The organism is Acinetobacter sp. YH12072 (assembly GCF_013419565.1).
Classification (GTDB): Bacteria; Pseudomonadota; Gammaproteobacteria; order Pseudomonadales; family Moraxellaceae; genus Acinetobacter.
Genome location: NZ_VOZV01000011.1, coordinates 1 through 57,671, shown reverse-complemented (window position 1 = coordinate 57,671; position 57,671 = coordinate 1). Strand labels below are relative to the sequence as shown.

The 57,671-nt window shown below is 43.0% G+C and carries 49 protein-coding genes, 1 tRNA gene and 2 pseudogenes (1 of these 52 running past the window's edge); 32 read left to right on the top strand and 20 right to left on the bottom strand.

Annotated features, from left to right (window positions below):
* Window positions 1-417, top strand: partial view of a glutamate 5-kinase gene (gene proB / locus FTU19_RS06650; RefSeq protein WP_005234922.1) — the end only. 717 nt of this gene lie to the left of the window's left edge; 417 of the gene's 1,134 nt are visible here — the last part of the coding sequence; the start codon falls outside the window, past its left edge; the stop codon is at window positions 415-417.
* A gap of 63 nt (window positions 418-480) precedes the next feature.
* Here the strand turns inward: proB and FTU19_RS06645 are convergent, their stop codons facing one another.
* Both FTU19_RS06645 and FTU19_RS06640 read right to left on the bottom strand, forming a co-directional pair.
* Window positions 481-1,077 (bottom strand): phosphatase PAP2 family protein, encoded by a 597-nt coding sequence (locus FTU19_RS06645; RefSeq protein ID WP_180130483.1) that lies wholly within the window; start codon window positions 1,075-1,077, stop codon window positions 481-483.
* 167 nt (window positions 1,078-1,244) lie between these two features.
* The gene (locus tag FTU19_RS06640) at window positions 1,245-1,946 is read right to left on the bottom strand and encodes an SIMPL domain-containing protein (RefSeq protein WP_004782671.1); all 702 of its coding nucleotides are present in this window, start codon (window positions 1,944-1,946) and stop codon (window positions 1,245-1,247) included.
* Window positions 1,947-2,422: 476 nt separating this feature from the next.
* On the opposite strand from FTU19_RS06640, the gene FTU19_RS06635 reads away from it, so the two are divergent.
* Window positions 2,423-3,796: a diaminobutyrate--2-oxoglutarate transaminase gene (locus FTU19_RS06635; protein ID WP_159123116.1), complete on the top strand. Its 1,374-nt coding sequence runs from the start codon at window positions 2,423-2,425 to the stop codon at window positions 3,794-3,796.
* Between the two features lie 3 nt (window positions 3,797-3,799).
* Window positions 3,800-5,332, top strand: coding sequence for an aspartate aminotransferase family protein (locus FTU19_RS06630; protein WP_125278393.1), 1,533 nt, complete (start codon window positions 3,800-3,802; stop codon window positions 5,330-5,332).
* A gap of 86 nt (window positions 5,333-5,418) precedes the next feature.
* On the opposite strand, the gene FTU19_RS06625 is transcribed toward FTU19_RS06630, so the two are convergent.
* The gene (locus FTU19_RS06625; protein WP_180130481.1) at window positions 5,419-6,471 is read right to left on the bottom strand and encodes an aromatic ring-hydroxylating dioxygenase subunit alpha; all 1,053 of its coding nucleotides are present in this window, start codon (window positions 6,469-6,471) and stop codon (window positions 5,419-5,421) included.
* 303 nt (window positions 6,472-6,774) lie between these two features.
* Here FTU19_RS06625 and FTU19_RS06620 point away from each other — a divergent pair, with 303 nt between their 5' ends.
* Window positions 6,775-8,205, top strand: coding sequence for an aldehyde dehydrogenase family protein (locus FTU19_RS06620; protein ID WP_180130479.1), 1,431 nt, complete (start codon window positions 6,775-6,777; stop codon window positions 8,203-8,205).
* 52 nt (window positions 8,206-8,257) lie between these two features.
* On the opposite strand, the gene FTU19_RS06615 is transcribed toward FTU19_RS06620, so the two are convergent.
* Window positions 8,258-8,731 carry an Lrp/AsnC family transcriptional regulator gene (locus FTU19_RS06615; protein ID WP_034703664.1) on the bottom strand — a complete coding sequence of 158 codons (474 nt, stop codon included), beginning with the start codon at window positions 8,729-8,731 and terminating at the stop codon, window positions 8,258-8,260.
* 139 nt (window positions 8,732-8,870) lie between these two features.
* Here FTU19_RS06615 and FTU19_RS06610 point away from each other — a divergent pair, with 139 nt between their 5' ends.
* From FTU19_RS06610 to FTU19_RS06565, 10 genes are all read left to right on the top strand, one after another.
* Window positions 8,871-10,586, top strand: coding sequence for an alpha-keto acid decarboxylase family protein (locus tag FTU19_RS06610; protein ID WP_180130477.1), 1,716 nt, complete (start codon window positions 8,871-8,873; stop codon window positions 10,584-10,586).
* 43 nt (window positions 10,587-10,629) lie between these two features.
* Window positions 10,630-12,012, top strand: a complete 1,383-nt coding sequence (locus FTU19_RS06605) for an amino acid permease (RefSeq protein WP_180130475.1) — start codon at window positions 10,630-10,632, stop codon at window positions 12,010-12,012.
* Between the two features lie 194 nt (window positions 12,013-12,206).
* Window positions 12,207-13,235, top strand: a complete 1,029-nt coding sequence (locus FTU19_RS06600; protein ID WP_180130473.1) for a substrate-binding domain-containing protein — start codon at window positions 12,207-12,209, stop codon at window positions 13,233-13,235.
* Between the two features lie 105 nt (window positions 13,236-13,340).
* Window positions 13,341-14,720, top strand: a complete 1,380-nt coding sequence (gene pstC / locus FTU19_RS06595) for a phosphate ABC transporter permease subunit PstC (RefSeq protein ID WP_180130471.1) — start codon at window positions 13,341-13,343, stop codon at window positions 14,718-14,720.
* The gene (gene pstA, locus FTU19_RS06590) at window positions 14,720-16,111 is read left to right on the top strand and encodes a phosphate ABC transporter permease PstA (RefSeq protein WP_180130469.1); all 1,392 of its coding nucleotides are present in this window, start codon (window positions 14,720-14,722) and stop codon (window positions 16,109-16,111) included. Before pstC ends, pstA begins: the two co-directional genes overlap by 1 nt.
* Before the next feature lie 13 nt (window positions 16,112-16,124).
* The gene (gene pstB / locus FTU19_RS06585) at window positions 16,125-17,042 is read left to right on the top strand and encodes a phosphate ABC transporter ATP-binding protein PstB (RefSeq protein WP_218955185.1); all 918 of its coding nucleotides are present in this window, start codon (window positions 16,125-16,127) and stop codon (window positions 17,040-17,042) included.
* Between the two features lie 205 nt (window positions 17,043-17,247).
* Window positions 17,248-17,490, top strand: a complete 243-nt coding sequence (locus FTU19_RS06580; RefSeq protein ID WP_180130467.1) for a hypothetical protein — start codon at window positions 17,248-17,250, stop codon at window positions 17,488-17,490.
* Window positions 17,491-17,628: 138 nt separating this feature from the next.
* A complete protein-coding gene (gene sohB, locus FTU19_RS06575) occupies window positions 17,629-18,591 on the top strand; it encodes a protease SohB (RefSeq protein WP_159123126.1) in 963 nt (320 codons plus the stop codon).
* Window positions 18,592-18,699: 108 nt separating this feature from the next.
* Entirely contained in the window at window positions 18,700-19,122 is a 423-nt protein-coding gene (locus tag FTU19_RS06570) for a hypothetical protein (RefSeq protein WP_180012522.1), read from the top strand.
* A 62-nt stretch (window positions 19,123-19,184) separates the two neighbouring features.
* The gene (locus FTU19_RS06565; protein ID WP_159123128.1) at window positions 19,185-19,424 is read left to right on the top strand and encodes a hypothetical protein; all 240 of its coding nucleotides are present in this window, start codon (window positions 19,185-19,187) and stop codon (window positions 19,422-19,424) included.
* A 59-nt stretch (window positions 19,425-19,483) separates the two neighbouring features.
* On the opposite strand, the gene FTU19_RS06560 is transcribed toward FTU19_RS06565, so the two are convergent.
* The 5 genes from FTU19_RS06560 to FTU19_RS06540 all read right to left on the bottom strand — a co-directional run bounded on the left by FTU19_RS06560 (window position 19,484) and on the right by FTU19_RS06540 (window position 24,025).
* Entirely contained in the window at window positions 19,484-20,119 is a 636-nt protein-coding gene (locus FTU19_RS06560) for a DUF2238 domain-containing protein (protein ID WP_125278405.1), read from the bottom strand.
* A 91-nt stretch (window positions 20,120-20,210) separates the two neighbouring features.
* On the bottom strand, window positions 20,211-21,599 hold the full coding sequence (gene purB / locus FTU19_RS06555; RefSeq protein WP_034703634.1) for an adenylosuccinate lyase: 1,389 nt from the start codon (window positions 21,597-21,599) through the stop codon (window positions 20,211-20,213).
* Window positions 21,600-21,656: 57 nt separating this feature from the next.
* The gene (gene hflD / locus FTU19_RS06550; RefSeq protein ID WP_004782648.1) at window positions 21,657-22,388 is read right to left on the bottom strand and encodes a high frequency lysogenization protein HflD; all 732 of its coding nucleotides are present in this window, start codon (window positions 22,386-22,388) and stop codon (window positions 21,657-21,659) included.
* A gap of 7 nt (window positions 22,389-22,395) precedes the next feature.
* The gene (mnmA, locus tag FTU19_RS06545; protein ID WP_180130464.1) at window positions 22,396-23,535 is read right to left on the bottom strand and encodes a tRNA 2-thiouridine(34) synthase MnmA; all 1,140 of its coding nucleotides are present in this window, start codon (window positions 23,533-23,535) and stop codon (window positions 22,396-22,398) included.
* A 4-nt stretch (window positions 23,536-23,539) separates the two neighbouring features.
* Window positions 23,540-24,025: an NUDIX hydrolase gene (locus tag FTU19_RS06540; RefSeq protein ID WP_179992255.1), complete on the bottom strand. Its 486-nt coding sequence runs from the start codon at window positions 24,023-24,025 to the stop codon at window positions 23,540-23,542.
* Between the two features lie 271 nt (window positions 24,026-24,296).
* On the opposite strand from FTU19_RS06540, the gene FTU19_RS06535 reads away from it, so the two are divergent.
* Window positions 24,297-26,231 (top strand): acyltransferase family protein, encoded by a 1,935-nt coding sequence (locus FTU19_RS06535; RefSeq protein ID WP_180130462.1) that lies wholly within the window; start codon window positions 24,297-24,299, stop codon window positions 26,229-26,231.
* A gap of 66 nt (window positions 26,232-26,297) precedes the next feature.
* Here FTU19_RS06535 and FTU19_RS06530 read toward each other — a convergent pair whose 3' ends face one another.
* Window positions 26,298-27,881, bottom strand: a complete 1,584-nt coding sequence (locus FTU19_RS06530) for an ATP-binding cassette domain-containing protein (RefSeq protein WP_180130460.1) — start codon at window positions 27,879-27,881, stop codon at window positions 26,298-26,300.
* A gap of 356 nt (window positions 27,882-28,237) precedes the next feature.
* Here FTU19_RS06530 and FTU19_RS06525 point away from each other — a divergent pair, with 356 nt between their 5' ends.
* Window positions 28,238-28,753 carry a DUF1543 domain-containing protein gene (locus FTU19_RS06525; RefSeq protein WP_180130458.1) on the top strand — a complete coding sequence of 172 codons (516 nt, stop codon included), beginning with the start codon at window positions 28,238-28,240 and terminating at the stop codon, window positions 28,751-28,753.
* Between the two features lie 39 nt (window positions 28,754-28,792).
* On the opposite strand, the gene FTU19_RS06520 is transcribed toward FTU19_RS06525, so the two are convergent.
* The 4 genes from FTU19_RS06520 to FTU19_RS06505 all read right to left on the bottom strand — a co-directional run bounded on the left by FTU19_RS06520 (window position 28,793) and on the right by FTU19_RS06505 (window position 31,616).
* Window positions 28,793-29,323: a gamma carbonic anhydrase family protein gene (locus FTU19_RS06520; protein WP_180015331.1), complete on the bottom strand. Its 531-nt coding sequence runs from the start codon at window positions 29,321-29,323 to the stop codon at window positions 28,793-28,795.
* Window positions 29,324-29,426: 103 nt separating this feature from the next.
* A complete protein-coding gene (gene dacC, locus FTU19_RS06515) occupies window positions 29,427-30,575 on the bottom strand; it encodes a D-alanyl-D-alanine carboxypeptidase PBP5/6 (RefSeq protein ID WP_180130456.1) in 1,149 nt (382 codons plus the stop codon).
* Between the two features lie 129 nt (window positions 30,576-30,704).
* Complete coding sequence (locus FTU19_RS06510) at window positions 30,705-31,085, bottom strand: MCR_0457 family protein (RefSeq protein ID WP_004782633.1); 381 nt, start codon at window positions 31,083-31,085, stop codon at window positions 30,705-30,707.
* Window positions 31,086-31,244: 159 nt separating this feature from the next.
* Window positions 31,245-31,616 (bottom strand): MCR_0457 family protein, encoded by a 372-nt coding sequence (locus tag FTU19_RS06505; protein ID WP_004782632.1) that lies wholly within the window; start codon window positions 31,614-31,616, stop codon window positions 31,245-31,247.
* 108 nt (window positions 31,617-31,724) lie between these two features.
* Here FTU19_RS06505 and surE point away from each other — a divergent pair, with 108 nt between their 5' ends.
* The 3 genes from surE to FTU19_RS06490 all read left to right on the top strand — a co-directional run bounded on the left by surE (window position 31,725) and on the right by FTU19_RS06490 (window position 34,469).
* Window positions 31,725-32,501 carry a 5'/3'-nucleotidase SurE gene (gene surE, locus FTU19_RS06500; protein WP_125278414.1) on the top strand — a complete coding sequence of 259 codons (777 nt, stop codon included), beginning with the start codon at window positions 31,725-31,727 and terminating at the stop codon, window positions 32,499-32,501.
* 107 nt (window positions 32,502-32,608) lie between these two features.
* Window positions 32,609-33,448 (top strand): peptidoglycan DD-metalloendopeptidase family protein, encoded by an 840-nt coding sequence (locus FTU19_RS06495; RefSeq protein WP_159123134.1) that lies wholly within the window; start codon window positions 32,609-32,611, stop codon window positions 33,446-33,448.
* Between the two features lie 91 nt (window positions 33,449-33,539).
* A complete protein-coding gene (locus FTU19_RS06490; RefSeq protein ID WP_034702058.1) occupies window positions 33,540-34,469 on the top strand; it encodes a LysR family transcriptional regulator in 930 nt (309 codons plus the stop codon).
* A gap of 57 nt (window positions 34,470-34,526) precedes the next feature.
* Here FTU19_RS06490 and FTU19_RS06485 read toward each other — a convergent pair whose 3' ends face one another.
* Window positions 34,527-35,738, bottom strand: a complete 1,212-nt coding sequence (locus FTU19_RS06485) for an aspartate aminotransferase family protein (protein WP_034702061.1) — start codon at window positions 35,736-35,738, stop codon at window positions 34,527-34,529.
* Between the two features lie 160 nt (window positions 35,739-35,898).
* Between FTU19_RS06485 and grxD the strand changes: the two genes are divergently transcribed.
* Window positions 35,899-36,240, top strand: a complete 342-nt coding sequence (gene grxD / locus FTU19_RS06480; RefSeq protein WP_034702064.1) for a Grx4 family monothiol glutaredoxin — start codon at window positions 35,899-35,901, stop codon at window positions 36,238-36,240.
* Between the two features lie 85 nt (window positions 36,241-36,325).
* Here grxD and FTU19_RS06475 read toward each other — a convergent pair whose 3' ends face one another.
* Complete coding sequence (locus FTU19_RS06475) at window positions 36,326-38,980, bottom strand: ATP-binding protein (protein WP_180130454.1); 2,655 nt, start codon at window positions 38,978-38,980, stop codon at window positions 36,326-36,328.
* A gap of 195 nt (window positions 38,981-39,175) precedes the next feature.
* Between FTU19_RS06475 and FTU19_RS06470 the strand changes: the two genes are divergently transcribed.
* From FTU19_RS06470 to rpmE, 4 genes are all read left to right on the top strand, one after another.
* Window positions 39,176-41,329, top strand: coding sequence for an MFS transporter (locus FTU19_RS06470; RefSeq protein ID WP_180130452.1), 2,154 nt, complete (start codon window positions 39,176-39,178; stop codon window positions 41,327-41,329).
* Window position 41,330: 1 nt separating this feature from the next.
* Complete coding sequence (gene gloA / locus FTU19_RS06465) at window positions 41,331-41,732, top strand: lactoylglutathione lyase (RefSeq protein ID WP_004782618.1); 402 nt, start codon at window positions 41,331-41,333, stop codon at window positions 41,730-41,732.
* A gap of 144 nt (window positions 41,733-41,876) precedes the next feature.
* Window positions 41,877-42,854, top strand: coding sequence for a bile acid:sodium symporter family protein (locus FTU19_RS06460; protein ID WP_180016683.1), 978 nt, complete (start codon window positions 41,877-41,879; stop codon window positions 42,852-42,854).
* Window positions 42,855-43,057: 203 nt separating this feature from the next.
* Window positions 43,058-43,282, top strand: a complete 225-nt coding sequence (gene rpmE / locus FTU19_RS06455; protein ID WP_004782616.1) for a 50S ribosomal protein L31 — start codon at window positions 43,058-43,060, stop codon at window positions 43,280-43,282.
* Between the two features lie 97 nt (window positions 43,283-43,379).
* Here the strand turns inward: rpmE and FTU19_RS06450 are convergent, their stop codons facing one another.
* From FTU19_RS06450 to epmB, 3 genes are read right to left on the bottom strand one after another with little or no spacing between them, the layout of a single operon-like run.
* Window positions 43,380-45,545, bottom strand: a complete 2,166-nt coding sequence (locus FTU19_RS06450) for an EAL domain-containing protein (protein ID WP_180130450.1) — start codon at window positions 45,543-45,545, stop codon at window positions 43,380-43,382.
* Complete coding sequence (locus FTU19_RS06445) at window positions 45,527-47,272, bottom strand: GTPase (protein ID WP_179992265.1); 1,746 nt, start codon at window positions 47,270-47,272, stop codon at window positions 45,527-45,529. Before FTU19_RS06445 ends, FTU19_RS06450 begins: the two co-directional genes overlap by 19 nt.
* Window positions 47,273-47,281: 9 nt before the next feature.
* Window positions 47,282-48,304, bottom strand: a complete 1,023-nt coding sequence (gene epmB / locus FTU19_RS06440) for an EF-P beta-lysylation protein EpmB (RefSeq protein ID WP_180130448.1) — start codon at window positions 48,302-48,304, stop codon at window positions 47,282-47,284.
* 378 nt (window positions 48,305-48,682) lie between these two features.
* On the opposite strand from epmB, the gene efp reads away from it, so the two are divergent.
* The 8 genes and pseudogenes from efp to FTU19_RS06400 all read left to right on the top strand — a co-directional run bounded on the left by efp (window position 48,683) and on the right by FTU19_RS06400 (window position 57,439).
* Window positions 48,683-49,252, top strand: a complete 570-nt coding sequence (efp, locus tag FTU19_RS06435; RefSeq protein ID WP_004782608.1) for an elongation factor P — start codon at window positions 48,683-48,685, stop codon at window positions 49,250-49,252.
* A gap of 171 nt (window positions 49,253-49,423) precedes the next feature.
* Entirely contained in the window at window positions 49,424-51,523 is a 2,100-nt protein-coding gene (locus FTU19_RS06430) for a carbon starvation CstA family protein (protein ID WP_034702078.1), read from the top strand.
* Window positions 51,524-51,533: 10 nt separating this feature from the next.
* Window positions 51,534-51,836: a YbdD/YjiX family protein gene (locus FTU19_RS06425; RefSeq protein WP_004782606.1), complete on the top strand. Its 303-nt coding sequence runs from the start codon at window positions 51,534-51,536 to the stop codon at window positions 51,834-51,836.
* A gap of 390 nt (window positions 51,837-52,226) precedes the next feature.
* Window positions 52,227-53,177 carry a MoxR family ATPase gene (locus FTU19_RS06420; protein WP_125278423.1) on the top strand — a complete coding sequence of 317 codons (951 nt, stop codon included), beginning with the start codon at window positions 52,227-52,229 and terminating at the stop codon, window positions 53,175-53,177.
* A 12-nt stretch (window positions 53,178-53,189) separates the two neighbouring features.
* A complete protein-coding gene (locus FTU19_RS06415; protein WP_180053570.1) occupies window positions 53,190-54,095 on the top strand; it encodes a DUF58 domain-containing protein in 906 nt (301 codons plus the stop codon).
* An 11-nt stretch (window positions 54,096-54,106) separates the two neighbouring features.
* Entirely contained in the window at window positions 54,107-56,104 is a 1,998-nt protein-coding gene (locus tag FTU19_RS06410; protein ID WP_180130447.1) for a DUF3488 and transglutaminase-like domain-containing protein, read from the top strand.
* Between the two features lie 47 nt (window positions 56,105-56,151).
* Window positions 56,152-56,228 (top strand) — tRNA-Val (locus FTU19_RS06405).
* Between the two features lie 241 nt (window positions 56,229-56,469).
* Window positions 56,470-57,439: pseudogene (locus tag FTU19_RS06400) on the top strand (IS30 family transposase).
* 112 nt (window positions 57,440-57,551) lie between these two features.
* On the opposite strand, the pseudogene FTU19_RS06395 reads toward FTU19_RS06400, so the two are convergent.
* Window positions 57,552-57,671, bottom strand: a pseudogene (locus FTU19_RS06395) (IS30 family transposase); the annotation flags it as partial.

Below are 57,671 nucleotides of genomic sequence, written 5' to 3'. Positions count from 1 at the left end.
ACGCTGATCGCTAGTGGTGATAGCGACAATGTTTTATCGCGCCTGATGGCAGGTGAAATGTTGGGTACGTTATTTATCACTGATGATGATCGCATGACTGCACATCAGCAATGGTTGGCAGCGCATCTGCAAACCGCAGGTCGTTTGGTAATTGATGATGGTGCGGTTAAAGCCATTAAAGAGAATCACCGTAGCCTGTTGCCGGTCGGTGTCAAAGCGGTAGAAGGACATTTTGACCGTGGTGATGTGGTTGAATGTGTTGACCGACAAGGTCACCGCATTGCTGTAGGACGTGTCAACTTCAGTTCACGTTCAGCGGAAATCGTGAAAGGTCTGGCCTCAGATAAAGTGCATCAGGTCTTGGGTGAAGCGCGTTCTTTAGAGATGATTCACCGTAATCATATGGCGATTTACTAAATCTTCGGTCTATAAAAAAATCCCGCTTTCGAGCGGGATTTTTTTATGACATTTGGATTAAGTTTATTTAATCCATCCCATTCGAATAAAAGGCTTAAACAGGAATTGATGAATACTGAAAATAAAGCTCATGATTTTATTCTCATATTTCCACCAGAGCGGTAAGCCGGCAAGATTGACTGCTAAAGCAATCAGGAATGCTCCCACCATATCAATCGGAAAATGTACACCCACATAAACCCGTGACCAGGCTACCAGCCAAGCAGTCCAGAGCAGGATTCGTCCCAAATCACGTTGTGCTGAGAAATAATAGGCAAAGGCAATCCCGCTAAAAATACTCATGTGATTGCTTGGGAATGAACCTGTAGGTGCGTGCTCAATCAGGGTTTGACCAACCTCCATGACAAAAGGGCGGGGTGTGTTTAGAACGGCAGATAATACCTCGCTAATCGACAAGGTGATTGCTGTGAAGATCGCAGCTTTAATAATCCCTGTTTTGATTTCACGACTGCCACGCAGCCAGGTAATAGCAAAAATCAGCAGAAATAAATACACCAGATCATGCGCTATCAGACTGGCATAGTTAATCATCCAGATCGAGGCTTGGTCAGGTACATTGAGAAGATGAAACAGATACAGGTTTAGTTGATCGAGTGACATGAGGAGAGAGAGGGCTGACACAAATGTCCGTTACTCTAAACCGATCAAAGCTCAATTCATATCTGAGTTTGTATGAATTTGTAGCATTGATTTTTCACAGAATATTCAAGTGATAAAAAACCACCCAAAAGGGTGGTTTTTAAACATCTAAATAATTTTATTAAGACTTATTTAAACTGAATAGAACCATTGGCGCTCACGGTCATTTTGGATTCACCCGCTGCCATTTCCTGTTCTGGAACTGCTTCGGCATAAGCAGATTTGGCCATCGCCATGCGTGGCACAGGTGGATAACCCGAATTATTGGTGTTGATATTCAGATTCACCAGTTGATAGCCTGGTTTGTTCCAGGCTTGAGCCAGACTTTGCGCACGTTGCTGGAAGTTTTTCGAAGCTTCAAGCATCAGCTCGTTTTCTACTTTCTTGCGTTTTGCTTCAGATACTGTGAAGTTAATCGATTCAGTCTGGAAGTTTTGCTGTAGCTCAGCAATCAGTTGCGAGGCGGCTTTAAAGTCAGTTGATTCAATTCGTACCTGCGCACGAGCACGCCATTCTCTTAGCTTACGGTTGTCGTTGTCATAGACTGGATAGGTATGCTGTGAACCGGTTTCAATTTTTACCGTAGGATATTTTTTAGCAGTATTAATGGCCTGCGTCATCAACTGGTTGATTTGTGCTGCCAGCTCAGCCGGCTGTTTATTAGATTTTTCAACAAATAAATTGGCATTCATCAGGTCATTGGAAATATCGCGGCTGGCTTCTGCCGAGATATTCACCACATTATAATTCAAGGTTTCTTCAGGAGCTGCGAAAGCGGCAGAAGATAATGCGCCGAGCAAAGCAAGCGCTGAAAAAGAAGAAAGACGCATTTTGTTGTCCTGTTTTAGTGGAATTGTTGGCCTTGTGCTGATCATAAAATACTAAGGTGGAAATGTGTTGATATTCCGAAATTATTGTCGTTGGATTGTTAAAAATATATTTTATTTATTATAGGTATATAGAAACTAAATGTTATAAAAATTATATACTTATTGAGATAATTGTTTGATAATTACACTGTTGTATTCATGACAACAAAATTGCATAAAATGTTTAGGGTTCCTTGTCATTGCCATGCATAAAGTTGATAATTTAGACAGCAACATTTTTTGATATATTTTTTCAATAACAGCCGAGGCAAATTGATACTAAAAGTTGTTTATTTTCCTGAAAAAAACTGTATCATCCGCCTCTCCTAGTTACTGAATAGAAAATTGTCTAACTAGATTATATAAAGCACCGAGTCAAACGACCGCAAGTCACCAGACTTATTTCTTTCAACCCATATCAGAGATGGTAATTCGATATGAGCGTTTCTTCTGTAAATCCTGCCACCAATTCCACAAACGAATACTACTTGACTCGCCAAAGTCAGATGGAATCGAATGTGCGTAGTTATCCACGTAAATTACCGTTAGCGATAGCGAAAGCACAAGGTTGCTGGGTTACCGATGTTGAAGGTACGGAGTACCTTGATTGTTTAGCTGGGGCAGGGACATTGGCATTAGGCCATAATCACCCTGCGGTCATTCAAAGTATCCAGGACACACTTGCAAGCGGTCTTCCATTGCATACGCTGGATCTCACCACTCCTTTAAAAGATGCTTTTACTGAGGCACTTCTTGCTTACCTGCCAGGTGGTAAAGAAGAATATTGCTTACAGTTCTGTGGGCCATCTGGTGCAGATGCGACTGAAGCAGCGATTAAACTTGCTAAAACCTTTACTGGCCGTAGTTCAGTGATCAGCTTCTCTGGTGGCTATCACGGTATGACTCACGGTTCTTTGGCAATGACAGGTAACCTGTCTGCGAAGAACTCGGTGAATGGTTTAATGCCAGGCGTTCAATTCATGCCATATCCGCATGAATACCGTTGCCCATTGGGTCTAGGCGGTGAAGCGGGCGTTGATGCTTTGACTTATTATTTCGAAAACTTCATTGAAGATGTCGAAAGCGGTGTAACCAAGCCAGCAGCTGTGATTCTTGAAGCGATTCAAGGTGAAGGTGGGGTGGTAACAGCACCTGTAAAATGGTTGCAGAAAATCCGTGAAGTGACTGAAAAACACAACATTGTGTTGATTCTTGACGAAGTTCAAGCAGGCTTTGCGCGTTCAGGCAAAATGTTCGCATTCGAACATGCTGGTATCGAACCTGATGTGGTTGTAATGTCTAAAGCCGTTGGCGGTAGCTTGCCACTTGCAGTACTGGGTATTAAACGTAAGTTCGATGCATGGCAACCTGCTGGCCATACCGGTACTTTCCGTGGTAACCAGCTGGCAATGGGTACAGGTCTTGCGACGCTACAAACCATTAAAGAACAAAATCTTGCGCAAAATGCACAAGAACGTGGTGATTTCCTGCAAGCTGAACTGAAAAAACTGGCGGCTGAATTCCCATGTATTGGTAACGTACGTGGTCGCGGTCTGATGATCGGTGTTGAAATCGTGGATGAGCGTAAACCAGCAGACCATATGGGTTCTTTCCCTGCTGATGGCCAATTGGCTGCAGCAATTCAAACCGCTTGTTTCAACAACAAACTGTTGCTGGAAAAAGGTGGTCGTAACGGTACAGTGATCCGTTTACTTTGCCCATTGATCATCACTCAGGCTGAGTGTGAAGAAGTTCTGGTTCGCTTCAAGAAAGCGGTTGCTGAAGCTCTAGTCGCAGTTCGAGGCGCATAATTCATGGTAGATTTTGCAGAACACCGTAAAGCGTTACTCTGCAATGATGCTGCATCTATCGCTGACTATGAGTCGGCGATGGATCAGGCGACCAAAGCGGTTGCAGCATGGTTGCAAAATGACAAGATGTATACTGGCGGTAGCATCAAGGAATTGCGTAGCGCAATTGCGTTCAATCCTTCTAAAGAGGGTCTGGGCGTACAAAAGTCTTTAGAGCGTATGGTTGAGCTATTCCTCAACAAGAGCTTGAAAGTACATCATCCGCATTCGCTTGCGCATTTGCATTGCCCGACGATGGTCACAAGCCAGATCGCGGAAGTGCTAATCAATGCAACCAACCAGTCAATGGACTCTTGGGATCAAAGCCCAGCGGGTTCTTTGATGGAAGTTCAGCTGATTGACTGGTTACGCCAAAAAGTCGGCTATGGTTCAGGTCAGGCAGGTGTGTTCACTTCTGGTGGTACGCAATCCAACCTGATGGGCGTATTGCTGGCGCGTGATGCCTGCATCGCGAAAAACTGGAAAGATGAAAACGGTAATCCGTGGTCGGTTCAGCGTGATGGTATCCCAGCGGATGCAATGCGTAACGTCAAAGTCATCTGTTCTGAAAATGCACACTTCTCTGTGCAAAAGAACATGGCGATGATGGGCATGGGCTTCCAGTCCGTTGTGACTGTTCCTGTGAACGAAAATGCGCAGATGGATGTTGATGCTCTGGAAAAAACCATGGCGCATCTTCAGTCTGAAGGTAAAATCGTGGCATGTGTGGTGGCAACTGCTGGTACAACTGATGCTGGTGCAATTGATCCCCTCAAACAGATTCGTGAAATCACCAATAAATATGGCGCGTGGATGCATATCGACGCAGCATGGGGTGGGGCACTGATCCTGTCGAATGACTATCGTTCTATGTTGGATGGTATCGAGCTGTCTGATTCTGTGACACTGGATTTCCATAAGCATTACTTCCAGACCATTTCATGCGGTGCATTCTTGCTGAAAGATGAAGCGAACTATCGTTTCATGCACTATGAAGCTGAATACCTGAACTCTGCGTACGACGAAGAGCACGGTGTTCCTAACCTGGTATCGAAGTCACTACAAACCACTCGTCGTTTTGACGCGTTGAAATTGTGGATGACCGTAGAAGCGCTGGGTGAAGAGCTTTATGGCTCGATGATCGACCATGGCGTAAAATTGACTCGCGAAGTGGCAGATTACATCAAGGCAACTGATGGTCTGGAACTTCTGGTTGAGCCACAATTTGCATCGGTATTGTTCCGTGTGGTTCCAGCAGGCTATCCAGCTGAGTTTGTCGATGCCTTGAATCAGAACGTCGCGGATGAACTGTTTGCGCGTGGTGAAGCGAACATTGGTGTCACTAAAGTCGGTCAGGTTCAATCTCTGAAAATGACGACTTTAAGCCCGGTTGCAACGCTTGAAAACGTGAAGAACCTGTTGGCACTTGTGCTTGCAGAAGCGGACCGTATCAAAGATTCAATTGCTGATGGTACTTATACACCGCCAATCGCATAAGCGGTTGCAGGTGAAAAAAGGAGATCTAGATGATCTCCTTTTTTATTGGGTTTTGATCCATATATAGATCATCAGCTTCAAGGTGATTAAGCTGCAAATAAAGGACTAAAGCCTTTTTTCCTTAACAGTTTACGGTACATACTGGAGCTGCGATCTGCCGGGAAATGTGCTTCCAGAGATAAGTCCAGCGGTAAAAACTCAGGCTTCTGATTTTCGACAATCAGACGATCTTCTTCAAAAATCTTCAGATTAAAATCATAGGCTTCTTCGACAGGTAAGCCTTTATCATAATTACGACAGATAGGAGCAAACAGTCGGGTTTGACGGGCGGTCATCGGTGAAGCAGCATTCATAATCACCTGTTTGGCATCATTAGGGAAATGGATGGTCAGGGTTGCGGTAAAGGGCAGACTAATTTCAAAATGCCGTAGCCATTTAAAATCTTCCTGACCGCGCTGATCTAACCCAATCGGATAACGGCCGACACTGCTGATATAGTCGGCATTAAAACCATATTCAGTTTCCGTTGTGGTGTAATCCGGGACTTCGACATCATTCGGATCACCAAAGGTATCCGGATGTACCCAGGCAAAATGGGCGACATCAATAAAGCCTTCTAGCTGTCTGCCAGCAAAACATTTGATGTCGACTTGTGGGCAAACCAGTTGCTGATAATCTGCATCATTCCAATAAGGCATCACTGGAATATTCGGTTCAGCATCTTTGTCAGCTGTCAGTGAACACCAGATCAGACCATAACGTTCAACCGCGGCATAGGTCCGTAAATGAAACCGATCTGAAATTTTATGCTGTGGATGGGCAGGGATACGGTTGCATTTACCTTGTGTACCAAAACGCAAGCCATGATAAGGACAGACGATGCCTTGACCATCATTTTTTCCCAGACTTAAAGGCACACCACGATGCGGACAGGCATCTTTGGCCACAACTAGTTCATCCTGCATCTTGTAAATGACCAGTGGCATATCTAACAACATTGTCCCTAGCGGCTGTTCAGAGACATCACGGGCTAAGGCCACTGGATACCAATATTGAGCCAGGAGATGCCAGTCATGTTCTTCAAATGTCATGTGAACCGGTAAATCGGGATTGAAAACTGGAATGGTTGTGCTATTCATGACGCTATCACTGTGATTCTTTATTTCCAATATAGGCCAATGTGATGTTCTACGAAATTTCAAAGATCAGGACATCCTGTTGCATAAATTCGAACAGGATGTAAGGAAGAATGAGCTATAGGCAAAAAATTAAAGGAAGCAATATTTAAAGTTCCAAAAAAGCATCCCGAAAGATGATTCTTCTATTTTCCATGCACAAAATGTGCATTCAGGACTTTATGCCTAATGTGATATGCAAGCTCCATTCAGACAAAATCAGCTAATGTCAGGGAACAACAAAAATATCTGATTCAGGATGAAGAGATGACTAATTTGCATGTATCCCAACCCGTTGGCTGTATTATTCAAGGAAAAATGGTACAAGGCGCTGCCGAAAGTTTTGTGGTGATTAATCCTGCTGATGAGCAGGTATTGGCCCTATGTTCCTCTCCCTCGGAAGCACAAATTGAAGATACCATCCGTAGTGCCGAGCAGGCATTTCAACACTGGAAAAATACGGATGATGCAACGCGACAGGCAATCCTGCATCGTATTGCAGATCGTATTGAAGAACATCGGGAAGAGTTAGCGCGTTTAGTGGTGCAGGAGCAGGGCAAACCTTATGCACTGGCTGAATTTGAAGTCGGTGGGGCCATTGCCTGGACCCGCTATCAGGCAGAACTCAAGATTGAAACTGAAATCTTACAGGATGATGCTAATAAGCGGATCGAACTTCATCATCGGCCTTTAGGAGTTGTAGCATCGGTTACTCCATGGAACTGGCCTTTAATGATTGCTGTCTGGCATATCATGCCGGCAATCCGTGCTGGCAACGTGGTGATCAATAAACCTTCAGAATTTACCCCATTGTCGACACTTCGACTCGGTGAGCTGATTCAGCAAGAGGTTGCACCTGGAGTGGTCTCTATACTTACAGGAGGCGGTGAGGTCGGTGCCAATCTGACCAGTCACCCTGCAATTGCCAAAGTGGTATTTACCGGTTCAACTGCGACTGGGCAAAGAATCATGCAAAATGCAGCCGCGACTTTCAAACATCTGACACTGGAACTTGGTGGCAATGATGCAGGCATTGTTTTGCCAGATACCGATATCCAGGCAATGGCAACCCGAATCTTTAATGGAGCTTTTATCAACATGGGCCAGACCTGTGCAGCGTTGAAACGGCTGTATGTGCATGACAGCCAATATGATTCACTGGCACAGGAATTAGTAAAAGTCGCACAGCAACAATCTCTGGGAGATGGTTTAGCCGAGACGACTACTTTTGGCCCAGTGCAAAACATCAAGCAATACCAAAAAGTTCAGACCATGATTCAGGAAGCTCAGGATGAAGGTGCAATAGTCATGACATCTGGTCAGAATCTACCGGATACAGGCTATTTTATTGCACCAACAATTGTGACCAATGTGAACCCAGATAGCCGTCTGGTGCAGGAAGAGCAGTTTGGTCCGGTGTTACCTTTGATTCGTTATCACGATATTGAAGAAGTACTGACTGAAGCCAACAATACGGATTTTGGCTTAGGTGGTTCGATCTGGTCATCCAATCTGGAGCAGGCGCAGCAGTTTGCTCAACGACTGAGTTGTGGTACGGCGTGGATCAATACGCATGGTGAGATTTTCCCGCATGTACCTTTTGGTGGATGGAAACATTCGGGCATCGGCGCACAGTTTGGACTGAGTGGCCTGCTCGAAAATACGATTCAACAGGTTGTTCATATCAATAAAAATTAAATCAAAAAAAGCTCAAGTTTAACTTGAGCTTTTTTCTTTTACTTAAAATATATCAACGTAATAAAGGGCGGGCAGCCTGAAAATCAAAATGTAACTGCTTGAATTTATTTAAGACAATATAAGATTTGATATGGCCGATAAAATTACAGCTTAGTAATTTTTCAGTCACAAAATTTGCCAGCATTTCCAGATTTTTAGCGCCTACTTTTAACATGAAATCTGCATCACCACTTAAAGAAAAAGCTTCCTGAATAGCTTCTTCTTCTTCAATCAATTGTTGAAAAGCGATCTTCGCTGCTGCGTCATGTGTTTTGAGATTGACCTGAACCATAGCCAAAACTGCAATTCCCAAAGCTTCAGGATGAATGCAGGCGCTATAACCCAAAATAATTCCTTTTTGCTCTAGCAGCTGACGCCGTCTAGAACATTGAGAGGCTGACAAACCGATTAAATCTCCGATTTCCTGATTCGTCAGGCGCCCATTTTTTTGCAAAGCCTGGATGATTTTCCAGTCAAATTTATCCATTGCATCCATTGCATTGAATCCTTATCCGATACACGTTTTATGTGTTTTTGAATCATTGTGACTTGCATTATGCACGAAATCAGAAAATGAAATGCAATATTCTGTAATTGAAGCATAATAAGTGATAGGGAAAATAATAATGTTTATGGAAATTGGTCAGTACCTTAATCAGCGCCTGCAAGAGCTAGGAATTCAGCATATTTTTGGTGTGCCAGGCGACTTTAATCTCTCCTATTTAGAACAGATCGAAATTGATCCGAAACTGGAATTTATTGGTAACTGTAATGAGCTAAATGCAGCTTATGCAGCGGATGGTTATGCCCGTCTGCATGGTGTCGGCGCTTTACTGACCACTTATGGGGTTGGTGATTTGAGCGCGATTAACGGCATTGCAGGTGCATATGCCGAGCAGGTTGCCATGGTGCAGATTTCCGGTATCCCGCCTTTGCATGCCGTAGAGCAGGGTGCTTTGTTACACCATACCCTGATTGATGGCGATTATGACAATATCATGAACTGCATGCGCGAATTTACCGTAGCACAGACACGTTTGACTCCAGCCAATGCAGTGAGTGAAATTGACCGGGTATTGAAGCAATGTATATTGATGCGTCGACCGGTTCATATTCAGCTTCCATCGGATATTACCCATCTTCAGATTAAAGTACCTAAGCAACTTCTAGATCTGAGCCGTCCACAGAGTGATCCAAAACTTCTGCAAGAAACTGCGGCACGGATAGCCAAACGCATCAAACAGGCACGTCAGCCAGTCCTGCTCATTGACAATGGAGCAGAAATTTTCCAGCTTACCGATATCCTGCAAAATTGGGCTGAGCGCATGCAGATTCCCTATACCTGTCTGTCTACTGCCAAAAATATCATGAATGAAAGTCACCCCTTATATGCGGGCGTTTATGCAGGTGCAGCAAGCGCAGCATCGACTTGTCAGCTGGTGGAACAGTCGGATTGCCTGATCGCTATTGGGCCACGTTTTACCGATGTTGCCACAGCATTTTTCTCACATCGTGTATCCGCACAAAATATGCTGTATCTGGCGGATTCCTGTCTTTGTCTAGATGGACAGATGATCAGTGGACTGGATTTAGCTCAATTGATCCAAGCTATCTCAAAACAGACTTTAGATGATCAGCCACGTACTTTTAATCCTGCACCGAAACCACTTTTACAAACTCAGCAACTCGAAGAAAATACTGCGCTGAGCCAAACTGCACTCTGGCAGCAGATTTCTGAATTCTTACAGGAAGATGATGTGATTGTGGCAGAAGTGGGCACCGCCAATGCGGGGTTGTCTGGACTAACCTTGCCAGTGACCGCCAAGTATCTGGTACAACCGATCTGGGGTTCAATCGGCTATACCTTGCCTGCCTTGCTTGGCAGTATGCTTGCTGCACCACAGCGCCGTCATCTGCTGTTTATTGGTGATGGTTCGATTCAGCTGACCATTCAGGAGCTTTCTACCTTATTAAGAGAAGGCTTAAAACCCGTAATTTTTATTTTAAATAATGGCGGCTATACCATTGAACGTTTGATCATGGGTGAAAATGCCAAGTACAACGATATTCAGAACTGGCAATACAGCCAGTTTGCTCAAGTCTTTTCTGCTGATACTCCGCATCAGGCTCATATAGTGAAAACCCCAGCAGAATTAAAGCGTACACTCGCACAAGTTCATCAGGCTGAGGAATTATGTCTGATTGAACTGCAACTCCCACGTATGGATGCACCACAACGTTTAAAACAGTTTGCTGAAGTCGTGGCACGCTATGACTATGGTGAATATGGTTATAAGCAGCTGGTTGAGCAGAATACACCTCCCTACAAAAAGGCAATCTAGCAAAATGTAGAAATTAAAAAAATTGTTCACAAGGAGTGACAATATGGATGTTGAAGATCATCAATTAAAAAAACAGCTTTCCAACCGGCATATCCAGCTAATCGCCTTAGGTGGAGCGATCGGTACAGGATTATTTTTAGGTTTATCACATACAATTCAGCTGGCAGGCCCATCAGTGCTTCTGGGCTATGCCATCGCTGGCATCATTGCATTTCTGATCATGCGCCAATTGGGTGAAATGGTGGTGCATGAACCGGTCAGTGGTTCATTCAGTTATTTTGCCAATAAATACTGGGGCAAAAAAGCAGGCTTTATTTCAGGCTGGAACTATTGGGTGCTCTATGTCTTAGTGAGTATGGCTGAGTTGAGTGCAATTGGTACTTTTATTCAGTTCTGGTGGCCGGAGATTCCGACCTGGCTCACGGCACTGGCATTCTTCCTGCTTATGAATGGGATCAATCTGGTCAATGTCAAATTCTTCGGTGAGAGCGAATTTATATTTTCCATGGTCAAGATCATTGTCATTTTAAGCATGATCGGATTCGGGATCTATCTGCTGTTTAGCGGTTCTGCAGGAAGTCAGGCCAGTGTGACCAACTTGTGGCAGCATGGCGGATTTTTCCCTGAGGGCTGGTCGGGTTTTATGATGGCACTTGCCGTGATTATGTTTGCATTTGGTGGGCTGGAGCTGATTGGTATTGCTGCTAGTGAAACCAAAAATCCAGAAAAGACCATTCCAAAAGCAGTCAATCAAATTGTCTACCGTGTACTCATTTTTTATATTGGCGCCATAGGTGTGTTGCTATGTCTCTATCCATGGAATCTGGTGGCGCAAGGCGGTAGTCCGTTCGTAATGATTTTCCAGTCATTGAATAGTCACGGCGTGGCCAATGTTCTTAATTTTGTAGTCTTGGTCGCTGCACTTTCAGTCTATAACAGTTGTATTTACTGTAATACCCGTATGTTATTGGGTCTGGCTCAGCAGGGTAATGCACCGGCATTCTTAAAGAAAATTAACCGCCGTGGTATCCCGGTGAATGCTGTTCTATTCTCGGCAGCAGTCTCCGGTATCTGTGTATTAATGAATTACCTCATGCCGGGTGAAGCTTTTGGTATTCTGATGCTACTGGTGGTTTCAGCTCTGGTGATTAACTGGCTGATGATTTCACTGACCCATCTGAAATTCAGAAAAGCCATGCAGGAACAGCAGCAGACGACCGCATTCCCAAGTCTGTTTGGCCGCTGGAGTAATTACCTGACGATTTCATTTATCATCATGATCTTAATGATCATGAGCTTTACCAAAGAAATGCAGATTGCTGTTGCATTGGTGCCGGTCTGGCTGCTGTTTTTGACGGTGATGTATGTGATGAAATATCTTAGGAAACCTGTACTTTTACCTGAATCTACTGAACCCACTACTTAAATGAAAAGACCCTGAACAGGGTCTTTTTTCTATTATATTGTCTTGATCAGGTGACGGATTAATTATCATAAAACCGTCATAAAGCTGTAACCCGGCTGTCATATTCCAAAATCAAAATGTGAGTATCGAAAACAGGTACTCAACTGAATCAAAAGTGGTGTACTCGAAATTTTAATAAATGAGAGAGATCCAGAATGCGCTTAACAAATATAGCAATCTTAATTGCAGCGGGGGTAGCGGCATCCACGACAGCGAATGCAGCACGTGACACTATTCAAATCGCAGGTTCTTCTACTGTTTTACCTTATGCCAGTATTGTCGCTGAAGAATTTGGCAATACTTTCCCTCAGTTTAAAACACCAGTCGTTGGTTCAGGTGGTTCATCTGGCGGCCTAAAACAGTTCTGTAATGGTGTAGGGGACAATACCATTGATATTGCCAATGCCTCGCGTCAAATCAAAAGTGCCGAACTGGCAGAATGTAAAAAGAATGGTGTGAACCAGGTTCTCGAAATCAAGATCGGGTATGACGGGATTGTCTTTGCATCTAATTCGAATAAAGCCGCTTATAAATTACGACCTCAGCATGTTTATGCTGCTTTAGCTGCGCAGTTACCTTCTAAAGGGAAAATGGTGGCTAATCCATATACCCGCTGGAACCAGATTGATCCAGCTTTACCGAATGAGCCGATCACGCTAGTAATTCCAGCTTCAAATCATGGCACACGTGAAGTCTTCCAGGAGAAGATGGTGGATGCAGGTTGTGAATCGTATGCTGCTATTAAGGCTCTAGCGAAAGATGCCAAGAAAAAGGCGTGTAGCACCTTCCGTAAGGATGGACGCGTCATTGAAATATCAGGTGACTATACTGAAACCTTGGCACGTTTAAAGACCTCACCAAGTGCAGTCGGTGTCTTTGGTCTGGGCTTCTATGACCAGAACCGTGATCGTCTGCGTGTAGCTACAGTCAATAACGTGGCACCTTCTGAAAAGACCATTTTAAATGGGGCTTATCCAGTATCTCGCCCGTTGTTCTTCTATGTCAAAGGCGAACACCTGAAATCAATCAAAGGTTTGCAACAGTTCACAGAGTATTTCCTGAATAAAAAGGTATCGGGTAAGGGTTCCAAGCTAGAAAAAGCCGGCTTGATTTCAATGTCAGACAAAGAACGTGCAGCAGTGCTGGCAAACTTTAAGGCTGCAAAAGCCGTAGTAGTGAAATAAAACAGGATTTAGGAAAATGCTGGTGACAGTCGACCTGTCATCGGCTTTTCATAGCAAGCAAGTTTTTTCACAGGCTAAAATCCTTGAAAGAACCATGGAGAATACATGAATCTGCTACTTATAGGTGTGTTACTGGCTTTAATTGCCATCGCCTATCAAATCGGATTAAGTAAAAGCCAGAAACTAGCAGGTCAGGGCAATAATTCTGCGATGCTACATTCACGTCCTGGATATTATGGCGCACTGGTAGCTTTGTGGTGTGGACTTCCTGCATTTTTGATTCTGATGGCATGGAACATTGTTGAACCTAGCCTGCTGGAACAGGTCGTAATTAAGCACCTGCCTCATGATGTTTTGACTCATCTGGATCAAGCCAGTCTGAGTGTGGTCATAGACCGTGTACAGGCATTGGCTTCCGGTTTCGGTGTCAGTGATCAGCCAGCTGCTTATGAACTTGCAGCAGCAGAACAATTAGCTAAATTTTCTACCATCGGTACTTTTGCCAAACTGGCAGTTGTCATTTCTGTGGCTTTGGCCGGTCTGGTCTGGGCAAAAAAACGGATCAGCCAGAATTTTCGTGCACGGAATCAGGTCGAAAAGATCATGAATATCGGACTGGCCTTGTGTTCTGGAGTAGCCATCCTGACCACACTCGGCATTGTGATGTCGATGTTTGGCGAAGCCATGCGATTTTTCAGCTTTGTCAGTCCGCTGGATTTCTTCTTTGGCACCGAATGGGATCCAGGTTTTAGCACCTCGGGTCATGCCGAAGGCAGTTATGGATTATTACCATTGCTGTGGGGAACGTTGATGGTCAGCGGGATTGCATTACTTGTTGCAGTCCCCTTAGGACTGATGATTGCAATTTATCTGGCCGAGTACGCATCACCACGCTTCCGGGCTTGGGCAAAGCCGACCATTGAAGTTTTGGCTGGAATTCCAACGATTGTCTACGGTGTTTTCGCCTTAATGATTCTGGGGCCATTTCTTAAAAGTCTAGGTGCTTTGGTCGGTATTGATATTAATGCCACCAGTGCGCTTACTGCTGGCTTCGTCATGGGCATCATGATTATTCCATTCGTGTCATCTTTATCAGACGACATTATTACCCAGGTACCACGTGCCTTGAGGGATGGTTCTTTAGGTCTGGGCGCGACCAAATCTGAAACGATTCGTCAGGTCGTATTACCAGCCGCTTTACCCGGCATTATTGGCGCTTTTTTGCTGGCGGCATCGCGGGCCATTGGTGAGACCATGATTGTGGTACTCGCAGCAGGAAACAGTCCGCAACTGCATGCCAATCCGCTGGAAGCAGTCTCAACAGTGACCATTACCATCGTCAATCAGCTTACGGGTGATACTGACTTTGCCAGTCCGCAGGCGCTGGTGGCTTTTGCGTTGGGTCTTACCCTGTTTGTCATTACATTAGGGCTGAACATTGTTGCACTGTACATCGTGCGTAAATATCGAGAGCAATACGACTAATGAGTACTTCAAATACAACGCCTGTAGATCAGCCTATTGATCCATCTGTGGCTGCTGAGCAACGTGAAAAGCGCAGGAAGACCATTCAAAGCTCTCTGGCACGACGTCATCGCAAAGAAAAAACCTTTCGTGTCATGGGGCTTTCTGCCGTATTGGCTGGTTTGTTCTTTGTGGTAGTTCTTTTCGGCAGTATTTTGGGCAAAGGTTTGCCGGCATTCTGGCAAAGCAGTATGAGCTTGCCGATTCATTTTGATCCAGCCATTGTCAATATTAATCCTAAACCTAAACAGGCTGCGGGAGAATCCCAGGCACAATTTGAACAGCGTATGGTGGATTGGCAAATGCAGGTCGGTCTGGTTGACTGGGATGCCTTGATTGTAAATGGCATGATTGCCAAAGACAGTAAGCTGGAAAGCCAGCGTGATGAACTGGGCTATTTATATACCAGTTCAGAAGCGTATCGTCTGCGGGATATGGTACTGAATAATCCGGCTCTGGTCGGTCAAACCAAAGACGTAAAAATTCTGGCAGATGCCAATGTTGATGTCTGGCTGGCTGGCAATATTGACCGCGATCTGCCCGATGAACAGCAACAGCTCAGTCTTGAAGTCCGTCAGCTTGCGGATGATATGAAAGCTTCTGGCATAATAGAAAGTAGCTTTAATACCAATATCTTTACCAGTCCGGACTCGCGCAGTTCACCTGCTACCTCAGGTCTCGCAGGCGCATTTATGGGCTCATTGTTCATGATGCTGATCGTGATCTTTATTTCGATTCCGATCGGGGTCGCATCGGCTATCTATCTGGAAGAGTTTGCGCCGAAGAACTGGATTACCGATGTCGTAGAAGTGAATATTAATAACCTTGCGGCAGTTCCTTCCATTGTCTTTGGTTTGCTCGGTGCAGCGATTTTTATTGGCTGGATGCATTTGCCGCTTTCAGCACCATTGGTCGGTGGTCTGGTACTGAGCTTGATGACATTACCGACTGTGATTATTACTACGCGTGCATCACTCAAAGCCGTACCGCCATCCATCCGTCAGGCAGCATTAGGCCTAGGTGCATCACGCTTACAAACCGTATTTCACCATGTTTTACCGCTTGCACTACCGGGTATTTTGACTGGGGCGATTATTGGTGTGGCACAAGCACTGGGTGAAACGGCCCCGCTATTATTGATCGGGATGAGTGCTTTTGTCGCAAGTGTACCGGCTTCACCATTTGATCAATCCACAGCATTGCCGGTGCAAATTTTCCTGTGGCAAGGCAATGAGCTACGTAACTTCTTCGAAGGACGTACTGCAGCAGCCATTATTGTACTTCTGGCCATGATGATCAGCCTGAACAGCTTAGCCATCTGGTTACGTAAGAAATTTGAAGTCCGTTGGTAAGGAAGAGCAGAATATGAATACAGCAAATCCAACTATAAATGCCTTAGAAAAGGATCCGTCTGTGAATCCACAACATACACAATTTACCCAAGATTCTGTGACCCAAAAGCCGGCGACTGCTTTTGTTTCCCAGTTTGATACTCAGGCTGAAAACAAAGCACTGAAAAAGTCAGATCAGGTCAAAATCAGTACCTCAGATGTACATGTTTACTATGGTGAAACAGAAGCAATTAAAGGTATTGATCTGAACATCTATGAAAATGAAGTGATTGCTTTTATCGGTCCTTCAGGTTGTGGTAAGTCAACATTCCTGCGTACTTTAAACCGGATGAATGACACGATTGATCGCTGTCGTGTAACCGGTAAGGTGTTGCTGGATCATCAGGATATTTATGACACGAATCTGGATGTGGTATTGCTGCGTGCGCAGGTGGGGATGGTGTTCCAGAAGCCAAACCCTTTTCCAAAGTCGATTTTTGACAATGTCGCTTATGGGCCAAAATTGCATGGTCTGGCACGGGATAAATATGATCTGGAAGAAATCGTAGAAAACAGTTTGCGTAAGGCAGGGCTGTGGGATGAAGTCAAAGACCGTTTAAATCAGCCGGGTACGGGGCTGTCGGGTGGTCAGCAACAGCGTTTATGTATTGCACGGACGATTGCCGTTTCTCCTGAAGTGATTCTAATGGATGAACCTTGTTCAGCACTCGATCCGATTGCAACAGCCAAAGTTGAAGAACTGATCTCCGAGCTTTCAACCCAATACACCATTGCTATTGTGACTCACTCCATGCAGCAGGCAGCGCGAGTCTCTGATCGGACTGCTTATTTCCATTTAGGTGATCTGATCGAAGTCAACTCGACCGAGAAAGTCTTTACCCAGCCAGATCATCAGCTCACTGAGGCCTATATTACAGGGCGTTTTGGTTAATCAGTCTTATCTCAAGAAAGAAGGGCTAAAAAGCTCTTTTTTTTATATCCAAAAGTAACCAAAGAATAGAAGATATATCAATTGAATCAGTGAAATGTGGAAAAATAAACCGAATCCTATTGTGCCCGAAATTCTTATAGAATATGCCGTCTTTGACATGGCAGAGCTGTCAAAAGATAGATGTTAAGAAAAGGTTGCATCCGCTATGGAAACACTCAAAAAGATGTCAGTTTTTCTGATGCTGCTGATTGCATTAAGTTTAAGCATGGGTGGTCTGTGGCATCAATTACAAGGCGGCAGCATGTTTTATACACTGATTGGATTGCTGTATGGACTCAGTTTGAATTTCTATTTCAAAAAGCAGGAAAAAGCCTTATATACGAATTCTGCTATATTGCTGGGTGTTATTCTCTGGGCAGGTTATCAGCATGGCATCAATCTTTTATAGTACAAATTATTTTTGCTCTACTAAAGCCCCATGGATACTGCTCTGTTTCAGCAATTAAACAACAATATTCTATTGAAAAAAATTCATTTGACCTTATCTTAAAATAAAACCTATATAAATAATTGAGACCCGATTTTTATGTTATTTCATACCCCCAAATTACCCGCTGAAATCCGTATTAGTCATTTGAATGCGCGCATTAATGAGCAACGAAAAAAAATAGCGCAAACAACTTCATCTAAACTGGAACTTTTGCAATTGAGCCAGCAATTGTCAAAAGAAGCGCGTGCGCGTAAGAAAACTAACCAGAAAATCTATGTACTCGATTTTAAAGGTGATATGGCTGCGTCTGCAGTAGAAAGCCTGCGTGAAGAAATTACCCTGATTCTATCTACAGCAAAAGCTGGTCGTGATCGTATCATTGTACGTTTAGAAAGTCCGGGTGGTATGGTACATGGTTATGGTCTTGCAGCTGCGCAACTGGTGCGCTTACGTGAAGCGGGTTTCCATGTAACCATCTGTGTCGATAAAGTGGCAGCCAGTGGCGGTTATATGATGGCGTGTATTGCAAATGAAGTGATTTCTGCGCCGTTTGCGATTGTGGGTTCAATTGGGGTAGTGGCACAGGTGCCGAACTTTAACCGTCTGCTGAAAGAAAACAAGATCGATTTTGAACTTTATACTGCGGGTCAATACAAACGTACGGTGACCATGTTTGGTGAAAATACCGAAGAGGGCAAAGCCAAGTTTGAAGAAGAATTGCAACAGACACATGCCTTGTTTAAACACTTCGTGGAAAAATATCGTCCACAGTTAAATGTTGAAAAAGTGGCAACGGGTGAACACTGGTATGGTCAGGATGCCCTAGACCTGAATCTGGTAGATAAACTGCAAACTTCCGATGAATATCTGCTAGGCCTATTACCACAACATGATGTGTATTTAATCCAGACCCGTAAAAAACCAACGCTGGGCGAAAAACTAGGTTTGCAAGCAGCACAAATTGCAGATTCTTTTATCCCAGCGGTGATGAATAAAGTGGTAGATACGCTAACCAAAGCCAATTCAAATCTGGTTCAGATGCGCGATCCTAAACTTTAATTCATTATTCAGTTATGAATCTAAGAGCTCACTTCGGTGGGCTTTTTTATGATCTAAAATCAAACAATTGTGCTATAAATAACTGACTTATAGTGGTTTCTCATTTATATGCTCACGTTTCTTTTACTATTCGGCTTCTTCAGTATCATTTTTATTCCGATGCTATGTATGTTCTATTCTGAAGCGAAATTAACCACTGACGAATCGAAGAAAATTTTATTTTGGCTCAGCTTTCTTCCGGGCACTTCAATCTTTTTACTTTACGCATTTTTAAAGCCAGATGCTCCACCTGTTATTCCTTCGCAGGACTGTGGCGTGATTCAATTTTACCAATTCAATGCTCGTCGTGGTGGTTACTTTGAGCGTGTCAGCATCCGCTTTGATGGTGCTCAATATAATCGTCATCTATTTTTTGATAAGCATCTAAAGAAAATTCCTCAAGGTCAAAAAGCCTGCTTTGAATATTTAGATAAGTTCAAATATCCGCATTTGGCAGAATCTAAGCTGGTTAAATGGATTGAACCTTCATAAATATCAGCCATGGTTACTGCTCATCAGCTAAAATGAAGCATATTTCCATTAAGAGCAGAAAGATGACCGTGGCTGAAGCATTTTTAGCAATCCAAAATTGTTATTTTAACTATGAATTTGAGGAACTGAATTTAGCGGATGACTTCCCAGAAGAGTTGCCTGTTTCTCTACGTGGAATTATGTACAGACATGAGATTCAATATCCCGATGCCACCTATTATATTTATTACAGCGAGATATTGACGGGTAATGAATTGCAAAAAATGAAAGATGATTGGCAGCGATATTGCCCACTTCCATAATTTAAAATAAGAAAATATAAAATCTAAGTCTTTAATTCCAGCAAATAAAAAAGCTCACTTTAGTGGGCTTTTTTATTTGCTGGAATTAACATCAATCCACCAGTAAACATCGCCCCAACTGTCGCTAATAATATATCTTTATGGGCATCCCACATATCACCTTGCTGGCCGTTATAACTTTCCGCCTGTTCAGGTGATAAGCCAATGGCGATCAGCCATTCAATCCATTCATAAATCAGACTGGTTGCCATCACAAATTGAATGACTAAAAGAAAAATGGTGAATGGTTTTTGCTGGGGTAACCAGACCTGAAACAGTCGATAAAAAACAGGATAGAGCAACAGGCCAAAAACCAGATGCACAAAACGGTCAAACATGTTGCGAGACCAGCCTATGAGAGCATTTAGGTCAAAGCCAAACAGTGTCTGAATCCAGTCATTATAAGGCACATAAGAATATAGATAATGTGCTGCAACGATATGGATGAATAAAAACAGAATATACAGATTAAAACTAAGAAAACTGAGTCCGATTTTATACAGGCAGAAAATCAGCATACCGATCATAAATAGGGTACCGGTCTGATGCAGTAAATAGGATTGCATTTCCAGAGGCTGAATGCTGGCAACAATGATCGCAGCCACCAAAACCCCCAGGCTGATCAAATGTTTGCCGCTCAATCGATGATCTATCATCTTGTTATCTGTCGTTTTGTTTTAAAGTTGAAAATAATTATAAATAAAAAAAGCGAAGCCGGAGCCTCGCTTTTGGTCTTAATTATCTAAATTAGATTTTAGAAATTAAGTCTTTAATTTGTTTTGCCTGGTCAGCAGCATTACCTGTATAAGTTGCAGGGGTCATTTCAGCCAGACGTGCACGGTCTGCAGCAGGAACTGCTTCAAGCTCATTACCATTCACGAAGCTCACCATCATGTCACGAGTCATCGCTTGACCACGAGTCAGTGCTTTCAGTTTTTCGTATGGTTTTTCAACGTTATAACGACGCATTACTGTTTGGATTGGTTCAGCCAGAACTTCTTGTGCGTGGTCAAGATCTTCAAGAATACGAGCAGCATTCAGTTCAAGTTTACCGATACCTTTTAAGCATGCCTCAAACGCGATCAAGCTTTGTGCAAAACCAACACCCATGTTACGAAGCACAGTAGAGTCAGTCAGGTCACGCTGCCAGCGAGATACAGGCAGTTTTTCGCCCAGGTGAGCCAATACGGCATTTGCAATACCCAGGTTACCTTCAGAGTTTTCAAAGTCGATTGGGTTCACTTTATGCGGCATGGTAGAAGAACCCACTTCGCCTTCTTTCAGTTTTTGTTTGAAGAAGCCGAGAGAGATATAACCCCAAACGTCACGGTTAAAGTCGATCAGGATGGTATTGAAACGACGCAGTGCATCAAACAGTTCCGCCATATAGTCGTGCGGTTCGATCTGAGTGGTGTACGGGTTGAAAGTTAGACCTAAAGATTCCACGAAAGCTTGTGAGTGAGCAGGCCAGTTGATTTCTGGGTAAGCAGAGTAGTGTGCATTGTAGTTACCTACAGCACCGTTGATTTTGCCCAGCAATTCAACATTTTTGAACTGTTTGATTTGACGAGCCAGACGGTAAGCCACGTTCGCCATTTCTTTACCCAAAGTGGTTGGGCTGGCAGTTTGACCGTGAGTACGAGACAGCATTGGCTGTTCAGCGTGAGTCTCAGCCAAAGCCACGATTGAATCGATAATTTGTTGCATAGACGCGATTAAAACATCACGGCCATTTTTCAGCATTAAAGCATGAGACAGGTTATTGATGTCTTCAGAGGTACATGCAAAGTGAATGAATTCACCCGCATTTTTCAGCTCTTCAATCCCTGCAATTTTTTCTTTCAGGAAATACTCAACCGCTTTCACGTCATGGTTTGTAGTACGTTCGATCTCTTTAATGCGGTTGGCATCTTCTTCAGAGAAGTTGGCAACAATCGCATCAAGTGCAGCATTGGTTTCAGATGAGAAAGCTGGCACTTCAGTGATTTCAGGACGGTTGGCAAGCGCTTGTAACCAACGCACTTCAACAGTCACACGAGCATGGATCAGACCAAACTCAGAAAGAAAAGGGCGCAGCGCATCACATTTGCTAGCATAGCGTCCATCTAATGGAGAAAGTGCAGTTAAAGCGTTCATATCGATTCCCTAAATTTTGGAATTAAACGAAAAACGGTGCGCGTACAACAACATGGTTTAGATCACCTGAAACTGTAAGCGCGCGAGATTTTGGATATCCTGTAGCAGCTTGCGCTTGCCAAAAATCATGCCCCATGAACTGCCACCAAGCTGACGCCATAAGTGCGCCATCTGCAGTCCAGTAAATAGTGAAGCACGGATGCGGTTGGTATGACCGGAATCTTTAAAGGCTTCAGCATTGCCACGCACCATGATCCGCGGATTGATCTGTCCGGCGGTATCGACATAGGTTTGAGCGAGATTGGCAATGATGCTGGGGTGCATGTAATTGTTATCGAAGAAGGAGAGCTGTCTGAGGATTTTTTGCTGGGATTGTTCGATGATTTCAACAAACTTGGGATTACTATAGACCTTCTTTTCTAACTGAAGAAGTGCCATGGCATAGGACATTGGAAGTTTGGTCGATGAAAGTTTTGGAAGTCTGGATTTTGGGGACGTATTAAAAGGTTGGGTAATGCTGCTTTCCAGGGTTTTTAAACCGAGGGAAATATCGGCCAGCTGATTAAAGAAGTCTAAGGTCTGGGCATTTAACTTGCCACTTGGACGGATATTTAAACTGGCTTTAATCAACTGCTCAAAATAGAAATTACCGCTTTCACCAATGCTTTGCTGTCCCGTCAATGCAGTCATATGCGTCAGCTGGGTGGCCTGAAAAACCCCTGCCAGCGCCAATGCACGATTTTGACGAACATTCAACGTTGTGGCTTGTTGAAACGGTAACTCCGTCATGCCGAAATCATCCTTTAATAAAATCAGGTTTAGGCGCATTGGTATGATGAATCACGCCACCACCTAAACAAACTTCACCTGAGTAGAATACAACGCTTTGACCCGAGGTCACAGCACGTTGCGACTCATCAAATTCAACACGAACACCATTTGGTGTTTCTGGATCCTTGAAAATAGTACACGCTTGGTCAGGCTGACGGTAGCGGGTTTTTGCCGTACAGCGGAAACCTGATTCAGGAATATCCTGTTCACCGGCTACCCAGTCAATCGCTTCAGACCACAATATGGTACTTTGCATCAGTGGATGTTCATGACCTTGACCGACCACCAGACGGTTACCTTCGATATCTTTATGCAGCACAAACCAGGCACCTTCTTCCGCGCCTTTCATACCGCCAATACCGATCCCGCCGCGTTGACCGAGCGTATAGTACATTAAGCCGTGATGATCACCAACCTCTTTGCCATCTTCCAGCACGATTTTTCCAGGTTGAGCCGGTAAATATTGCTTCAAGAAGTCATTGAAGCGACGTTCCCCAATAAAACAGATACCCGTAGAATCTTTTTTCTTGGCTGTTGCCAGACCTAATTCTTCTGCAATTTTACGTACTTGTGGTTTTTCAATTTCACCGACAGGGAACAGGGTCTTATTAATTTCACGACCATGAACCGCATGCAGGAAGTAAGTCTGGTCTTTATTATTGTCATAACCACGCAGTAATTGAGCATATTGCTCACCACGTGAATTGGTCATGGTCTCGCCGCGACGACAGTAGTGACCGGTGGCAATAAAGTCGGCGCCGAGATTGATCGCATGATCCAGGAAGGCACGGAATTTAATTTCTTTATTACACAAAATATCCGGGTTTGGCGTACGGCCAGCAGCATATTCAGCCAGGAAATGCTCGAACACGCGATCCCAGTATTCCATCGCGAAGTTGGCAGTATGCAGTTTAATCCCGATCTTGTCGCAAACGGCTTGTGCATCAGCAAGATCTTCCATTGCCGTACAGTATTCTGTGCCGTCATCTTCTTCCCAGTTTTTCATGAAAAGACCTTCAACCTGATAACCCTGTTGAAGGAGGAGAGCTGCAGACACAGATGAATCTACACCACCAGACATACCGACGATGACACGTTGTTGCATAGGATTAGGCATCCAAATTTGAAATTAAGGGAGAATTTTGGTGCTCGTAAATGAGCGATAAAGGATAGCGTTTGCCAGCTTGGGCATCCTGCACGGCTTTAATCACCAATGGGCTGCGAGCACGTGCGGTTTCAACCAGTTCATCCAGCGTCATCCAGACTGCACCGACAATACCGGTATCCAGTTCAGCATTTTCATCATGGCTGATGGCTTCTGCTCTCAAACAGAAACGGAAATAGGTACGATCCGGGAACATCGGTGGGGTATAGGTATAGATGCCGATCAGATCAGTGACATTAACCTGATAGCCGGTTTCTTCCATGGTTTCACGAATAGCTGCTTCGACAATGGTTTCACCTGCCTCCACATGGCCTGCTGGCTGATTGAATACGGTATGGGTGACACCTTCAGTATGTTCTTCAACGAACAGGAATTTTCCATTTTTTTCGACGACAGTTGCAACAGTGACGTGAGCAGTCCAAGCGGTCATAAAGGAGCACCATGGAATAAAAACTGTATTCTACAAAATTTAGGCGGCGGTGGCTATGTCGATACTCGGGATTTTAATTTAGATGATTAACAATAAAGGTATTTGGCGAAAAAGAAAGCGTAGAATATAATGAGTACATAAAATACTAAAACAGTAATATTTGCATTCTACGCTTTAATATAAGAATTTGATTTAAAATAAAATTTAATAAAAATTAGCAGTATTTTATAACAATTAAAATAAATAACAGGCTTTATAGGACAGGATTCCAATGAAATTCAGAACAGACATTAATGGCCTCAGAGCAATTGCCGTGATTGCAGTCATGCTATTTCATTTTAATGCGGCCTGGATGCCTGGCGGTTTTGTTGGAGTAGATGTCTTCTTTGTGATTTCAGGCTTTTTAATGACTGGAATCATATTTAAAGATTTAGAACATGAAAAATTTTCTATTCTGAAATTTTATGTGGCTCGTGCGAATCGGATTATTCCGGCTTTGGCCGCGCTGTGTCTGGTATTAATGATTTTTGGCTGGTTTTATCTGACACCTTTTGATTACAAGTTATTGGGTAAGCATGCAGCGAGTAGCATGACTTTTTTATCCAATATCAGTTACTGGAAGGAATCCGGTTATTTTGAGGCAGGCACTCACGAAAAGTGGTTATTACATACCTGGTCACTTTCCGTCGAATGGCAATTCTATATGATTTATCCGCTCGTTCTCATTGCCATGCGCAAGTTCATGTCCATCCAGACCATGAAATTTGTGCTGCTGGCAGGAACAATTTTAGGATTCATTCTATCTGTGATCGCTACCTACAAATGGCCAAATCCGGCTTATTTCCTGTTACCTACCAGAGCCTGGGAAATGATGATCGGGGGAATTGCTTATCTTTACCCTTTGAACTTACAGGAAAATAAGAAAAGGTTGCTGGAAAGAACGGGATTGGCACTTATACTGGGGTCTTATTTCTTCATTTCAGCAGAAGATTTGTGGCCTGGCTATCTGGCAGTTTTTCCTGTTATCGGTACCTTCCTGATGATTCAGGCACATCAAAATGACAGCGTTATTACCAATAATATTGTATTTCAAAAATTAGGAGCCTGGTCTTATTCTATTTACCTCTGGCACTGGCCTTTGGTGGTGCTGATCTATATCTACTCATTGCCTGAGTATTATGTATATGCCGGAATAGCCCTTTCTATAATTCTGGGTTTTCTGAGCTACAAGTATATTGAGCAGATTAAATTACCTTCATATCACCAGTGGAAAGATGTTTATCGTATAAAACCGCTTTATTTTTCTCTAGTGCTCATGAGCTTAGGAATTACTTTAAATATATTTAATGGTTTTAATACAGATCTGCGCCAAGGCGCAGCATCAGAACAGGCAAAATTCTTAGATTATTATAATGAAAAATTCAAAAATTTAAGGGATGCATATTGGCTGAAATGTGATACTTACGTGAGCCTGACTGAGCATAATAGTTATGATCCTGATCCGGTCTGTATCACGAAACAAAAGGAAGGCGGGGTGTTCTTATGGGGAGATTCTCATGCTGAAGCACTTTCTTTAGGGCTGAGGACATTACTGAAATCCAATGATATCCCTTTTTATCAGAAAACCTCTTCCATTTGCAGGGCATCGCTGACCGAGATTAACTATCATAAAGGGGCTTATAAAGAAGCCTGTGATTATTCCAATAAACTGGCACTAAAGAGCATCGCAGAACTGAAGCCCAAAATTGTGGTCATCACCCAAGCCTTGAAGCACGACGAAACCAATTGGGAAAACATCGGGAAAAGTTTACTTCAGCTTGGCGTATCCAATATCGTCATTGTGGGGCCAATTTCGCAATGGAAACCTTCACTTCCTAAAGTGATGGTGAAACCGAAAAACTGGAATAGTACTGAAGATTTTATATTTGATGCCGGACTGGATTTAAGAGCAGTTCAGGTAGACGAGAAAATGAAAAAATTACAATATCCTCAGGGAATTACCTATATATCCCTCATTGATCATTTATGTAAAAAAGATGATGTTCAGCAGCAATACAAATGTCGGATTCGTGCAGCTCAAGGAGAAGACCTGCTTCAGGTGGATTATGGACACCTAAGTGAATCAGGCTCTCTATTTGTGGGGAATACCATACTGTCAAAATATTTATTAAATTTATATTCTCAGAGTGTGACTACAAATCAATAAGTTTATTTCCTGAGATTGATCAGCCACCCATTGAGGTGGCTTTTACATATATAAGTTTAATGAAAATTATTCATTCATATTGAATACTTCAGTGATCTCGCAATCACGCACAAACTGTTCATCGTGTGAAACTAAAATCACAGCGCCTTTATAAGACCGAATTGCACTTGCCAGCAAAGCTTTAGACTCAATATCCAGATGATTTTCTGGCTCATCCAATAATAAAAGTTCGGGTTGAGGGGAGACCTGGCTAAGACCTAATAATGCTACTTTGAGTTTTTCACCACCACTTAACTGAGACAAAGGATAAGTACCTTTATCACCACGAATTCTAAGTTGACCCAACAGATTACGCCATTCCACCTCCGGAAAATCAGGATTTATCTGCCTTAAATTTTCAATTGTACTTAATGTCTCATTGAGAAAACTAAAATTTTGATCCAGATAAAAACAGCTTCGTGCCAGAAAGATTTGATCCAAAGGTTGCTGCTTTTGTTGGGCGATCAGTTTCAGCAAAGTGGATTTACCAATTCCATTTCGGCCTGCAATATGGATTTTTTCACCTGCACTTGAAGCAAGATTCACAGGCTGTGGAGTACCAAAAGGAAGCTTTAAATCTTTAACCCGCAGAATTTCACCAGACTGTGGTTTAAGGTCTGGAAATTGAAATAGCTGAGGTTTTATCTTTTCAAGTTGCTGCTTTTGAAATTTTAACTCAGATTGTTCATTGGAAATTTGCCGTTGGTGCTGTGCCTGAACTTTACCTATACTTTGACCAGCCTGTTCTTTTTTAAAGTCTAAAAGCACTTTGGCTTGGGAATTCGAATCACGTAATTTGTTTCCGGCACGTTCCCGCTTTTGTGCTTTCATTAAAACGTCATGCTGCTTGTGCTTCATCTGTTTAATATCACGCTGACTCTGTTGAATTGACTGTTCGAGTGAAGTGACATTTTTCTGATACTGTTCAAAAAACTCCGCATAGTTTCCAGTAAAGTGCTGTAATCCATGCTCATTTAAATAATAAATATGATCAACCTGATCTAGAAAAGTCCGGTCATGACTAATGATCAACGCACCAGCAGGATGTAACTTTAAATGCTCTATTAACCATGTTCGTGCTTCACGATCCAGATGGTTGCTCGGCTCATCCAGCAATAAATAATATTCAGGCTTTAAGAACAAGCTACATAAAGCAAGTTTGGTCTTTTGGCCCTCACTCAAATATTGTACGGGAAAGTCCAGATCGGTGGGTAATTGTGCTGAACTCAACAGTTGCTGCCATTCATGCGGCAAATGCCAACTATCCTCAAGTAGCTCATAATCCTCGAAACTGGCTGTACCATGTTCAACATTTTTAAAAGCACGATGTAATTGACTTACTTCGAGTGCTTCAGCAATTGTGGCTGCCTTTAACCGATGCAATTGTGGTAGATAGGCATGATGCATTTGCCAGGAAACTTGGCCTGAGCAATGTGGAGAAGAATGCTGAGCCTGATACAAAAGCTGCATGAGCAAAGACTTACCTTGTCCATTACGGCCAATTAAAGCGCTGACCTGAGCTTTAGGAAGGGTAAAATTTAAATTCTGAAATATGACTTTGGAAGGGAATTCTAAAGTCAGACTGGATATTACACATGCCTGCTGAGTCATAAATAACCTCATAAATACAGGATGCACAAAATAAACAAGAGATTTTTTCTAGAAAAGATCAAGCCAGACAATCTATTTTGCACATCAATCTAAAAATAATCGTTGATGAGAAAAATAGACTTACTTCATTGGCGTGACTCACTTATAAGAGAAGGGGAATTCGGACCTTATTTTAATACAAATAAGCTTGCTTAAAAATAGATCAAATTAGGATTTTTTTATCCAATATGTTGATGCTGATTTAAGTAAATTTCAGGTTTTTAAAAATATGAGATGATTGACTTGAAGTTGAACGAGTAAGTTTCATTTACACTATGCGGCTAAAGTCTCTCTATTTTGCTTTTAAAGGATTTTTTATGTCTGAATTTAAGCTCTACATTACTTTATTGGGTGGCAAGCATGAAAAAGCCAATGTAGAAGTACATGACGTAATTCCGGTCATTAGTTCAGATATTAAGACAGCTTTCCCATATTTGAAGCAGCAATGGTTTGGTGTGCAAAAAGGCCTGCATGTCGATGGCTGGATGATGATCAATGGTGTTAGCTATCAGGATCTGAATTATCAGGTTCAGGTGACGGACACACCTGTAAAACAGGATTTAAAATTATTCCTGATCAATCTAGGTGCTTATGTGCCAGATCAGTTTGGTGAAATCCATAAATATCTGGTAGTTGCTGCAAAAAATAAGACTGAGGCTAAAGCACAAGGCAAGCTGGCCATTGAAAAGACCTGGTTTAAACCTCATACCGATGCCGTGATTGATGTAGATGATTGCTTAGAACTGAACAAGATTGACCAGAAATTTGTGCGTCTGGTAGAGGGAGACTTTGAAGCCAATAGTTTTAAGAATGATTATGTGGTTATTCCTTGATTTAAATAAGGCTACGTAAAGTAGCCTTAATTTATCGATTTATTTGTAATGGCCTGAGACTTTCACATAGTTTTGTGCTGAATAAGGCAAGAAAGCTATTTCCTTTTCAGTCAGTGGACGCACTTTTTTGACTGGACTGCCTACATACAAGTACCCACTTTCTAATACCTTATTCGGTGGTACCAGTGAACCTGCTCCAATCATCACATCATCTTCAATAATCACGTCATCGAGAATAATTGTACCGATACCCACTAAAACACGATTACCGATGGTACAGCCATGTAATTTTACATGATGACCAATTGTTACATCTTCACCAATAATCAGTGGTGAACCTTCAGGTTTATCCGCCTTTTTATGACTCACATGCAACATGGAATGATCCTGTACATTCGAGTTCTTGCCAATACGAATATGATTCACATCACCACGAATTACGGCAAAAGGCCATACAGATACATTTTCGCCTAAAACAACATCACCTACGACCACCGCCATCGGATCGATATAACAGGAGTCAGCGACTTGCGGGCGAGTATCCAGATAAGGGCGAATGTTTTGGCTCATGTCAGTATCATCCTGAAAGTTTATAAGCATTATAAAATAAAAAAGCACACATTCGATGAATGTGTGCTTTGGCTTTAGTAAGATCTAATATTGATAATAAATATTAGAACAGGTTACTAAAGAATTGTTTGATATGATCCAGCATACGGGCAAAGAAACCAGCTTCTTCAACTGCTTTCAGCGCAACAAGTGGTTTCTCAGCAATTACTTTACCGTTTAAAGTCGCCACATATTTACCTACGACTTGACCTGGTTGTAAAGGCGCAGTCAGTTTAGGCTGAACGACCAATTGAGTCTTGATGGCATTGGCCTGACCTTTAGGCATAGTCACGTTAAAGTTTTCTGCAAGGCCGATCTGCACTTCATTTTCCTTACCAAACCAGACTTTAGACTTGGCTAGAACCTGTTTAGCGGGCTGAACATTTTTGGTTTCAAAGTTTGCATAACCCCAAGCCAAAAGTTCACGTGTTTGCGATGCACGTTCATTCATGGTTGGTGCACCGAAAATCACTGAAATCAGACGAGTCGGACCACGTTTTGAAGAAGTCGTTAAGCAGTAACCGGCTTCATCAGTATGACCAGTTTTCAAACCATCTACACTTGGATCAGTATAGAGCAGGGCATTACGGTTGCCTTGCTTAATCCCGTTAAAAGTAAACTCTTTTTCAGAGTAGATTGGATAGTATTTTGAACTGTCTTTGATGATGTGCTGAGCCAAAGTTGCCATATCTTTCGCAGTCGAATAATGGCCTTCAGCTGGCATACCAGTCGAGTTGATGAAGCTGGTATTGGTCATGCTAATCCGTTTCGCTTCCTGGTTCATCATATGTGCAAAGGTACCCTCGTTCCCTGCAATATGTTCAGCCATCGCCTTAGATGCATCGTTACCAGACTGGATAATAATCCCGCGCAACATTTCTAGTGCAGTCGCCGTACCATTTAAAGGTACATACATACATGATTCTGCACTGCTACCACGGCACCATGCAGATTCATTCATGCGAACCTGTTCATCTTCAGTCAGCTCACCACTTAATAACTTCTGCTCGATGATGTAACTGGTCATCATCTTGGTCATTGAAGCAGGGGCTAATTTTTCATTTTCATTTTTTGATGCGAGAATTTGCCCTGTCTCGTAGTCCATTAGCACATAAGATTTATTATTCAATTCTGGTGGTGCAGATAAGACAGTTGCTGCAAAGCTAAAACTAGGAATTAATAATAATGCAGCAAGGGCAGTTTTTTGGGTCATTTCTAGTGGGTTCCAATATCTTGATGTAAGCACGAAGAGCCTAGCATTTTAGGACAAAGCTAGGCTGACTTCTATGGGAAACCCGGGGTTATTTCAAAAGTATTGTAAGCAATCACGCAAAAAAGTGGATTATTTACTGTAGCTCACCAACTCATTGCAAATGGCCTGATTCTTTTTCTTGCCAGCCTTTTTGGCATCACTCTGTGCTTCGGCCAGAATGTTACGGAAATCTGACTGTTTTACCATCTGGTTCAGGCGCTCAACCGGATTTTTTTGGCCGGGCAAATATTCAGTCACCAGCTGGTTATAACCCTGATTGAATTTTGCTTTGTCTTTGACCATGCTTGGGCAAATTTCAGAAAGGACATAAATTGCAGCTAATTCTTGCTTGGTGATTTCTTGGCTCGGGGTGACTTCAATATTTTCATTTGCTGCATAAACCGAGCTTCCCCAAAGTGTCATACCAGCAACAACAGATAAACTTAAACTTTTAATTAATGTATGTTTCATCAAAAAACTCAAAAATTACATGTAGAACAATAATTTGTTAGCTTAAAGATATTTTCAAAATTGAAAAGAGGGGAAATGTAGTGAAGCTGTAGAATTATGAAGAAATGTGTAAGAGAAAAAAGACGATGCTGGCATCGTCTCATTTCAGTGAGAAAGACCTTATTCCTGATAAGCTAAAACGTCTTCACACGCTGTTTTTTGTTCGTCTTTTGCAGTCTGTTTTGCACCTTGACGTGCTTCTTCAAGCACAGTCTTGTATTCACTGTCTGCCTGAAGTTTTTGATAGGTCATCGATTTGTCTGAGTATTCTTTTAGATAAGATTGAATCAGCTGCTGAATCGTTGTATCGAATTTTGCATTCTGACCAATAATGCCCGGGCATACTTCAATCATTACCTGTGCAGATGCGACATCTTCTTTCACGATCATGTCATTTTCTTCAGCTGTCAAATCATTGGCAATAACTGCAGGAGAAACAAAAGTTGCCAAACTTAAAGCCAAAGTACCCCAAAGAGAGAATTTTTTCATCATCTTAAGCCATATGTATTAATGGATATCGTGCTACAAATATATATAATTCCTGAACTAATACAATGAAATGTCCTAGCGAGTCATTTTTTAGCTCAACGAGATTTTGCAGTGAATATATTAATTTCCAATGATGATGGCGTTTTTGCACCAGGTATACAGGCACTGGCGCAGGCCTTGAGGCCTTTAGGACGTGTTGTGGTGGTAGCTCCAGAAAGTGAACGTAGCGGATTTTCCAGTGCACTGACTTTAGACCGACCATTAAGACCGATCCAGATTTCTCCCGATGTATGGGCAGTGAATGGCACGCCGGCTGACTGTGTCTATCTGGCCATGAACGGCTTATTTGATGTTGAATTCGATCTGGTGGTCAGCGGCATTAACAGTGGTGCCAATCTGGGAGATGATGTGCTGTACTCGGGTACGGTGGGGGCTGCATTTGAAGGCCGTCTGGCCAAACAACCTGCATTAGCAGTTTCTCTATGTGGGCAAAACGTTCGATCTTATACCTTACCAGAAGATTATCGCATTGCAGCGCAATGGGTACATGATTTTATTGCGGCAGGTTTGCCGACTTTGCCTGAGCGTCATATTTTTAATGTGAATATTCCTGATGTGGCTGAGCTGAAAGGAACTAAAGTGACCTTTCAGGGACGCCGTAGCCAGTCCAAGCCGATTACCAGTCATGTAGATCCACGTGGTCGTCAGGTTTACTGGATTGGGCTATCGGGTGAAGCAGTCGCAATGCCAAAACATAAAGGAACTGAAATCGAGTCAGACTTTTTTGCAATTGCCAATGGCTATGTAAGCGTGACGCCAATTCAGATGGATGCCACAAACTATGACACACTTCACACTTTGCAAGCCCAGATTCTAAATAAAATCTAATGAATGTTATAAGTTTGTGAAAAATGAAAGCTTACAAGTATATTGTAGTAAAACTTTGCTAATCTTACTGGGTTTTTGCAACCGTATAGATGTTAGAGAGGAAGATAATGTCCTTGGTGTCACCGAAATACTTCATTCATGCTTCACCATCCAGCTTCATCAAAACTCTGGTTTTGTCCACTGTGGTTGTTTCCACAATGATTATTACTGGTTGTGCCACTAAACCTCAGGTCAATAATATGACCCGCTATGCCGCAGCGCCTGACTTCTATACGGTACGCTCTGGGGATACTTTGAGTGGCATTGCAGCACGTTATGGTCTGAGCTATATCAGTGTGGCAGAGATGAATGATATTGCTCCACCGTATCGTATTTATGTGGGTCAGTCGATTCGCCTGAAAAATAACACTACTGCGCGCCGTACTACAGCGACTCAACCTGTTACCCAAGCTGCCCCGATTCAGCGTCAAACGATTGCGATTTCAGCGCCAACCACCCCAGCTCCAACGACTGTTAAGACTACGCCAAAACCTGCCACCACTACTTCTGCACCGATTACCCCAGTATCGACAGCAGCGGGATTACGTTGGGTCAAGCCATCAAATGGTCCGGTATTACAAAACTATGATCTGGCTGCAAATATCAAAGGTACCCGTTATGGCGGTAATGTCGGAGATCCGGTCTTTGCTGCAGCAGATGGGCAGGTGGTATATGCAGCAGATGGCCTGAAGGAATATGGTAATCTGGTATTAGTTAAACATATTAATGGCTATATCACCGCTTATGCGCATAACAGTAAATTAAGCGTGAAAAGTGGCCAAAATGTAACGGCTGGTCAAAAAATTGCCGAGATGGGGGCGACTGGTACAACCCGTACTATGCTTGAGTTTCAGGTTCGCTTAGACGGAAAACCGATTAATCCAACAGCAGTTTTACCAAATAATTAAATAAATAATGCAAAACGTAAATTTCACCGTATAATACAATGAGTTGCTTTTATCAAAAGATGAAGCATCTCATAAGTTTAGAGGGGAATTTATGTTAGATCAACTTCGAGCAATGGGTGTCTTTGCTTGTGTTGTGGAAAAGAACTCGTTTAGCGGTGCTGCACGTGAGCTAGGGATTACAACCAGCGCCGTGAGTCAACAAATTCGCTCTTTAGAACAGGATATGGAAGTTGTACTTCTAAATCGTTCTACGAGAAAATTAAGTCTGACCGAAGCGGGACAAGCTTTTTTTCACAGCTGCCAGGAAATGTTGTCTGCTGCTGAGCGTGGAAAGGTTCGCATTAACGAGTTACGTGATGATCTTGTTGGTGAACTTCGTATTGTATCCTTACCGGAAGTATGTGCGAATCATGTGATTCCTGCACTTTCTCACTGGATGTCCGCACACCGTGGCCTGACAGTCCACCTGGAAACAAACAATCATGAGGTTGATTTGTTGGAAGGGCGTATTGATATTGCCCTGCGATTTGACCAGAACGATGATGACCACAACCTTCAGGTTGTGCCATTAATGCAGATTGAACAGATTCTTGTTGCTGCGCCAAGTTATATTAACCAGACCGCCATTATCTCGCGTCCTGAAGACCTGAAACATCATGATGTTTTGCCTTTAACGCATATTAAAAATCATCAGAATTTCAGTTTTCAGCATGTGCATAGTGCAGAAAAGGTTGAATTTGAACTGAGCTCACGCTTTAGTACCAATAACAGCCTGGTTGCAAAAGCCATGTGCCTGCAAGGCAATGGGGTTGCCAAGATTTTATATCTTGATGTTAAAAAAGATTTATTAAATGGTTCACTGATTGAAGTCTTGCCTGAATGGAAACTTCCGCCAGTCACCCTTTATGCAGTTATGCCTAATCGAGAACAGCAACCGACTAAAGTCCTGCGCTGTCTGGAGGCATTGAAACAATATTTTAGCCAGATCTCTGGTGGACGTTTGTTACAAGTCGCATCATAAATTCCCTATAAACAAAAAAGCCGCTTTAAAGCGGCTTTTTTGTTGTTCAAGATAGACTTAAGCAAGATAAGCCTTGATCATTTTCACTAAACGTTCGATCAGTTGATCGGCCTGTTCCTGAGTAATGTTCAGGGTAGGCAACAGACGAACGACATTACCTGCAGTCACGTTGATAATGGTTTTGTATTCATCGCGTGCAATATCCACCAGCTCACCGCAGTCTTTAGGCAACTCAATCCCGATCATCAGACCGAAACCGCGTACAGTCACTTGATGATCTGCAAGCTGGTTACGTAACTGCTCAACAATATATGCACCTTTTTCAGCGGCATTGGCCACGATATTCTCTTTTTGCATAATATCGATAATGGTATAAACCACGCGTGAACCCAATGCAGTACCGCTATAAGTCGAACCGTGGTTACCCGCAGTCAAAACACCGACACCACGACCTTGAGTCATCACGGCACCAATCGGGAAGCCATTGCCCAGACCTTTAGCTGTGGTCAGTACATCCGGCACAATATTGGTGTGCTGATAAGCAAAATATTTACCGGTACGGCCATTACCTGTTTGTACTTCATCCAGCATCATTAACCAGTTGTGCTGATTACAGATCTGACGGATTTCTTCTAGGTAGCTAAAGCCTTGCGGTGCAGTGTTGACACCACCTTCACCCTGAATCGGTTCAACCAGAATAGCCACGATATCCGGATGGTTAATTGCAGCTTCTTCAATGGCTTCAATATCACCAAAAGGTACACGAATAAAACCTTCAACCAATGGACCAAAGCCTTGTTGAACTTTTTTGTTACCCGTTGCAGATAGGGTTGCCAGCGTACGGCCATGGAAAGATTTGTCAGCTACAATAATTTTTGGTGACGCAATACCTTGCATATGACCGAATTTACGCGCAATTTTGATAGCGCCTTCGTTCGATTCTGCACCACTGTTGGAGAAGAAAACTTCTTCCATGCCAGCGACTTCAGCCAGTTTCTGTGCAGCAGCAGTTTGCCAAGGCACTTCAAAAAGGTTGCTGGTATGAATCAGGGTTGCAGCTTGTTCCGCAATTGCTTCAGCAATCACTGGATGAGCATGACCCAAACCGCAAACGGCGATCCCAGTTAAGGCATCTAAATACTCTGTACCATCTTCGGTATAAAGATATGCACCTCGTCCTCGGACAAAGCTGATCGGTTGACGACCAAAGACTGGCATCAAATGTGAAGGTTGATCAGTTTGTACCGGAGCGAGGGTAATATTGTTCATGACTAACTCTTTACTGTTAGGTGGAAAGAAAAACTTATATAAGCAAAAACTTGGTCAGATTTAAAGGGTAATTGTAAATAAAAATGGATTTATTACTTTAGACGTACTGTTTTTCTCTGTTTTGGGTATAATGCGAGACAGATTAGTTGAGGATTTATCAATGACTGAACAAGCACGCGATACCGAAGCGTTAATTCGTGACCAAATTGCCAAGCACGCAGTACTTCTTTATATGAAAGGCACACCACAATTTCCACAATGTGGTTTTTCTGCACGTGCGGTAGAAGCACTCAGTCAAATTGGTCGTCCATTTGCTTATGTTAATATTCTGGAAAACCCGGATATTCGTGCAACTCTGCCACAAATTGCGAACTGGCCGACATTCCCACAACTTTGGATCAATGGTGAATTGATCGGTGGTAGTGACATCATGCTCGAAATGTTCCAAAAAGGTGAATTACAGCCTTTAGTAGAGCAATACAGTCCAGCACCTGAAGCTTAATCCTTGGATTAAACTGATAGATGTGAAAAAGCGCTTCCGAGAGAAGCGCTTTTTTTATGGGTGAATAGTGAGGCAGGGGGCAGAATTAATCTTCTGCCTGCTGACCCTCAGATTTTTCCAGTTCTTTCGATTCAGCAACCAAGGCCTCAGCTAAGGTATCTGGATCGGTCAGAACTTCCTTTATAGGCGCCTTATCTTTTTTCTTTTTCTTCTTTTTTTTCTTTTTCTTAGGTTCTTCCTCAAACTCGGCACCATCTTCAATGGCTTGCCAGTATTCGAGTTGTTCCATCACAGCAGCAAAGATCGAGTTTTTGCTATAACGGCCTTTCTTGTCCATAGTCCCGACCGGACGTGCCATCAGGATTTCCAAAGCCTGCGCGATATTATCAATGGCATGAATATGGAATTGACCATCGTCGACTGCAGCAATGACATCTTTACGTAACATCAGATGCTGCATATTTTGTCGTGGAATAATCACACCCTGCTTACCTGTCAGGCCTTGCAACTTACAGGCATCGAAGAAACCTTCAATCTTCGCATTGACACCACCAATCGGTTGTACTTGACCAAGCTGGTTCATAGAACCGGTAATCGCCCAGGACTGGTCGATCGGTAACTGGCTAATCGCAGAAATAAGCGCTGAAAGTTCAGCCACTGTCGCGCTGTCACCATCCACCTGACCATAACTTTGTTCGAAAGCCAAAGCGGCAGAGAAGTGCAGAGTCTGTTCACGACCAAAATGGGCTTTCAGGAAAGAGGCCATCAGTAACACGCCTTTGGCATGTAAAGAGCCGCCAAGTTCTACGCTACGTTCAATATCCAGAATATCGCCACCACCCTGATATACAGAAGCAGTTAAGCGTGAAGGCAGACCAAATTCAACATCTGCATAATGAATCACAGATAGCGCATTGATTTGGCCTAGACGATGACCGCGAGTTTCAATCAGTTGAGTGCCACGGGTCAGATCTTGCCAGAATAGCTCACGTAAATAGCCTAAGCGATATTTACGATGATCCAGTGCGGTATTGATATGCTTTTCTGACACCATCTTATCACCCGCTTCGAATGCATGATGATGCGCTTCACGAATCAGGTCGCCCAGCGTTAATGCATGTAGTGACAGGGAACTCTGATCTTCAGCCTGACGGCTTGAGTCGGTCAGCAGGGCAGATAATGCAGAACGGTCAAATGGTAATAATTTATCTGATTGCACATAGTCAGCAATGAGCTGCATATAGGCTTGCTCATTTTCATCATTACGTTGCAAGGTATCGGTAAAATCAGCACGGATTTTAAAGATACTGCCTAGTTCTGGTTCAAGTTCCAGAATTTCATAATAAATTTCTGGCTCTGCCAGCAGCACCACTTTGATATTCAGCGGAATAGAAGCTGGTTCAATGGAAATGCTACCGGTGAGAGTCAGCATATGCTCTAAAGATGAAAGCTTGAGATGCCCAGATTTCAGGGCACGTTTCAGACCTTGCCATGCATATGGCTGTTCCAGTAATTGTTCAGCTTCAAGCATCAGGAAACCGCCATTGGCATTATGCAAGGAGCCGGGACGGATCAAGGTGAAATCTGTAGTAATCGTACCATTTTGGGTCAACTGTTCCACATGACCCAATAGATTGTAATGCGTCGGGAAGTCTTCAAAGATAACGGGTGCGCCGCTATTTGGCTTATGGGTGACGATCACATTGGCCTGGAAGCGCGCTGGTACGCGACTAAACTGGGCAGGGGTAAAATCATCTTCTTCCTGTTCCAATACAATTTCGACATTATTAATAATGTCTTCAGCATATTGCTTCAGATATTGTTCCAGACCTTCGACATGCTTGAATTTAGTCAGCATCTGCTCAACGCGTGGCATGACTACCTGTTTAGCGATATCACGGTTCAATACTTGAACACGGTCACGCGCATCATCTTCCAGGTCACCCAAATGAAGTCCCAGGCGTTCCAGTTTCTTGTCCATGTAACGCATGTTAGAAGCAATCTCAGCACGATCTTTATTGCTTAAAGCATTCAGATCTTCCTGAGACATTTCCTGTACTTTGTCATCTTTCAGATGAATTGGCACAAAACAATGTTCATCATTGCGGGAAATCAGTTTCAGATCGAGTTCTTCACCTTCACGGGTCAATTCGATCAGTGCGAGTTGCTGTTCATCACCCGTTTCCTGACGAATCATTTCAATCCGGTTGTGATAGCTTTCTGCAGTAAAACGGCGCTCCAGCTGTTTTAGAATGGATTGCCAGCTTTGATGCAGCATCGTCTGAAACTTGGGTCCCTGACCGGCTGGAAATTCCAGTGCGATAGGCTGACGAGGATTCTGAAAATTATTGACATAGACCCAGTCATTTGGCGTTTGCATGGTTTTGGCATGTTGCTGCAACAAACGCTTCACCATAGTGCGTTTGCCGAGTCCTGCTGTACCCACCGCAAAAATGTTATAGCCTGAATATGGCAGGGCAATACCGGCTTCAACCGAAGCACGGGCACGGTCCTGGCCTAGAAAATTATTTAAAGGCTTGATTCGCTTGGTCGATGCCGGGATTTTATCCGGATCGGCAATACGCGTCAGTTGTGCCGGTTTCAGGCATGTCTTTTCAAGGGTTGGTGTAATTTCGCTTTGTTCAAAGGCTGAGATAAGTAGGTCGGAGCTGATGTTTTGTTGAGATATAGTTGTATTACTTGAAATTGAAGAATGAATTTGATCGAGTCTCTGAGTCACTGTTGAAAGTCCAAAACGAAATATGACGTGGATAAGGTTTAAGGTATACAGATTTACTTGAAAAATTCAAGCCAACATGTCAGTTTTGCCACAAAATAAAAAACGGGTATGCGAGAAATATATAAATTTTGTTGAAAGATACGTTATTAAAGGATTGAATAGCAGCAATTGGTTTTCGTGGAAAATAACAAGGCAATGACAACACAAACGACGGGTTGGAAATCCGCATTTACAGCATTTCTGGATCGACGTGCCCTGATCATGCTGTTTCTCGGATTTTCAGCCGGTGTCCCGATTCTTTTGATTTTTTCCAGTTTGTCTTTATGGCTCGGTGAAGCCGGAATCAGTAAAAGTGCCGTGACCTTTTTCAGCTGGGCTGCCCTTGGCTATTCATTCAAGTTCGTCTGGGCGCCACTGATCGATGAATTACCTGTCCCATTTTTGACTAAAGCTTTGGGTAGACGAAGAGCCTGGCTATTGATTGCCCAGATCCTGATTGTAACTGCGATTTCAATTATGGCTTTTTCAGATCCAGCATTGGGGCAGGCACATTTACAGCAGATGGCACTAGGTGCCGTTCTGCTAGGCTTCTCAGCGGCAACACAGGATATTGTCATTGATGCTTACCGTATCGAGCTGGCCGAAACCCAGATGCAGACCGTACTGGCTTCCACCTATAACGCGGGTTACCGGATCGGGATGATTGTGGCTGGGGCTGGGGCTCTGTTTCTGGCGGCGTATTTAGGTACGGCCAAAGGCAACTATATCTATGATGCCTGGAAATGGACTTATCTGGCGATGGCAGCGGTTATGCTGGTTGGGATTATTACCACACTGGTCATCCGTGAGCCTCAAGTGGATCGGGCACGTAAAGATTATCAGCGTAGCGATTATTTCCGTCTGGTCGGCGTGTTTTTTGTGGCTGTCATCAGCTTTGTTTTGAGCTATGTCTATTCCGGTGACTTGGTATCGAGTTTCACTGAGCAATGGGCGATTCAAGATACTTTTGCCTTGTTCTGTTTTGAGGCTTTACGCTTTATCGGTTCAGGTGCTGTCGCTTTCGGTGTGGGTACGATTCTGGTCAAAATGGGTGCTGTGAATAAGCAAATGGCATTCGAAACCTGGGTCAATCCCGTAGCAGATTTCTTTGATCGCTATGGCTTAAAGCTGGCTTTGGTGCTGTTATTGCTGATCGGTTTCTATCGGGTCTCCGATATTATTGCCGGTGTGATTTCCAATGTGTTCTATCAGGATCTGAATTTCAGCAAGGAGCAGATTGCTGAAGCCGTGAAAGTGTATGGGGTGATTTTCTCTCTGCTTGGCGGTTTCTTAGGTGGCTTGCTGGCCCAGAAAATGAACATCATGAAACTGATGTTTGTAGGCGCAATTCTGGCCTGTTCAACCAATCTGATTTTTATTGGCTTAGTGAAGTCTGGTGAAAAGCTGGGGCAGGTCGAAGTTCAGGTAGGTCAGCAAACCTTTCGAGCAGATACAGATGAAGTCGGTTACTGGAAACTGAATGTACCCACTACTGCTTTTAAAGAGGCCGAACAGATTCAGGTTCGTGCACATTATCTGAATCATCCGGCAGATGCAGTACAAGTCAACCTGCCTTATCTGCAACAGAATGCTTCGCAAGCAGCACAATTACAGCTTCTGCCTGTTACCACAGATAACCTGATCAGTGCCAATGAGCAGGAGAATAGCATCGTGGTTCGCGGTCAGTATCTAGGGCCGGATTTAACTGCAGAGCAAAAAATTGTATTAGAGCTGAATGGCGATAAATTCGATGCCAAGCTGGATGAAGAGCGTGTCTTTAGTGCTGCTATTCCTGCCGAGAAACTGATTACTGCACCTGTGAAGCGAATCAATGCAAGCTTAATGCAGCAGGAGCAGCCAATAGTGACCCAGCAGCATTCATATGCTGTGGACTTGTCGCAGACTCAGGCCAATCCGATGGATATTGATATTCAGCCGATTACAATTGGAACAGGCGAGAATGTTGAAATTCAAGGTAAAGTGATTAAACCGTATAGTTCATGGTGGCTATATTTTGCAATTATTGTCGATAATCTGGCCGCAGGTCTCGCAGGCGCTGCTTTTATTGCCTTCCTGTCCAGTCTGACCAGTGTGTCCTTTACCGCTGTTCAGTATGCTATTTTTAGCTCACTCATGACCTTGACTCCTAAGATTTTAGGTGGATATTCGGGTACTATAGTGACCAATATCGGTTATCCGAATTTCTTCCTGATGACCACTTTAATCGGGATTCCAATCCTGATTCTGGTCGTTTGGGTGGCAAAATTGCTCGGTGAACACCAAAAACAATCTGTAAATAAGGATGATTAATATGCGCATGCTGCATACCATGTTACGTGTAGGCAATCTGGAACAATCACTCAAGTTCTATACTGAAGTTCTTGGTATGACTTTACTTCGTAAGCGTGATTATGAAGAAGGTCGTTTTACCTTGGCTTTTGTGGGTTATGGCGATGAGGAAAATCACACTGTGCTTGAACTGACCCATAACTGGGATACAGAAAGCTATGACCTAGGCAATGGCTACGGTCATATTGCGATTGCGGTAGATGATGCTTATAAAGCTTGTGAAGAAATCAAAGCACGTGGTGGCAATGTCGTTCGTGAAGCTGGCCCAATGAAAGGCGGTGTCACTGTCATTGCATTTGTGGAAGATCCAGACGGCTATAAAATCGAGCTAATCCAGCAAGACAACAACGCACGTAATAACTAAGTGTTATAAAGCGATATATGTGAAATGTATTCATGTATGGATGAAAATATTACATCAATCTGAATGCATAACATGGACCCGGCATCTGTTAAGATAGCCGGGTATTTTTTATCGAATAATAAAATTTTGAGGGAAGGACATCAGATGCTTAAACTGCTGGCATTGGACCGCTTTACGATCTTGCTCTTTGTTATGGTGTTACTGGCCAGTGTATTGCCAGTGTCAGGGCAGGCAGCTGAAGTCTTTAGCTGGATCACCACAGCAGCCATCGCGATCCTGTTTTTCCTACATGGTGCCAAGCTTTCGCGTGAAGCCGTAATTGAAGGCTTGATGCACTGGAAATTACACACTTTGGTCTTTGCGTTGACCTTTGCACTCTTTCCAATTCTAGGTTTGCTGGCAAAGCCAATATTATTGCCAATGCTGGGGCAGGAATTATATTGGGGATTCCTGTTTATGTGCTTCTTGCCATCAACCGTACAGTCTTCGATCGCCTTTACCTCAGTGGCTCAAGGAAATATTGCTGGTGCGATCTGTAGTGCTTCATTTTCCAATATTATCGGGATGTTCATTACCCCGATGCTGGTGGCATTCTTTATTCTTGGACAATCCCAGCACGGTTTCGATCCGACGGTATCGATCCTGCAGATTACACTGCTGTTATTGGTGCCTTTTATTTTAGGTCAGTTACTACGTCCCTGGATCTTCCCAAAAATGCAAAAAATGCCGAAGATCGTCAAGGTATTCGATCAGGGCTCAATTCTGATGGTGGTTTATGGGGCATTTAGCAGTGCGGTGGTGGCTGGACTTTGGCGTGAAGTCAGCTTAAGTACTTTGCTCTTGCTGCTGCTGGCATGTTCGGTTTTATTGACCATCGTAATGCTATTGTCGCTATTTATTCCACGCTGGTTAGGCTTTAATCGTGCCGACCAAAAAACGGTGTTCTTCTGTGGTTCTAAAAAAACGCTGGCCAGTGGTGTACCGATGGCACAGATTCTGTTTATTGGTCAGCCACTTGGTATGATAGTTTTACCGATTATGATTTTCCATCAAATCCAGCTTATGGCCTGCGGTGTGATTGCGAATCTCTGGGCCAAACAGGCGGTACATACAGAAGAATAATTCGCTTATTGCTTTTGTTTGCCGTATAATACTGCCCAACTTGTTGTGCTTAGCTCTGACGGTATCCGTCTCGGTGGGCCAAAAGAATGGTCTGTTGTGGTGTTGATCTGCCTGAATCCTGTTTCTGGCCCTTCCTCAATATTTGAGAGTGATCAATTGCGATGACAGCAAAACCTTCTTTCATCTTAATGGAGTAATCGACGATGCGCGCCGATATTCACCCAAAATACGAAAAACTAGTTGCTACTTGTTCATGTGGTAACGTAATCGAAACTCGTTCAGCTGTTGGTAAAGAAACTCTTTACCTAGACGTATGCTCAGCTTGCCACCCATTCTACACTGGTAAGCAAAAGAACGTTGACACTGGCGGCCGTATCGACAAGTTCAAACAACGTTTTGCTGGTATGTCACGTTCTGTTAAACGTTAATACCCAAAATGAAAAAACGGGCTTTATGCCCGTTTTTTTGTGCCTGCAATTTAGAAAATCATTTCACGTTTCTAGATTGAAAGGCGAGTACAAGACCTTAGTGGTCTTGTACATCAATCAGATGATCCAGTTTTTTCTGGAAATAATCACCCTGAATAAAGCGGGCATCGACGTTCCAGGCATTCGCAAATAAGGTCATGTCATTCAGTTCACGAATCATGATATTCACTGGTTTGATTTCATTGTACGTGGTGATTTTTTCCTGTAACTGTTCAATTTCAGCATCATTGTTCAGCATCTTGGTCAGTTTGCTATCCAGGCTCAGACCATTAATATCGAACTCACGTAGCAGGGTTTCACTATACATAGAGTGACCAAAGTTACGAATCGCAATCCGCGCGCCATGTTCACGTAAAGTACGTAGATATTTCTGCGCATCCTGCTGGTTCATCAGGATATCCTCTTCAGAGAACTGTAAAGTTAAAGGATGCTCGACTTTACTGCGAATAATGGTAATCAGTTTGGAAATAAATTCAGGGAAAGTACGGTCTTTAAATAGCACCGCACGGTTCAGGTTCACGATTAAACGGGCATCCGGATACTGGGTAATAAAGTTGTGCAACTGCTTGCTTGATTCAACCAGAATCCAACGATCCAGTTTAATAGACAATTCATCATCTTCATTAAGTTCCATCAAGGAAGAAATATCCTGCCATTTATTTTCAAAGATAAAGCCACTAGTCACCTCATACATATAGAGGTTGGTATCTTCTTTATCATAGAGCTGTTGATATTTCAGATGAATTTCACCACGTTCCAGACATTCACGCAGTGCTTTTAATACTGGAGAGGTTGTGAGTGGTACAGTGCTGACTGCCGGACTGACCGGTATGGACTCAGACGCTGGAATAACGGGTTCTGAAACCGTGAAGTCAATGCTCGGCATTGAAATCGATTCCTGAGTCGTTGCAGGAATATCCAGAACAAATTCAGACGTTTTTTGTGCTTGTGGTAAAGGAGTAGAGAAGGCCCGACCGACTAATTCATTACAATGGCTTTCATCACGCAACTCACCGTCAAGCAGGGTATAACCGATGCGTAGATTGAGCGGATAAGTTTGCTGATTCACTGTAATAAGCTGTGGTTTGGTCAATGAACCTAACCCAACAAGTTTGGATTCCAGAATGTCTTGCGCATCTGCCTGAATGATCCCCACCAGAACATCATGTTCCAGTTTAAAGAGTGGAATACGAACCTGCTCTTTTAGAAATTTCTTAACTTCATGGAAATAACCTATGTAGGTCGCCCAATCACCATTCAGGACTTGCGGCTCATACGCAGTAAAGGAGAAGGTGATCAATGCATTGGCTTTGGCCGGTTCACGATTGAGTTCACGCTTAAGTGACTGTAAGGTATTTGGCTTGTTTGCAACTTTTTCAGAAGAGGCACTCGCCTGATTAGTCGCTGTATCAATCGTGATTTGAAGTGCATCTTCTTCAGCGCTAGATGCCAGAAATTCCAGTTTTAGCGGGTTGGCAGCAGCCACATTTGGATTCGAAGAAGTAATATCAAAACGGCCTAAATCAAACTGACCCTGAGAAATCTTTTTAAAGCGGGATTTAAAATCATTTAAATCTTGCGGCTGTAATAAGTCTAAAAGTGGCAGACCGATAATATCGTCCTCGCTTTTGAGTCCAAACAATTTGAGATAATCGGCATTGGCCTGAATATGGATGCCTTCCTGAATGGTTGCGACTGCACGGTTACTATCTTCTACCAGTGATTGTGCCTGGCTTTGTGCAGTTTCCAGTTCTTCCATTAAATGGCGCTGGGCTTGCATGGTACGGCTAAAGGAAAGGGCACGCACCAGATTCAGGAAGAAGCGGTCTGGATAATCCAGATTCAGAATGTCAAAAATGCCTTTACGGATATATTGGGCATATTGTTCAGCCTGATAATCTTCCGGCTTTAACAAAAGAATAGGAAGATCAGGTTGCTGCGAAAGTTGAACCAGACTTAAGGCCTGTTCATATTTCAGATCATAAGCACGACCAAAAATAATCAGGTCCCAGTTAAAGTTTAACTGTTTTTCAAAAGATTGCAGATCATCAAGCAGAACGGCGTCGACCTGATATTCATTACTGGTTAAGAGATCACGGATTTGGTTATATCTAATTTGATTATCATCAATGATCAGTAAACGTGTTTCAGTACGTTTTAACTTTTTAGACAATAATGGATTTCTCACTTCAATGCTTCCCATAAATCGTGATTTCTAGTTTCATTCAATTGCTTATGTATAAAGTTTTCGATGACATCTTCTTCTTGATCATTTAATAATTCATAGTCGAAACGGATAAAACTTTGTGTAATGAGCTGTGCCTTGGTCAGGTAGATTCTGAGTTCTTTTTGGCCAAGTCGTAAATGAATGGTTTGTTTTTCCCTAAACATTTGTGAGCCAGAGACAATAATACTGGTTGAGACCTGATCGAGCTGGGTCATCTGTACCAGAATAGCTGGCTGATAATTGATACTGTGTTTGTCGGTACGGGCATAAACTGCGCAAGGAAACAGTTCCTGTGCCAGAATTTCCAGGCCAATTTCCAGACTTTTATCTGCTGACTGTTTGATCCAGCGAATGACTCCGCCACGCCACTGGCTTTGAGATTTTTCCTGAACCAGAATAAATTCACCAGTTTTCAGATTGGCAGGCGTGATACCTGACCATTTAATCCGGTAACCATTGACACTGATATCGAGAACTTCAGCGGTATGAATCTGTTTGGCTTCGCGATCGAGCGCCTTGATACTGCTGAATCCGCTTGGAACGGCATTATGCATTGAGCTGACAAAACTGCTTTCACTCTGGAAACCATAATTGCCTTCCAGTTCCAGCGTTTCATTAAAGTTTTTACCCTTAGACAGATAAAAATGCGCCACCGTTAAGCCAAAGCAGATATTGATCTGTGCGGAATATTCATAACGTTCATGACGGCGTTCGACATTATTCGAAAGCAGGTTATAGATATGAAAATGCAGGGCAGGTGTCAGGAACAGCTTTTCATTACGTGACAGATACTGGGCATTTTTGCTTTGCGTGCCGGTCAGGTGTTCCATCAGGTTTTGTGTCGAAATATAGAAACTTGGCTGGAAATGCTGACCCTGATGAGAATTCAGTAAAGGCGGATGATCTTTGCTGGCATCAACCACATAACGTGACAGTGTGGTTTCTTTTGGCAGAATCTGAACCAGTTTCGCCCAGTCCGCACTGCATAAATATAATCCCTGAATCTCAGCTGGGCGGATCTGATGGGTATTGAAAATATCCAGCAAAATCAGTCGTGCATAGGCTTGGGTAATATTCTGGATTTCGTGCTGGGTGCCAAGAACCTGATTGATGTTGGTCTGATAGAAATTATTTTCCATCGCACATTCAAGCAACTGATGTGCTGCCAACCACTGACCGGCGCCAGGTGTGCTATACAGCATATGCTGTTGATAGAGCAGCAGGCTTAACTGTTGCAGGCCATAGTAAATAGACACCATCCGGGCACTTTGTAGGCTTTTCTTTTTGCCCAGGGAAAATAGTGAAAACTTTTGATGATTCAGCTGATGATTACAGCGTTTGGCAATATCTATATAGATTTTGGCAAAATAGCTGCGTAACAGCATAGCCAGCTCAATAATCTGGTCATTGCGATCTGTCGTGATCAGACCCTGATTGACGAAATGTTTCTCAAGACTGGCCAAAACATTTTCAAGGGTAGGGTGCAATACCTGAATCAGGTCAAAACGCAAGGTTTCCGCACATTTCAGTTCGGAAATTTCCAGTAAAGCACTGAACAGAGACTTGGATGAATTCCCCAATTGCAGGATTGAAATTCCTGCGACCCATTCCTGCAATGCTTTGGCATTTGTGGGACAAAAACTTAGCTGTTCTATGGTGAGTTCAGCCGTTGTCTGAAAAATGTCTGCAGTATGCTTACTCATCTTTATTATTTAACTCAAAAATGTTGAAACCCCAAAAAGCGGTGTCTTATTCTTCTCGCCCGCTATTTCTCGAACTAGTTTAGGAACCAGATACCCCGGTAGGTTCGCTAAAACTTCTGTATAAATCTCATTGATGTGCTCAGCAGGTAAATCAAAATGATGCGCACCTTTTACTTTATCAAGTACATGTAAATAATAGGGCATCACGCCAGCATCAAACAAGCGATAGCTTAAATCAATCAAAACTTGAGCAGAATCATTAACCCCTTTTAATAAAACTGCCTGATTGAGTACCGTGATCTGATGCTGAACCAGCTGATTAAGCTGCTTACAGGTCAGGTCATCCAGCTCTGATGCATGGTTCGAGTGTACCACTAGAATAATACGTAGCCTACTGTTTTTTAACATGCTTAGTAGCTCTTCGTCGATCCGATTTGGGATCACAATAGGAACTCGTGAATGTATTCTTAAAAATTTGAGATGTGGTACCGATTCTAGTCGTTCAATCCAGGTTTTTAATTTTCGGTTCGATAAGGTCAGTGGATCACCGCCGCTTAGAATTACTTCATTAATATCCGACTGGCTTTCCAGATATTGTTTGATATTGATCCAGTCCTCATTTTTAGGCAGGTTTTCCTGATAGGGGAAATGGCGTCGGAAACAGTAACGACAGTGGACTGCACAGGCACCGGTCAAGGTCAGTAGAAAACGTGACTTATATTTATGTAGAACACCAGGCTGCTGGTTGGCCTGTTCTTCACCTAGGGGATCGGTGACAAATCCCGGATGGTCTTCCAGTTCCAGATGATGCGGTAACACTTGTAATAAAAGTGGATCTAAAGGATTGCCTGGCTGCATTCTGGAAACAAAAGCTCGTGGCACACGTAATTTAAAGGCTTGAGAGGCCAGAAGAGCACCAGATAACAGCTGATCTGGAGAAAGCTGTAAAATTTGCAGTAGTTCCTGTGGATCGGTAATCAGGTCGCTCAGTTGCGATTGCCAATTTGCTTCTTGATATAAATACTGTGTCATGCCGGAAGATCAAAAAAAGATGAAGGCGATAGCCAGAAGTGCGCAGTTTAGCAGTTTGTCTACAGATGGGAATGTGAAAGCTGGCTAAAATTTCTCTAAACACGATCAGTTTGCTATGGTATGCAAAAGCATAGAGACTTTTATGTGCTTGGAAGACTGGTTGTGCACCAGTATTGGAATAGCTGATGTTAAGTTAAGCAGTGTCAGCAAGTTAAAACCGATTTTTTCGTTGCGACTTGGTGTATTGCTCATTTAGAATACGCAACATTAAATGAATGTGCATGTGGCAACTCATGTTCGTGTCAGACTTGCTAAATGACATTGCAACAGCCCATAGCATCAATAGCTTAAAGTTAGTAAGTTTGGAGTGAGCCAATCATGGCCTATTATTCTACGAACGATTTCAAGTCTGGCCTGAAGGTTATGCTTGATGGTAACCCATGTTCAATCATGGAAAACGAATACGTTAAACCAGGTAAAGGCCAGGCGTTCAACCGCGTTAAATTACGTAACCTTCGCAGTGGTAAAGTTTTGGAAAAAACTTTTAAATCTGGTGATTCTCTAGAAGCTGCAGACATCGTAGAAGTAGAAATGGAATACTTGTACAACGATGGCGAAATGTGGAACTTCATGGATCCTGTAACCTTTGAACAGATCGCTGCTGATAAAACAGCAATGGGCGATGCTGCAAAATGGTTAAAAGACGATTCAAATGAAAAATGTACTATCATGTTATGGAATGGCGTACCTTTAACAGTAAGCCCACCAAACTTCGTAGTATTAAAAATCGTTGAAACTGATCCAGGCGTTCGTGGCGATACTTCTGGCGGTGGCGGTAAACCAGCGAAACTTGAAACAGGTGCAGTAGTACGTGTTCCATTATTCGTTCAGCAAGAAGAAAGCGTTCGCGTAGACACCCGTACTGGTGACTATTTAGAACGTGCATAATGGTCGGAAAATAGACTATTATCAAAGGGGATGACTAAAATCATCCCCTTTTTTTATGCCAAAGTCTTAGAGGAATTTGAAAGGAACAAGCGTAAAGTCGCAAGGGAAAACAGCAGTACCTCGAATAAAAAAATCACGCTGATTTATATGCTTCACAAAATGAGGGATTGAATGGAAACTTTACAACAGAAGTCAACCATGACTTCGAAAATCATCTGGCTCCTGGTAGCCATAGTCGGGGCAGTCTCCTTCGGGATACTTGCACTCAGTCGTGGTGAGCATGTGAATGCAGTCTGGCTGGTACTGGCCGCAGCCTGTGTGTACAGCATCGCTTACCGTTTCTACAGTTTATTTATTGCCAATAAAGTTTTTGAACTGAACGCACGCCGTTTAACACCCGCACATCGTCTGGGTGATGGTCTGGATTATGTGCCGACCAATAAAAGCGTGTTATTCGGTCACCATTTTGCCGCGATTGCCGGTGCGGGTCCTTTAGTCGGTCCTATCCTTGCAGCGCAGATGGGTTATCTGCCAGGCACGATCTGGCTACTGGTCGGTGTGGTACTGGCAGGTGCGGTACAGGACTTCCTGGTACTGTTTATTTCTACCCGTCGTGACGGCCGTTCACTGGGTGAAATGGCAAAACAGGAACTGGGTACCTTTGCTGGTATTATCGTGATGCTTGGTGCGCTGGGTGTGATGATCATCATCCTAGCAGTATTGGCGCTAGTGGTTGTCAAAGCACTGACCAATAGTCCATGGGGCGTATTCAGTATTGCAGCTACGATTCCGATCGCCATCTTCATGGGTATCTACATGCGATTTATCCGTCCGGGTAAAATTGCAGAAGTTTCGATCATTGGTTTCGTATTGATGATGCTTGGCATTATCTATGGTGAAAACGTTGCACAGCATCCATACTGGGGGCAGCTATTTACCTTAACGGGTACTGAGCTGACTTGGGCACTAATCATTTATGGTTTTATTGCATCGGTATTGCCCGTCTGGTTATTACTTGCACCACGTGACTATTTATCGACCTTCCTGAAAATTGGTGTGATTGCCGGTCTGGCGATTGGTATTCTGTTCGCGATGCCGGAAATGAAATTGCCAGCGATTACCAAATTTGTCGATGGTACAGGCCCAGTATTCGCTGGTTCAATGTTCCCATTCCTGTTTATTACCATTGCCTGCGGTGCGATTTCCGGTTTCCACGCACTGGTTTCTTCAGGTACGACACCGAAACTGGTCAACAACGAACGCGATATCCGGATAATCGGTTATGGCGGTATGTTGATGGAATCCTTTGTAGCGATCATGGCTTTGATCTGTGCCGCGATTCTTGATCCAGGTGTGTACTTCGCGATCAACTCACCAGCAGCACTACTAGGTACAACCGTAGATACTGCAGCTGAAGCAGTACGTAATCTTGGTTTTGTGGTAACGCCTGAAGCGCTGACTCTCTTGGCTCAGGAAGTAGGTGAGAACTCGATTCTGTCACGTACGGGTGGTGCACCGACTTTCGCGATTGGTATGGCGCATATCATTACTGAAATCTTTAACAGCCGTGAAATGATGGCTTTCTGGTATCACTTTGCAATTCTGTTTGAAGCTTTATTCATTTTGACAGCGGTAGATGCGGGTACTCGTGCATGTCGCTTCATGGTTCAGGATACAGTTGGTATCGTGATTCCTGCGGTAAAACAATCTCATAACTTCTTCGGTAATATGCTGGGTACAGCCGTTGCTGTGGCTGGCTGGGGTTTCTTCGTTTATCAGGGCGTTGTTGATCCATTAGGCGGTATTAACAGCTTGTGGCCACTGTTCGGTATTGGTAACCAGATTCTGGCTGCAATGGCATTGATTCTGGGTACAGTCATCCTGTTCAAGATGAAGAAAGAGAAATATGTGTGGGTAACCATTGTTCCAACCGTATTCCTGTTTATTACTTCAATGACAGCCGGTTGGCAAAAGATTTTCCATGAAAATCCAAAGATCGGTTTCTTGGCACAGGCAGAGCGTTTTAATACGGCAATTGCGAATAATGAAATTCTGGCACCAGCGAAAACCCTGGCTGAAATGCAGACTGTCGCAATGTCGAACCAGATCAACGCAGCACTTTGTGGTTTCTTTATGATCGTAGCGTTTGTAATGCTATTTGCTGCGATTGGCGTGATCCGTCGTGCCCTGGCGAGCCCTGTACCAACTGTAAATGAAGCCGAAGCAGTATATCGCGATCCTGAAGAAATTCAGCCTGCAAAAGGACATTAAGGAGCAGCGCATGAACTTGAAGTTTGCTAAAGGTGGAAAAGCGGTTATCTATAAAATCATCAAGATGACCGTGATGTCACAAAAAGACTTAATCCTGAACCCGAAAAACTGGTCACGGATTGCAACGTTGTGGCAGCGTTTACAGCAGAGTTTCCGCCTGATGGTGGGTGTGCCGGATTATCAGACCTATCTGGCGCATATGAAAAAGCACCATCCTGATCTGGAAGCGATGGACCCTAAAACATTTTATCGTCACTGTGTAGATTCGCGTTATCCATCTGCCGGTGGAGATATGAAGAAATGTCCATGCTAATAGATGAATAAAATGAGCGCCTTTCGGGGCGCTTTTTTATGGGCAAATTTTAGGATTCAAACAAGATAAAACAAAATTATGATCTATTTTGACATTGGGAATTTAAATTTTTAAAAGTCTTTACCTTTTAGGTATAAAATCAAATCTCAAAGGTTTTTAATAGCCTGTTATTTCTAATAAATATGCCAATCAAAATGTAATTTTTCTAAACTTTAATCTTAAAGCTTCAATTGGCTCTTATAGGAAATTTAATCATATAAAATTTCTAAAATTCCTAATTTATTCTGCAGAAATAAAGTCGGCAGATGACTGATCTTTGGGGAATTTTAAAAAACAGTGTATGTTAATCCTACAGCATGTTTTATTAGGGAAAATATTGTGATCTGGGGCATGAAACAAAAAGAAAAGCTGGATATTGCGCACAACAATGATGAGCTTGAACAGAAGCTGGCTGATTATGCACCCAAGATTCAAAAATTTTTCCAAGAAATTAATGCCATTGTTCTGGATAAACATGCACAGACCAGATTAGCCCTATGCTGTCTGATTGCAGGCGGGCATGTCTTGTTTGAAGATTTACCCGGTTTGGGCAAGACAACATTGGCAAGCAGCCTAGCCCATCTCGCAGGACTGAAATTTCAGCGAATTCAGTTTACCAATGACATGCTGGCCAGTGATGTGATCGGTATCAATATGTTTAACCAGAAAGAACATCAATTCGAGTTTAAGCAGGGGCCTATTTTTACCCAGATTTTGCTGGCAGATGAAATTAACCGTTCCAGTCCCAAAACTCAGAGTGCCTTGCTGGAGGCGATGGAAGAAGGCTATGCCACTGTCGATGGGATACGTTATGCTTTGCCTAAGCCATTCTGGGTAATCGCGACCCAGAACCCCTTATTTCAAAGTGGCACTTATGCCTTGCCTGAATCTCAGCTAGACCGCTTTTTAATGCGTCTGTCTTTAGGTTATCCATCCCGTCATGCTGAAAAACTGTTATTACAGCAAGAATCCCGTTTTGCCTTGATCGCTAGCTTGGCACATGTATTTACTGAAAATGAAGTGCTGGAATTACAGCAGTTAACCCAGCAGATTTTTATCAGTGAAGCGGTTCAGGAATATATGCTAGATCTTGCGGAAGAAACCCGTAAGAAACGCCAAGGCTTATCAACACGAGGTTTGCTGGCGCTTAAACGTGCAGCACAGGCGAATGCCATTATTCAGCAACGTAGCTTTGTAACTCCGGACGATGTACAAGCCGTTTTTGTGGCAGTCGCCGCCCATCGTCTGGGGCTGAGCGATGCAGAAACATTAAATGTGATGCAACAGGTCGCAGTCAGTTAAAGGAGTCCGCTCTTGGATAAAACCTGGCAAAACTGGCTGGCGAAACGCTTTCAATTTTCACAGCAAAAACGACTTTCTCAAAAGGATGTACTGGTCTTTATTTATCAGCAGGGTTATCTGTATCTGGTTTTGATTTTTATCACCTTTATTGCTGGCGTGAACTATGCCAATAACCTGATCTTAGGCTTCTGTTTTCTGATTAGTGCAGTGCTATGTGTTAGCTTCTATCTGACCTTTAAACAGTTGCATGATCTAGATATCGAAATGGTTGCTGAAGACGTTGGGCAGGTGGGTCATGCGCTTAATCTATATTTTTATTTTCAGCAAGCGACAGCCCGGCCGCGTTATCTGTATATTAAGGCCGGCAATCAGCTGGAGAAAGTTTATCTGAGTGAACAGAAACAGCATTGGGTGCTGCCATTTTATGCTGAACGTCGCGGTAAATTTGAGTATCCGGTGATTCAGATCTATTCGGTTTATCCCTTTGGCCTGGTACGAGCCTGGACCTATCTTTATCATCATCAGTTTGCTTGGGTGGCACCTAAAGCTCAAAACAATACTTCGGAAAACAAGATTTATCAGAATAGCTTTGAACCGGATATGGATGAGTTCCGTGAATTACGAAATTATCAATCTGGAGACTCATTGCAGGCGGTTTCCTGGAAACAGTTTGCACGTGGGCAAGGCTTGTATGTCAAAGTCTTTGAACAGTATCAGGATGAACATAGCTTTGAGATTCATTATGAACACATGCCTAGCCAGTCGCATGAGGAGAAACTGGGCTTGATGATGGGACTGATTGAGCAATGTGAGCAGCAGCAATGTGCATATGCACTGCATTTACCTCAGGCAGAATTGCCGCAGGGAGCAGGTGAAGAACAGTTACGTAAGGCCAAACAATTATTGGCTCAGGCATAACGGGTGAATCTATGATTGATGGAAAAATCCGAATTTCGATCGTCTTGACCCTAGGCTTGATCATCCTTGCCCAAGTAGCTTTCATCCCGGTGCTGCTCAGCATTATCTTTGTCATTAGCTTACTGTGTATCTGGATTTTTCTTAAACGGCAAAAGCCATTTCCTAAAATAGGAACTTTTCTTCTCACGGCCTTAGCATTAGGTAGTATTTATCTTAGCCACCAAAGTTTTATAGGAGTGGAGGCAGGTGTTGCAGTTCTTTCCACTTTTTTATTTGCCAAATCACTGGAAACGAAAAACCGGCGGGATCTGATTATTCTGTTTAATTTTGCGCTTTTTGTTGCGGCCAGTTCATTTCTATATAGCCAATCTTTTGGCATGGCTGTTGTGATTATTCTATGCTTATTAAGCTGTCTAATTGGCTTATACCGGATTCAGACCAGTGAGTTTCAGCAGAGTCAGCAATCACCACGTATAGCCTTACAGCAAGATGCCAAATATGTCGGCAGATTTGTGCTTTATGCTCTGCCGTTTTTTATTTTGTTATTCATTTTCTTTCCGCGTTTGCCACCGCTTTGGCATATCCCAATTCCAGAAAATAAAGGTATAACCGGAATCGGTGACAGTATGTCACCGGGCGATATTGCTGAATTATCTCAATCTAATGCTCTAGCTTTCAGGATTATTGGTGATGTGAGTAAACTGCCGCCACGTTCAGAGTTGTATTGGCGGGCATTGGTGCTAGATGAATATGATGGACAGCGCTGGACCAGTAGCTTTATTAATCAGCAGCCTTTAATCCGTCAGCCTGGAGAAGTTGTTCCAGTATCCACATCAGGGTGGAATTACCAATATCTGGCTGCTGATCCTTCTGTGTTCTGGGTGATGGGCCTGGAAAAATCGATGCCTTTGGAACGCCGTTATTATAACCGTCAGGATTGGAGTATCGTACCAAGGCGTTTAACCCAAAGGGTAGAACCGATTCATCTGCAGTGGCTAGGTAGTCAAAATACTGAAAGTATTTTACCGGCGCAATTTGTTCAGCGACTGAATACCCAGACTCAAGCCCATTTGGATACTCAGGCACAACAGTTGGCACAGCGTTTATATCTACAAAGTGAGGAGGATCCACGACGTTATATCCGAACAGTCTTAAACTGGTATCAGCAAAATCATTTTGTATATACCCTGAAACCGGGCGTACTCGGTAAAAACCGGATTGATGAATTTCTGTTTAAATTTCGGCAGGGTTTTTGTGAACACTATGCTTCCAGTTTCGTGATGCTGATGCGATATGTTGGAATTCCGGCACGTGTGGTCACAGGTTATCAAGGCGGACAATTGGCGCCCGATGGGAAAAGTTGGGAAGTTCGTCAGTTGGATGCTCATGCCTGGACAGAAGTCTGGATTGACCAAAGATGGCAGCGTTTTGATCCTACCGCAATGGTAGCCCCGCAACGTATTGATGATGGAATGCAAAATTTAATCTCGCAAGATGAGCGAGTATGGGCAAGTAATTCTGGCTGGACATCACACCGTAATATATGGCTGACCAAACTAAGAGTCTGGAGTGATTATGCAAGTTACCAATGGCAAAGTAAGGTCGTAGGCTATAATGCCGAATCACAGCAGGGCTGGTTAGCGAAACTGGGCCTAAGTTCAGTCTATTCCAGCGTAATTATTTTAATATCTGGTATTGGCATACTCGTACTGCTTTATATTTTAAAAATCTATTTTAAAAATCGGCAGTTACAGTCACCTTTTGAACATTCTATTCAGCAGTTTAATCAGTCTTTGAAAAAAAAATTAAAAAGACAACCCGCAGAGACTTTTCATCAGTGGATGTTACGGCTATCTCAGCAAGTTCAGGATAAAGATCAGTCTGTATTCTTTGAAGCAATTAAACTATTTGAAAAATCAATTTATTCAGGCAGGGAATTCTCAGACCAAGATCTGAAACAATTCAAAGATTTGCTTAAAACTTGTACGTATATATTGAAAATTAAATGAAAAGACTTGTTTTGAGATCGAAAAATTTATAATATGCCAAGCATTCTAGGTGTATAGCTCAGTTGGTTAGAGCGCTACGTTGACATCGTAGAGGTCTCCAGTTCGAGTCTGGATATACCTACCAGGATTCAAAAACTAATGTTATAAGGGTTTTAAGCGAAAACAGTAGCTTAAAACCCTTTTTTTATACCTACAATAAAAAGTATCTTTATCCGCGTTATCCTTTAAATCGCTGCTTTTTACCGATTATACAGGGCAGAGTAAAACTTGAAGTGCGACATAAACCACCTAATTAATTTAAAGGGTTTATGGAGTATATAAAATTGTCATACCATCATCTTAACTTTGAAGATCGTACTGCATTAATGCTTGAGTCAAGAAAAGAAGGCTTTTCAGCCAGAAAATTTGCTGAACTCATTAAAAGACATCCTAGTACGATCTATCGTGAGCTTAAAAAGAAATAGCATCAATGACGTTTATCAAGCTCAATATGCTTCTGATAACACCTTCGCTAGACGTAGACGCGGTCACAGAAAACTCAAAATCGACTCAATTCTCTGGAGATTTATTGTTGAAGCGATCCGTTGTTTATGGTCTCCTCAGCAAATAGCAAAGCGTTTAAAGACATTTCCTGATTTGGATCAAACAATGAATGTAAGCCATACAACGATTTATTCAACTATACGAGCATTACCAAAGGGTGAGTTGAAAAAAGACTTATTATCCTGTCTGCGTCATGAAAATAAAAAGCGAAAAGCTAACGGTGAACCTAAAAAAGATTCTATATTACAGGATATTAAAACTATTCATGAGCGCCCAGCCGAAGTTCAAGAAAGAAAAATACCGGGCCATTGGGAAGCCGATTTAATTAAAGGTAAAGACAATAAAAGTTCGATAGCAACACTTATTGAACGAAATACACGGCTCTGTATCTTGGCAACATTACCTGATGCAAAGGCAGAATCAGTGCGCAAGGCTTTAACTGAAGCTCTGAAATATTTACCTGCAGAACTACGTAAAACGTTGACCTATGACCGTGGACGTGAGATGTCAGAACATAAAATCCTCGAAGAAGATTTAGGCATAGATGTATATTTCTGTGACCCACATTCGCCATGGCAGAAAGGTACATGCGAAAATATGAATGGTTTAATTAGGCAATATTTACCTAAAGGGATTGATTTAAATCAGGCAGATCAGCATTATTTAAATCAAGTCGCCATGTCACTGAATACTCGTCCTAGAAAAGCGTTAGATTGGCTTACACCATTAGAGAAATTTGCTCAGCTTGTTGATTATCATAAGGCTTTTGAAACTGTCGCACCTCATGTTTGAATTCGCCCAGCTTAATTTACGTCAAGGTTACGACAAGAATTTTGGAAAGTACGTCATGAAATTAACTGAGCCAAGAATAAGAAAGTACATTGAATCTTTTGATAAGGCGGATTCAAGCGGCAAGTGCAACAGTATAAAAACCAGCCATAACTTCACTCGGTGTATACCAACCTAGTGTTTTTCTAGGACGATGGTTGAGTGCAAATTCTATCTGCTCTATTTGTTCGTTTGA

What these genes read in the sequence shown, in the direction of transcription:
- FTU19_RS06450 (WP_180130450.1), bottom strand. Translation starts at nt 45,545, where the DNA reads ATGGGAAGCATTGAAGTGAGAAATCCATTATTGTCTAAAAAGTTAAAA.
- FTU19_RS06510 (WP_004782633.1), bottom strand. Translation starts at nt 31,085, where the DNA reads ATGAAACATACATTAATTAAAAGTTTAAGTTTATCTGTTGTTGCTGGT.
- rpmE (WP_004782616.1), top strand. Translation starts at nt 43,058, where the DNA reads ATGCGCGCCGATATTCACCCAAAATACGAAAAACTAGTTGCTACTTGT.
- FTU19_RS06645 (WP_180130483.1), bottom strand. Translation starts at nt 1,077, where the DNA reads ATGTCACTCGATCAACTAAACCTGTATCTGTTTCATCTTCTCAATGTA.
- FTU19_RS06580 (WP_180130467.1), top strand. Translation starts at nt 17,248, where the DNA reads ATGGAAACACTCAAAAAGATGTCAGTTTTTCTGATGCTGCTGATTGCA.
- pstA (WP_180130469.1), top strand. Translation starts at nt 14,720, where the DNA reads ATGAGTACTTCAAATACAACGCCTGTAGATCAGCCTATTGATCCATCT.
- purB (WP_034703634.1), bottom strand. Translation starts at nt 21,599, where the DNA reads ATGAACGCTTTAACTGCACTTTCTCCATTAGATGGACGCTATGCTAGC.
- FTU19_RS06445 (WP_179992265.1), bottom strand. Translation starts at nt 47,272, where the DNA reads ATGAGTAAGCATACTGCAGACATTTTTCAGACAACGGCTGAACTCACC.
- efp (WP_004782608.1), top strand. Translation starts at nt 48,683, where the DNA reads ATGGCCTATTATTCTACGAACGATTTCAAGTCTGGCCTGAAGGTTATG.
- gloA (WP_004782618.1), top strand. Translation starts at nt 41,331, where the DNA reads ATGCGCATGCTGCATACCATGTTACGTGTAGGCAATCTGGAACAATCA.
- FTU19_RS06535 (WP_180130462.1), top strand. Translation starts at nt 24,297, where the DNA reads ATGAAATTCAGAACAGACATTAATGGCCTCAGAGCAATTGCCGTGATT.
- FTU19_RS06635 (WP_159123116.1), top strand. Translation starts at nt 2,423, where the DNA reads ATGAGCGTTTCTTCTGTAAATCCTGCCACCAATTCCACAAACGAATAC.
- FTU19_RS06505 (WP_004782632.1), bottom strand. Translation starts at nt 31,616, where the DNA reads ATGATGAAAAAATTCTCTCTTTGGGGTACTTTGGCTTTAAGTTTGGCA.
- FTU19_RS06640 (WP_004782671.1), bottom strand. Translation starts at nt 1,946, where the DNA reads ATGCGTCTTTCTTCTTTTTCAGCGCTTGCTTTGCTCGGCGCATTATCT.
- FTU19_RS06430 (WP_034702078.1), top strand. Translation starts at nt 49,424, where the DNA reads ATGGAAACTTTACAACAGAAGTCAACCATGACTTCGAAAATCATCTGG.
- FTU19_RS06610 (WP_180130477.1), top strand. Translation starts at nt 8,871, where the DNA reads ATGTTTATGGAAATTGGTCAGTACCTTAATCAGCGCCTGCAAGAGCTA.
- FTU19_RS06490 (WP_034702058.1), top strand. Translation starts at nt 33,540, where the DNA reads ATGTTAGATCAACTTCGAGCAATGGGTGTCTTTGCTTGTGTTGTGGAA.
- FTU19_RS06605 (WP_180130475.1), top strand. Translation starts at nt 10,630, where the DNA reads ATGGATGTTGAAGATCATCAATTAAAAAAACAGCTTTCCAACCGGCAT.
- FTU19_RS06620 (WP_180130479.1), top strand. Translation starts at nt 6,775, where the DNA reads ATGACTAATTTGCATGTATCCCAACCCGTTGGCTGTATTATTCAAGGA.
- FTU19_RS06410 (WP_180130447.1), top strand. Translation starts at nt 54,107, where the DNA reads ATGATTGATGGAAAAATCCGAATTTCGATCGTCTTGACCCTAGGCTTG.
- FTU19_RS06460 (WP_180016683.1), top strand. Translation starts at nt 41,877, where the DNA reads ATGCTTAAACTGCTGGCATTGGACCGCTTTACGATCTTGCTCTTTGTT.
- FTU19_RS06470 (WP_180130452.1), top strand. Translation starts at nt 39,176, where the DNA reads ATGACAACACAAACGACGGGTTGGAAATCCGCATTTACAGCATTTCTG.
- FTU19_RS06540 (WP_179992255.1), bottom strand. Translation starts at nt 24,025, where the DNA reads ATGACCGCTTGGACTGCTCACGTCACTGTTGCAACTGTCGTCGAAAAA.
- FTU19_RS06570 (WP_180012522.1), top strand. Translation starts at nt 18,700, where the DNA reads ATGCTCACGTTTCTTTTACTATTCGGCTTCTTCAGTATCATTTTTATT.
- pstC (WP_180130471.1), top strand. Translation starts at nt 13,341, where the DNA reads ATGAATCTGCTACTTATAGGTGTGTTACTGGCTTTAATTGCCATCGCC.
- epmB (WP_180130448.1), bottom strand. Translation starts at nt 48,304, where the DNA reads ATGACACAGTATTTATATCAAGAAGCAAATTGGCAATCGCAACTGAGC.
- FTU19_RS06565 (WP_159123128.1), top strand. Translation starts at nt 19,185, where the DNA reads ATGACCGTGGCTGAAGCATTTTTAGCAATCCAAAATTGTTATTTTAAC.
- FTU19_RS06615 (WP_034703664.1), bottom strand. Translation starts at nt 8,731, where the DNA reads ATGGATAAATTTGACTGGAAAATCATCCAGGCTTTGCAAAAAAATGGG.
- FTU19_RS06630 (WP_125278393.1), top strand. Translation starts at nt 3,800, where the DNA reads ATGGTAGATTTTGCAGAACACCGTAAAGCGTTACTCTGCAATGATGCT.
- FTU19_RS06530 (WP_180130460.1), bottom strand. Translation starts at nt 27,881, where the DNA reads ATGACTCAGCAGGCATGTGTAATATCCAGTCTGACTTTAGAATTCCCT.
- FTU19_RS06420 (WP_125278423.1), top strand. Translation starts at nt 52,227, where the DNA reads ATGAAACAAAAAGAAAAGCTGGATATTGCGCACAACAATGATGAGCTT.
- FTU19_RS06600 (WP_180130473.1), top strand. Translation starts at nt 12,207, where the DNA reads ATGCGCTTAACAAATATAGCAATCTTAATTGCAGCGGGGGTAGCGGCA.
- hflD (WP_004782648.1), bottom strand. Translation starts at nt 22,388, where the DNA reads ATGACGGAGTTACCGTTTCAACAAGCCACAACGTTGAATGTTCGTCAA.
- FTU19_RS06425 (WP_004782606.1), top strand. Translation starts at nt 51,534, where the DNA reads ATGAACTTGAAGTTTGCTAAAGGTGGAAAAGCGGTTATCTATAAAATC.
- FTU19_RS06525 (WP_180130458.1), top strand. Translation starts at nt 28,238, where the DNA reads ATGTCTGAATTTAAGCTCTACATTACTTTATTGGGTGGCAAGCATGAA.
- FTU19_RS06485 (WP_034702061.1), bottom strand. Translation starts at nt 35,738, where the DNA reads ATGAACAATATTACCCTCGCTCCGGTACAAACTGATCAACCTTCACAT.
- FTU19_RS06520 (WP_180015331.1), bottom strand. Translation starts at nt 29,323, where the DNA reads ATGAGCCAAAACATTCGCCCTTATCTGGATACTCGCCCGCAAGTCGCT.
- sohB (WP_159123126.1), top strand. Translation starts at nt 17,629, where the DNA reads ATGTTATTTCATACCCCCAAATTACCCGCTGAAATCCGTATTAGTCAT.
- FTU19_RS06625 (WP_180130481.1), bottom strand. Translation starts at nt 6,471, where the DNA reads ATGAATAGCACAACCATTCCAGTTTTCAATCCCGATTTACCGGTTCAC.
- dacC (WP_180130456.1), bottom strand. Translation starts at nt 30,575, where the DNA reads ATGACCCAAAAAACTGCCCTTGCTGCATTATTATTAATTCCTAGTTTT.
- mnmA (WP_180130464.1), bottom strand. Translation starts at nt 23,535, where the DNA reads ATGCAACAACGTGTCATCGTCGGTATGTCTGGTGGTGTAGATTCATCT.
- grxD (WP_034702064.1), top strand. Translation starts at nt 35,899, where the DNA reads ATGACTGAACAAGCACGCGATACCGAAGCGTTAATTCGTGACCAAATT.
- FTU19_RS06560 (WP_125278405.1), bottom strand. Translation starts at nt 20,119, where the DNA reads ATGATAGATCATCGATTGAGCGGCAAACATTTGATCAGCCTGGGGGTT.
- pstB (WP_218955185.1), top strand. Translation starts at nt 16,125, where the DNA reads ATGAATACAGCAAATCCAACTATAAATGCCTTAGAAAAGGATCCGTCT.
- FTU19_RS06495 (WP_159123134.1), top strand. Translation starts at nt 32,609, where the DNA reads ATGTCCTTGGTGTCACCGAAATACTTCATTCATGCTTCACCATCCAGC.